Raw genomic sequence first — 57,671 nt, forward strand, 5'->3', positions numbered from 1 at the left:
ACTGAGGGCCAAATCACCAAGCTCAAGCTCGTCAAGCGTCAGATGTATGGCCGCGGCAAGATCGATCTGTTGGAAGCACGGCTCATTGGTGCACCTTGATGGCCAGCACCAAATCTGCGCCAGAGCCAATTTTGCACGCCGAAACACATCTGTGAGGCGCTCGGTGTGTCTCGCTCAGGCTTCCGTGTCTGGCTCAACCGCTCGAGGATTCGTCAAGCCATTGACAAATTCAGCACAACCTATCGTTTTTGATCATGTAAATTCGTTCCAACTAATCGTTTTTATCTCCAAACTCACGGTGCTATCCCTACGTCAACTCGGCACATAGTCCGAGAGGGAGAGCTCAGCATGAACGAATTGGTCATCGGCCTTGATCACATCGATATCGTGGTCGGAGACACGGAGATCGCCGCGGAATTTTTCGCGAAGCTCGGGTTTTCCGTCGTCAGGCGCCTGGGAGATGGCCGCGGTTCGATCGAGCTGCGTTTTCCGGGATCGGACATCATCCTTGAGCTGACCCCGTCGCTGCGCGCCGACGGCAGCCGCCTGCCCCTCGGGCTCAGGCATATGGCGTTGCGGTGTTCGGATCTGGATGCGGCCGTCAGCGCCTTCACGGCAGCCGGTCTCGCCATTCCAGAAGGCCCGCGTCTTGTCGCCGCCACCGGCCGTCGCGTCGCCAACACCACCATGCCTGACAATCAGGTTTTGCAGTTTACCGAATAGTCCGGAGGAATCCATGCAGGAAAATCAGAAGTCCCTTGTCGTCGTCAGCGCCCATGCAGGCGATTTCGTGTGGCGGGCGGGTGGCGCTATTGCGTTGCATACCAAGACACTGGGCTATCGTGCCGTCGTAGTCTGCCTGACCTGCGGCGAGCGCGGCGAATCGGGCCAACTCTATACCGATGCCAGCGTCACGGCCGAAAAGGTGCGCGAAATCCGCCGCGCCGAGGCGAAGGCCGCGGCCGAGGTGCTGGGCGCCGAAATCCATTTCCTCGACGGCAAGGACTATAATCTGGAGGTCACGCAGGACATGCGTGACCGGACCGTGGATATCCTGCGCGACGTTCAGCCCAACTTCATCCTGACCCATCCCGCTGCGGACCCCTCGAACTGGGACCATGTGAAGGCCTATCAGTTTGCCCTTGAGTGTCGCATGGAGGCGCAGGCGCATGGTCGCCCAGGCGGCCACATCATCGGGGCGCCACAGGTTTATCAGTTCGAGCCACATCAGGTCGAACTCTGCAACTTCGTGCCCGATACGCTGCTCAACATCTCATCGGTCTGGGATCTGAAATGGGAAGCGATGCAGAAAATTCCTGGCCAGTCGAGAATGTGGGCCTATTACAAAAATCTGGCCGAGCAGCGCGGCAACACGGCCGGACGCCGCACCAAGGGCGCACCCATCACCCATGCCGAGGCCTTCGAGAAGGTCTTTCCCACCACCCTGACGGAGCTCTAGTCATGGCGCCAGGATTTCGCATTGTCGACCTCGCGCAGCGGATCGATCCCGCGCTAGTCGATGCCTTCAGGGGCATTGCAACGTCCCATGCCAGCGACAGCATGAACCGCCATACGGGCATGTTCGGTCTCCATCGCTATCACAAGCGGGGCTATCTGGCGGGAACGGCCTTCACCGTGCGCACCAGCCCGGGCGACAACCTGATGATCCACCACGCCATCGACCTCGCCCAGGCCGGCGATGTCATCGTGATCGACGGCGGCGGCTTCCCCAATCAGGCGCTACTGGGTGAGCTGATGGGACGCCAGGCGCAGAAGAAGGGCATTGCCGGCTTCGTTGTCGATGGCGCGATCCGGGACATCGGGTGGTTCGACGACTTTCCTTGCTATGCCCGTAGCAATACCCATCGCGGGCCCTACAAGACCGGCCCCGGCGAAATCAATGTGCCGGTGACCGTGGGCGGACAGGTCGTGATGCCTGGCGACCTAGTGATCGGCGACGAAGATGGAGTGCTGGCAATATCCCGCGCGGATGCGCCAGGCATTCTCGAACTGGCCCGCCAGAAGGCAGCGGCCGAAGAGGTGACACGCAGCCAGATCGAGGGCGAAGGCCAGGATCGCAGCTGGGTGGCCCGCGCCCTCAAGCAGGCCGGCCTGACTTGATTTCAGATTGGCCCCTGCGGCAGGACGAGCCGCAAGGGCCGGAGCATACTGCAAAGGAGGAGAAACAGATGCAGCTTTCAAAATTCGCACTGGCGGGCATCATGCTCTGCGCCAGCACGAGCATGACCCTGGCCCAATACCCCGAACAGCCGATCATCTTCATCCTGCCGGTTTCCGCTGGGGGTGCTACCGATGTGGCCGCCCGCACCTATGCGCCACATCTGGCCCAATGCATCGGCAAAAATGCCACCATCGTGGTCACCAACATGCCCGGCGGCAACAGCGTCGTCGGAATCAGCGCCGTCGCCGCTTCCCCTAAGGATGGCTTGGCCTTCGGTGCCCTCAACATGCCCAATCTGGTCACCACCACCATTACTGCCGAGCGCAGCTACACTGTCGACAGCTTCGACTTTCTGGGCAGTGTCGTCGGTTCCACCTCGGCCTTCTCCGTTGCCACGGGCAGCGACATCCAGACCCTGGCCGATCTGGTGGCCAAGGCAAAGCAAGGCAAGGTCCGCGTCGGCGTCGGCACGATCGGGTCGGACGACCACCTGGCCTTCCTGCGCTTCGGTCGAGCCGCCGGCATATCCTTCGACTTCATTCCCTTCGGTGACGAGGCACGGGCGCGCAACGCCCTTCTGGGTGGCAATGCCGATGTGATCGGCATGTCGGCCAATGCGGCCCTCGCTTTCAAGGACGAAATCCACGTCCTGGGCGCGGCGGCGGAAGAGCGCCTGTCCTATGCGCCAGATATTCCAACCTTCAAGGAACAGGGCTACGATCTGGTTTCGGGGTCCATGCATGCGCTGGGCGTCCCCAAGGGCGTTCCTGAGGACGTCCTGCAAATCCTGCGGGACTGTGTCGACAGTCTTGAAACCAACGAGACGTTCCTGGCCGAGGCGACCGAAAGAAATCTGGCGCTGAAGTTCCTTGACGCCGAAGAACTGGTTTCGGCTATCGAAGCGGAAGATGCCGATTTGCGCGCGATCTGGGAAGATACCCCCTGGCAGCCGCAATAGCGTTCACCGGCCGGGCCCAATCTGCCAGGATTTGGCCCGGCAAACCGTTGCGAGCGAGACCATGAACTTCCGCAATATCATCGGCGCCATCGGCTTTGGTCTGGTAGGTGGCTATGCCTACTACAAGGCCGGGGACTACCAAGTGGGCGGCGCCAACGTGTTTCCCCAGATCGTTGCCGGCGGCATGGTCCTTGGTTCCGTATTGATGCTGCTTGCCGAGGGGCTGAGCCGTACCACCCCAGCCGATCCCGATGAAACGCTCGAAGAGGGGCTCGACGCGCTGGGGGGCAGGATGGTGCTGGCCATCGCCATATCGCTCCTGTTCGTCCTGCTGATCCCGATGATCGGCTTTGCCACGGCGAGTTTCATTCTGATCCTTGCCGGATGCTGGACGTTCGGACTGCGCAACCCCGTCGCCGTGCTGGCCGGGGCTCTCGGCTTCGCAATCGTCGTGCCGTGGGCATTTCAGTATTTCCTCCATATCCGGCTGCCGCCAGAACTGTGGAGCATCGTGCTCGCCGGCTCCTAAGGCGAAAGCCGCGGCTGAAACATGCGTGAAGACGGACTGAAGCGCCGTGCCAATCCGCAGGACAACGAAACGCTGACGCGCGCTGCGCAAGATGGTGCGGCCTATCGAGGAGTGATCCCATGGACATCGTTATCGAGACACTTGGCGCCGTTTTCGCTCTGAAGCCGTTTCTCGCGCTGGTAATGGGCGTCGTTCTGGGCATTTTCATCGGCGCGCTGCCCGGCATCAGCGCGACCATGGGTGTGGCGCTGGTACTGCCCTTCACCTATGGCCTGGACCCCATGTCGGCCCTGGGCCTGCTGGCCGGCATCCACAATGGCGCGTCCCAGGGCGGCGCCATTCCATCCATCCTCCTGCGCATTCCGGGCACGCCGGGCTCGGTCGTCACCACCTGGGACGGCTATCCGCTGGCGCGCAGGGGGGATGCCGGCGCCGCCATTCAGCTGGCTGCGGTGTCCTCGGCTGTCGGCGGCATGATCGGTGCGGCAACGCTCGGCATCGTCGGGCCATCGCTGGCCGCCGTCACCCTGTCCTTTGGTCCGCCAGAAATGTTCTCCATCGCGATCTTCGGCCTGATCTGCGTTTCCGTCCTGATGGGCCCGGATCTGCTCAAGGGACTTCTTGCCGCACTGCTCGGCCTGCTGCTGGCAACGGTCGGCTTCGACGACGTCACCGGCTATGAGCGGTTCAGCTTTGGTATCCCCCAACTGGCGCCAGGTCTGTCCGAACTGGCCGTCATGATCGGTCTGTTTTCGCTGCCTCCGGCGTGGGAGATCGCCCGCAGTTTGGAGGGGAGCGCTCAGCTCGACAGCGTCAAAATCGTCGTTCGCAAGGGCGTCTGGACTGTCCGCCAGGTCTGGCGCAGCTGGGTGCGCGCATCGGCCATCGGCGTAGGCCTGGGCGTGCTGCCTGGCTCTTCAGTAGGCGCCTTCCTCGCCTACGCCGCCGAAAAGGCGGCTTCAAAAGAGCCCGAGACCTTCGGCAAGGGGTCCGTGCAGGGACTGGCCGCCGCCGAGTCGGTCAACAATGCCGACAATGCCGCGGCCATGATACCGGCGCTGACGCTGGGCATACCGGGCAGCGCCATCGCGGCCATGATGCTGGGCGCCTTGGTCATTCAGGGGCTTCAGCCCGGGCCGCAGCTTTTCCGTACGAATCCGACCATCGTCTACGGATATACCCTCCAGATGTTCGTGGGCGCGCTGCTGCTCATCGTTCTGGGCGGCGCCATGGCCAGCAAGGTCTACTCTCAGGTCCTGCGCCTGCCGCAGACCATGATCATGTTCATGGTGATCGCCATGACCGCCCTGGGCGCCTATGCCTCCGCCAACGAGATGTTCCCGGTATGGGTCGCTTTCGGCTTCGGCCTTGTCGGGATCACACTACGGCGGCTGGGTTTCCCGGTGGTGCCGATCATCATAGGCCTGGTTCTGGGCAAGCAGATCGAATTCAACTATCAGGTCTCGACGATGATGGGCGACGGTTCGCCCGCGATCCTGCTGCAACGACCGGTGAGTGCGGCAATCCTGGTCGCCGCGGCCGCGCTATTGCTGTTTCTCGGTGCAAGGCGTATCAGCAAATGGCGCAGCGCGACTTGACCGCATCCATGCCGGGAGCGCTCGACGCACGATGGTCAGGATCGGTGTTGGACACGAAAAAGGTCGATACCGGCGCGGTTCCGGAAACCGCTGCCACTGAAAGCGACGACAGGGTATCCGGCCTGGGGCGGTCGCTGCTGAGCATAAAGCAGATTGAGGCGTTCTACTGGAGCGCTCTGCTTGGTAGTTTTGTCGCCGCTTCCCGGCGCCTCAACACCACGCAATCCAATATTTCGAAGCGCATTCAGGAACTGGAAACGACCCTTGGCATCCTCGCCTTCGATCGCTCCAGAAGAAGCATACGCCTCACCCAGAAGGGTGAAGAGGCGATGCAACTCAGCGAGACGCTGCTCAAGGCACATATGCGGCTGTCAAGTGTCGGCAGCACGGCAAGTCACCTGACTGGGCGTTTCCGCCTCGGCACCACCGAGGCCGTGGCGCTAACCTGGCTGTCCCAGTATCTGTCCGCCACCACCTCGAAATATCCCGGTGTCATCCCCGAGCCGCGCATTGCCACGACACAGGAGCTCAATCTGGCGCTGCAGCGCCGGGAAATCGACCTGCTGATCGGAACGGCAGCGGACATCGATCCCGGTTTCGCCACGGTTACGCTCGCCCATATCGAAAGGGCCGTCATGGCCAGTCCTAAACTTGGACTGAGCGGTCGCCGCCTTACACTGGAGGAACTGGCGCAGGCACCGACCATCAGCCAGACGTCGGACTCGGCTAGCCAAAGGCGCATGCTGCGCCGGATGAGCGACCTGGGCCTCGAACCCAATGTCGTCATCAGCTGCGCCAGTCTCAGCACCCGTGCCCGAATGGCCATAGCCGGGATCGGCATTGCGTATCTTCCCAGGGATGTGTTCAGCGCCGACTTGGCGGCGGGTCGGCTCGAAATCGTCGATACAGATCTCGAACCCATGCCTCTGCACTACGTCGCGGCACACCGCAACGATGCCATAAGCCCAGTCGCCGCGATCTTTGCGCAGGTGGCAACTGAATACTGCAATTTTCGCACCGCCATTTGATACGCCGGCGAAGAGGCGCGGCAGCGACCTTTGCAGGCCCGGCACTGAAATTTCGCGTTTGTGACCTCCGCTCGTATCTGAGGGGAAGATTTGCGCACCTACAGCAACGTAGATAGGCGCTGCAATAGCTGGGAGAATTCTAGGTCCTGTTGACATAAGTCGGCATCCATAGCTTTGCGGCGGCGCGTGCCAGGAAGCCAAGGAATGAGATGGCGGTCTTGTCGTATCGAGTTGCGATGCGCCGGAACTGCTTGAGCTTGTTGAACATGCGCTCGACCCGGTTACGGTCCTTGTAGGCACGGTAGTCGCAGGCGATAGCCTCTTTGCGGTTGGCCTTGGGCGGGATGACCGGCAGAATCCCCTTGAGCAGCAGGCTGGCGCGGACATCGTCGCTGTCGTAGCCCTTGTCGGCCAGCATCAGCCTGGGCTTGGCGACAGGCAAGGCGATCAGGTCATCGATGGCCTTATAGTCGGAGGCTTCGCCGCCAGTGAGGACGAAGCCAAGAGGGCGTCCCTGACCGTCTGCGCGGGCGTGGATTTTGCTCGTAAAGCCGCCGCGGCTTCGACCAAAACCCTCCTTATGAGTCCCCCTTTTGCGCCCGCTGCCTGAGAGTGGCCGCGCACCGTGGTGCTGTCGATCATGTGCTGCCAGTCGTCGGTGAGCCCAAGCTCGACCAGCGTTTCCAGCAAGGCGTCCCAGACCCCTTGCTCTGCCCAGCGGCGGAACCGGACATAGACCGAATTCCACTTGCCATAGCGCTCATGCATGTCGCGCCAGGGGCAGCCGACCCGCAACACATAGAGCATTCCGTTCAGAAAGCGCCGGTTGTCTAGGGCTGGCCGAGACCATCGACCACGCTCGGCCGGCAACAATGCCCCTACCAGCGCCCACTCATCATCAGTCAGATCGCCCCGAGCCAAAACTGCCTCCTCTGAAAGGAAGCCTGATGATGTGGACGCCCCCGCAGAGACCGGCGCTATGTTGTCGGTCAGTCACCCGAAGCAGGAAGAGGAGCGTTTACGATGACGATCACAACGATTGGGCTGGATCTAGCGAAGAGCGTCTTTCAAGCACATTGCGTCGACGAGACCGGTGCTGCGGTTCTGATGAAGAAGCTACACAGGAAACAGATGCTGCCTTTCTTCTCGAAGTTGCCGCCATGCCTGATCGGTGTGGAGGCCTGCGGAACAGCGCACTATTGGGCACGAACGCTCGCCGCAATGGGGCACGAAGTTCGCCTGATTCCGCCTTCCTACGTGAAAGCGTACGTAAAGCGTGGAAAGAGCGACGCGCTGGATGCCGAGGCCATCTGCGAAGCCGTACAGCGGCCAACAATGCGGTTCGTGCCAGTCAAGACGATCGAGCAGCAGGGCATTCTTATGACCCATCGCGCCCGATCCCTTCTCGTTCGGCAACGGACCATGCTCGCCAACGCCCTGCGTGCCCATCTTGCAGAGCTGGGCCACGTTGCCAACCCCGGCATTGGCAACCTCGCCAAGCTGGCCGAGCAGGTGATAGCTGACAGGAATGCCTTGCCATCCTACGCCCGTACGGCGTTTGAGATATTGATCCGCCAGATCATGGCCGTCGGCGCAGAGATTGCGGAACTGGATCAGCAGCTTGCAACTTGGCATACCGAGAGTGAGGCCAGTCGTCGACTTGCCGCGATCCCCGGCCTGGGCGTGATCACGGCAACAGCAATAGCTGCAACCGTTACGGATGCCGATCAGTTCTCTTCAGGCAGGCAGTTCGCCGCATGGCTCGGTTTGACACCGCAACAACACTCAACCGGGGGAAAAACCAGACTTGGCGGGATCTCCAAGCAAGGCGACCGATATCTGCGCCGATTGCTCGTCGTCGGGGCCACCGCAGTCATGCGCCACATCAAGGATAAGCCAACGCCGATGGCGGACTGGATCAGGAAGCTCTCCGAGAAAAAGCCCTTCCGGCTCGTCTCGGTGGCCCTTGCTAACAAACTCGCCCGGATCGCTTGGGTCGTGCTGACCCGCAAGGAGGCATATCACCCTTACGCCCATTTGACCTGATCACCCCAGGTCACCCGAAATGGTAATGGCAGTCGATGATGAGTAACGATCGAGCCAATGGTGAGACCAACCCGTCTGATTCAATGCGCTTCCACGCGCGGCAGCCTGTTTAGGGACCTCACCGGCGGATTTCCATCAGGGCCAGCGGCAGTACGTATGCCGCATAAACAGGCCGGACATATGACAGCAACCGATCAAACCCGCCCCGACAAAATGCCCTTGCCAAGGGGGCGTCCACATATGAATCAGTCAGACAGCGATTTGGGAATCCCTTTTGTCAACACAGCCTAACTGCGCCTGAGTTCGCATGGACGCCATATGTAATCGAGGTGACGATGCGGTCGAGCATAGTGTGATGCCTGACCATCCATCTTTTATGAAAGCAACCGGCACTCTATCGCGTGCGGTAATGATCCATGCGTCGGCAGCTAAAGACTTGTGTCCATAAAAGCATTAATTCGGCGACATGTCGCCAGGAGTTCCTCGGCGACATTTTCCTGTCGAGGCTCCAGGTCTTCAACAACGCCGAAAGCGACGAGGAGCAAAGAGATCTGGCCGAAGGCATCGAAGATGGGCGCAGCGAAGGTCATGACGCCCGGCGTGTATTCTGCCCGGCTGATGGCAAAGCCGCGCTCGCGTGTCCGGCTTATCTCCTCCTGCATTCGCTCGCGCGACATAACACTGGTGGGCGTTCGCTCCAACGGCACCCATTCATCAAGCAGCTTGTCGGACAGGGCTGGCTCGGACCAGGCGAGGCGGACGCGGAACTGGGCCGTCGAATCATGGGCGAAGCGATGGCCGACCGGCACGCTGACCCGGAAGCCCTTGCCCTCGTCCGCCCGGTCTACCACCACGAAGCTGCCATCGGCATCGATGCGGCTGAGCACGCAAGTTGTGTTGATCTGCGCCGAAAGGCGCACGAGCTCGCCATGCAGGAATCCGTTGGTGGAGCCCTGCCGGGCGACCAGCCCCGAGACATCGGTCAATAGGCGCGAGGCCAGGGCATAGACCCGGCGCTGCTCGTCATAAGACACCCAGCCCGCCGCCAGCAACGTCTTCATGATGTTGTGGCAGTGACTCTTGGTCAGGCTTAGTTGGATGGACAGCGTGTGCAGGCTCGCTTCGAGACCGGTCTGACCGTTCAGATACCGAACGATCGCGATCGCCTTGTCCACGGCGGGAACTAGTGAGGTCGTCAATGCCGGTCTCCTATTGCGCAGCAATTCCCAGATTAACCCATGTCTTGACAAGCCCGTCCTTGGGCCTGCATATTATTCACAGAATAACATTCTATATATAGAACAGGAGGAATTCTATGTCCAGATGGTCCAAGATCGGATTGGCGACCGCCGTGGCGCTGAGCGGCACCATGGCGGCGCTGCCGTCCCAGGCGCGCGAGCTCAAGCTCGGCCACACCTATGAAACGAGCCATCCCATGCATATCGCAGCGGGGCATGCGGCCGAGCAATTCGCCGCATGCACTAATGGCGAGCACTCAATTACGATTTATCCGGTGTCCCAGCTCGGCACCGAGAACGCTATGAACGAGCAGGTTCGTTTCGGGGGGATCGATATAATCCTCACCGGGCAGGTGTTTGCCTCGCAGGCCTATCCGCCGCTCGCCATCGGCGCGGCGCCGTTCCTGTTCAACGATCAGGACCATGCTCTGCGCTACATGACCAGCGATGTGTTCAAGGAACTCTGGGATGGTTGGAACCAGGCCTCTGGCGCCAAGATCATGTCGGCTGGCTTCTTCGGCGCTTTTAACATCACCTCGAACACGCCGATAGAGACACCCGATGACATGAAGGGACTCAAGGTGCGCGTGCCTGATACCCCGATCTATCTGGCCTTCCCCAAGGCGGTGGGCGCCAATCCCACGCCCATTCCGTTGCATGAGGTCTATCTCGCCCTGCAGCAGGGCGTGGTCAATGCCTCGGCCAATCCGCTGCACATGACCTATGCAACCAAATTCTACGAAGTGCAGGAATACGCCAATCTCACCGGCCACATGATGGAATACATCCTGTGGGTGGCTGCCTCCTCGACGCTGGATTCCCTCTCGCCGGAGCACCAGGCCTGCCTGCAGCAGAGCGCGGAGGCCTTTGGCATCGAATCCACCGAGGCCATCGTATCGCAGGAACAGGGCCTGCGTGCCGAGATGACGGAAAAGAACCTCATAAATTTCGTGAACCCGGATATCGAAGCGTTCCGTGCAGCGACCGAAGGCGCGGTGGAGGAGCTCTCCAACACGCTCGGTGTTGAAGCGGACACCATAGCCCGCATACGGGCGCTCTGAAGCTGGGAGTGGCGAGCGTGCAGAAAGCTCTCAAGCTGCTGCTCGGCGAGGTGGAGGACGGCATCGGCACGATGCTCGTCCTCGCCACCTTCGCCGTGATGCTGGCGGGCGTGGTCTTCCGCTACGTGTTTAACGACAGCCTGACCTGGTCGGAGGAATTCTCGCGCTACGCGCTGGTGATGATGACCTTTGTCGGCATCGCGACGGGATTTCGCAAGCAGGTGCATATCCGCATCGATGCGCTGCTCAACATGTTTCCGCGCTGGGCGCGTCCGCTCGAGATCTTCGGGCTGGTCGCCTCGATCGCCTTCCTGGGCTTCCTCATCGTGCAGGCGGTGCAATTGTCACGCGTGCTCGGCTCCTCGCGCAGCGCGGCGCTGAACATGCCCATATCCTGGCTCTATATCGCCGTTGCCGCCGCCCTGGTGGTGGGCCTGCTGCGCGCCATCCAGGCGCTCGTGGCGCAATTCAAAGGCGTTTCCGAATGATCGTTCTGTTTGCGGCCCTGGCGCTGCTCCTTTTGGCGGGCGTGCCGGTCTTCGTCGCCATCGGCGGCGCAGCGGCCATCTATATCCTGCTCAACGGCATCAATCCCATCATCGTCATCCAGCAGATGGTGGCCGGACTTGACAGCTTCACCCTACTTGCCGTGCCCTTCTTTATCCTGGCCGCCAACCTGATGAACCGGGCTAACGTCACCGACCGGCTCTACAATTTCGCCCATGCCATGGTCGCCCATTGGCGCGGAGGGCTGGGGCATGTGACCATCTATGGCAGCCTGCTTTTTTCCATGATGAGCGGCACGGCGGTGGCCGATGCGGCGGGGCTGGGCGCCATCCAGCTCAAGGCCATGCGGGCGCGCAACTATCCCGACGGGTTCTCGGTCGGCATCACCGGTATCTCGTCGCTGCTGGGCCCGATCATGCCGCCGAGCCTCGCGTTGGTCGTCTATGGTTTCGTCGCCAATGTCTCGGTTGGCCAGTTGTTCCTGGCCGGCGCGGTTCCTGCCTTCCTCTGCGCGGTGGCCCTGCATCTGTCGGTGATCTATTTTGCCCGCCGCCGCGGCATGCCCACAGAGGCGCGCCGCGGCTGGGCCGAGCGCCTGCGCTCCTTCTGGTTCGCCATTCCGGCGCTGCTGACCCCGGTCATCATCATCGGCGGTATCCTGGCCGGCGTCGCCACCCCCACGGAAGCGGCGGCCATCGCCAGCATCTATGCGCTGTGCCTGGGCGTCTTCGTCTATCGCAGCCTCGACCTCAAGACGATCCTGTCCACCCTGCGCGAAACCTTCGAGACTACGTCGACCCTGATGATCATGGTGGCCGGCTCGATCATCTTCGGCTGGGTGCTGGTCCGCGAGAACGCGGCCCGCGATTTCGCCCTGCTCATGCTGAGCGTGGTGAGCGAGCCCTGGCAGGTCATGGCCATCCTCATCGCCATCCTGCTCGTCGCCGGCATGTTCCTCGACACCATCGCGGTGATCCTCATCGCCGTGCCGATCTTCGCGCCCGTGCTGGCACAGTATCAGATCGACATGGTCCAGTTCGGTATCGTTATGGTGCTCTCACTGATGATCGGCATGACCACGCCGCCCATAGGCATCATCACCTTCGTTATGTCCCGCATATCGGGCATGGGCTACATGGCCACCTTCCGCGCCTGCGCGCCATTTCTGGTGTCGGTAGTTGCGGTGATGCTGCTCGTCGCGGCCGTGCCGCAAGTCGCAACAGCGCTTCCGTCCCTATTCACCCCTTCCTGATCCTTCTCCAACGAATACGGTTTCCCAATGACTAAAGTCGTCGACCTCAGCGTCAGCATCGAAAACAACATGCCCGCGCACAAGAACATGCCGCGCCCGGTCTATCTCGAATGGATGACCCATGAGAGCTCGAGCGCCATGGAGCAGGGCACGCCGGATGACCTGTTCACCTCGGCCATAGAATTCATGGGCTTCGTGAACCATGTGGGCACGCATGTGGACGCCTTCTTCCACACCGACCCGCAGGGTGCGCCCATCGACGAGATGCCGCTCGACATGTTCTTCGGCAAGGCGGTCTGCTTCGATCTCACCCATATCCCCGATCTGGGCGATATCGACGTCGCCGACCTGGAGGAGGCAGAGCGCAAGGTGGGTGTCAAGGTAGACGGCCATATCGTGCTGCTAAATACCGGCCTGCATGCGCGCCACTACCCCAACGACTCTGTGATGTACAACAATCCCGGCCTCACCGCCGCAGCCACTCACTGGCTGGCCGATCGCGGTTCGAAGCTGCATGGCGTCGAAGGACCGTCCTCGGACCGCCCGAACTGGAAGGAATTCCCCAGCCACCGTGTGTGCCGCGACCGCAAGATCACCCATGTGGAATGGCTGTGCAATCTCGAGGCACTGGTGGGCAAGGGCGAGTTCCAGTTCTTCGCGGTCCCGCTGCGTATGTCGCGCGGCTCGGGATCACCCGTGCGCGCCTTCGCCGTGCTCGACTAAGCGCTTCACTCGAAGGCGGTCGCCTTTCGGGCCGTCCTCACGCATTCCGGGAGATTACCACCATGACCTCCGATCCCATCTGGCGCCGGGATGCTACCGGTCTTTCCGATTTATTGGCCTTGGGTGAGATTTCGCCGAGCCAGGTGCTAGACGTCTATCTCGCGCGGATCAAGGCCCTGGAGCCGCGGCTCAATGCCTTTGCGCACCTCGATATCGAGGGCGCCCGTGTTGCGGCCGCGTCGGCCGACGAACGGCAGCAGCGCGGGGAGCGGCTCGGGCCGCTCGACGGCATCCCGGTCGTCATCAAGGACAATCTCTATGTCGCCGGGCAGCCGGCGAGTTGGGGCAGCCATCTCTTTGCCGACTTCGTTCCCGAGCAGGACGATATCTGCGTCGCGCGCCTACGCGCCGCCGGCGCGGTGATTATCGGCAAGACCAATACGCCCGAATTCGCGCTTTCGGGTCATACCACCAGCCCGCGCTTCGGCACCACGCGCAGCCCCTGGGATACCTCCCTCACCCCAGGCGGCTCCAGCGGCGGCGCCGCCGCCGCCGTGTCGGCCGGACTGGTGCCAGTGGCCATCGGCACAGATGCAGGCGGTTCGATCCGCACCCCTGCCGCCTATACGGGACTGCTGGGGCTGCGGCCGGCCAATGGCCGGGTGCCGCGGCGCCACGGCTTCCCGCCGATGGCCATCGACTTTCAGGCCATCGGTCTGCTTGCCCGCACTACGCGCGATATCGCGCTATTGCTCGATGTCATGGGCGGGTCCGATCCGCGCGATCCGGTGTCCATGCTGGTGCCGCCCATGGCGGACGTACCGCGCGCAGCGCTGCGCATCGGTTGGTTCGACCAAGTTGGGGACGAGCGTTCCGACCCGGAGGTCGCCGCTTCATTGGCGGCGGTGCTGGAGCAGATCGGCGGGCTTGGCCACGCGGTGCGGCAGGTTTCCCCACCTTTCGATCTGGCGCAATTACGCTCCGTCTGGCCCCTGCTAAGCGCCGCCGGTGTAGCCCGGGTGGCGCGGCGCGATCCGCAATGGCGCGAGAAACTCTCTCCGGCTATGGCGGAGCTCGCCGAAAAAGGCCTCGCCCTGCCTGCCGCAGATTATGTCGATGCCTTGGACCGCCTGCAGACTTTCCGGGCCGATGCTTCGGCGCAATGGGGTGAATACGACCTGCTGGTGACGCCGACCACACCAGCGCCAGCTTGGCCGGTGGATCAGGATGCGCCGGCCCTCATTGGCGGTCGTCCTGGAAATGGAGATACGCAGGGCATGTTCTGCGGGTGGGTCAATGCAATGGGTTTCGCCGGGCTTTCGATGCCGGGACCGGCCCATTCGGATGGGCGACCAATTGGTATTCAGCTTGTCGCCCGTCCCCCGGGGGACCGACTGATTGTCAGAATGGCCGCAGATTTGGAACGCCTTACGGCGTGGCACGACTGCTGGCCAGCGCTTGCAATGTCGGTTTAGGTGAGGAAGGGGTCGTTTGCGGGGGAGGGCGAAATCCTACGCTAAGCCGAGGACGCACTTTTTGTCTCCCGCGGAGGTGCCATGATTGACGTGCCCCCGCCAATTCGGACCATTCTGAGCTGGAATTTTCCAGTTATGATCCCTGACCGGGAGATGGAGAGTTCCGATGAAGGCATCGAAGTTTTCTGAGGCGCAGATCGCGTTCGTCCTGAAGCAGGCCGAGGACGGTACGGCAGTGGGTGAGGTCTGCCGCAAGGCGGGGATTGCCGAAGCCACGTTCTACAACTGGCGTAAACGCTATGCCGGGCTAATGCCCTCGGAGGTGAAGCGATTGCGTCAGCTCGAGGAAGAGAACGGCAAGCTGAAGCGCCTGGTCGCCGATCTCAGCCTGGACAAAGCCATGCTGCAGGACGTCTTGGCAAAAAAGCTCTGAAGCCTGCCCGCCGGCGCCAGCTTGTCGATGTGGTGAGGGAGACCTGGAAGGTGTCGGTGCGTCGGGCCTGCGAAGCCCTGCGGATTGATCGCTCCCTCTACACCTACAAGTCCAAGCGCGGCGAGCAGGCCGACCTTAAGCTCAGGATCAAAGAGATCTGCGAGACCCGGGTCCGATACGGGTATCGGCGTGTGCATGTCCTCTTGCTTCGGGAAGGGTGGCCAATCAACATGAAGCGAACCCGTAGGCTTTACAACGAGTTGGGACTACAGCTGCGCAACAAAACACCAAAGCGACGGGTGAAGGCCAAGCTCAGGGAGGACCGAACGGATGCCACCCATTCCAACCAGATCTGGGCGATGGACTTCGTGCATGACCAGTTGGCCACCGGCCGGAAGCTGCGCATCCTGACCATCGTCGATACCCATTCCCGCTACGCGCCGGCCACCGATCCGCGGTTCAGCTACCGTGGTGAAGATGTTGTGCAAACGCTTGAGCGGGTCTGCCAGGAGGTGGGTTATCCGAAGATGATCCGGGTGGACAACGTCCTATGTCAGGAGGCGAAACTGAAGATCGGGCAGCAGGTCTCGGTACGGGAGTTTGCACCCGCTGTCTGGTCATCGTCAATCCAGGCGGCTTCCACCGGCATGGAGGAGCTCTCTGCCATAACAAACAAAGGGTCCAGCGGACGCGCCGTGGCCCTGACCGTCCTTAAAACGAGATGCAGATCCAGATGGAAGACCCAAGCATTATCTACAGGGTCGCGCTTTGCGCCCTCACGGCAGCACGGAGAGGGGTTCTCCCACCTGGCACCGGCCCCTCAAAGTAGGGACGGTAATCGGAACCGCTTTTGACGACGGCGTGGACGACACGGGCCATCTTGGCAGTAATAGCGGTGAGCGCCTTGCGTCGCAGATCCGGGTTGTCCCGATCGCGAGCGATGTAGCGCTCGAACTTTTCGCGGAAGCCATTCTCCCGCTGGCGGATGGCCACCTGGGCAGCGAGCCACAGCGTGCGGCGCAGCCGGGCATTGCCATACTTGGAAAGCATGGTGCGGCCGCGGAAGGTGCCTGACTGGTGCGTGGACAGGTCCAGGCCGCAGAACTTGAGGAACTGGCGGTGATGGCCGAAGCGACGGATGTCGCCAGCCTCGGCGATGATGGACAATGCATTGATTGGTCCAATTCCGGGGATCTTGCGCAGGTGCTGATAATCTGCGCTCTGCGCCAACATGGTGTCTGCCATCTTCTCAACCACATCGCGTTGTCGGATCAGGCTGCGTACTTCGGCCAGCACCATGCGGAACATGGTGATCGCCGACGAATCGAGCGGGATGGGCAGCGCGATTGAGGTGCTGGCCGCCTGGTAGATATCGGCCAGGAGCGTCGCCTTCGATACCTTGCGACCCACCACTTTCCAAGAAGCCTCGATGAACGCCGCCTGGTCCATCGCGGTAATGCTGGCAGGGGTGGGGAACAACTCTAGGAAAGCAAAGAACCAGTCACTGCGGCTGTTTTGGCGGAAGCGCTCGATCTCAGGAAAATAGAGTGGGAGGTAGTGAGTCTGGACCCGGAGCAAGATCTCGGTCTTGGAACGCGAGATCGCTTCATGGGTCTTGGATAGTTCCTGCACGTCATTGATCCCGGCCGCCAGCGGGTCGTGATAGTGCTGGGTGGCGCCGATCCGCAGCATGTGCAGGATCACCTGAGCATCCTTGGGGTCATTCTTGTCCCAGCTGTTGTGCAAGGCCTCCCGCGTGCGGGCGGCCGCCATTGATGATACCAACCGTACATCGAACCCCGCCTGGATCAGCCGCCAGGCGATGGGCCGATGATAGTTTCCAGTAGCCTCAAAACCGCAGATCACCGTCTTGCCAGTCTCGGCCAGCAAGCCAATCAGACGATCATGGTCATGGCGGGTGTTGAGAATCGAGAGTTTGCGGCGGCGTTGCCGGTCAGGAAACTCAATGAGAACTTCGTTGCGTGCCTTGGCGATATCGATCGCTACCAGCACGGCGCCCAATGGCGTAATCTGCTTGGTGGTCATGGTCGGTCAGTCTCCAAAACGAGGCGTTGAACACCTCCACTTTAGAGACCTGCTAGCCGGCCATGGCCACGCAAAGCGGCGCGCCTGCGCAACCCTGGCCAGCTCCGCCGCGCCGCTTCCCGATGTGTTACGGCAGCGCATTGCCATTGCCACCGCGCTTATTTCCAATCCCAAGCTCATAATCCTTGACGAGCCGGTGTCGGCGCTTGATGTGTCGATCCGATCCCAGATCATGAACCTGTTCAAAGATATCCAGGAGGAGTTCGGCGTTAGTTACCTGCTTGTTGCGCACGATTTGGCCACTACGCGCTATCTCGCAGATGCTGTTGCGGTAATGTATCTCGGTCGCATCGTGGAGTATGGGCCTTCCGAGGAGATATTCTCCAATCCGCAGCATCCCTACACGCAGGCGTTGTTTTCTGCTGCATTGCCCAGCGAGCCAGGCCGCCAAAATGACGAGATCATTCTCGAAGGGGAAATGCCCTCGCCACTAAATCCGCCCTCCGGCTGTCCTTTCCATCCACGCTGCCACAGGAAGATCGGGGCCATATGCGAGGACGAGCGACCAAGCTACCATGCTGTTGGCCAAAGCACATTCGCGGCCTGCCACCTTCTTCACAGCAACGGCATAGCTGCGCCCGATGCCGCAAACTGTTGATTGTCGACAAAATTTGCCCTTGGGATTGTTATCGCTAGCCATAGCAAGGGATGACTTCTCAAAGTCAGAAGCGATCCTTGTCTCCGCGTTCGATGTGAATGTACCCGAGCTCGTGGTGGGCCGCGCCACCACCGACGATTTCCCGTCCATGATCTGATCCAAGCTAACAAAGAAACTGGGGGATTGATTGCAGGCGGCAAAACTCCGTCTCGTGCGCACATTTGCCAACGGTGTCGACAAGGGCATGGCCGCCGAAAAATGCGATCATCCCCCGTTGGTCAAGTGAGCAAACGGAAGGGCAGATCACACACCTGAAGCTTGCCAATCGGCAAATTTACGGGCGCGGGCAGCTCGACCTGCTGCAGGCACGGTTGATCGGAGCTGCATAGCGTTGGCTTCAGCAAATATGCGTCAGAGACAAATTTGGTCCGGTATTAAAGAGCTTGTCGCCAGAAGCCGTCCGTCCGCAAGCGGCCCCATTTTTGTCATTGGCCAAGCGAGTTGGAATGTTAGGGTGGCGGCCCAAAAGCTGCCGCTCATCGGTCCAAGAGAAGCAAAATTTCCCAGCAATTACAGTGCCCATCTATCTCGCAGCGGGTGCGCCATTACTGTTCCAACCTGCGAACTTTCCCCTGTAGCGACGCTGCCGCGGTGTGGCCGGGCCGTGGTTTGCGGCAGATGGGTATTTACCCGAGTGGGCGCTCATATCTGCGGGCGTATTGGAAACTGCGGGAAGATAGCGGTTACGCCGTTGCCGTGAGTTATCGTGATCACGTCGAGTATGACACGGGCGTGCCGGTTTCACCGGGCGTTTGGTCGACCGTGGACAGATGGCAGACCTTGCGCCGATTTCTGGTGTGGCGGGATCCTGGCCTGAAATTTACGGCTGTCCGGTCGCTTGGAGGGCAAGGCTTCTTGGCAATGCCTGGATCGAAGTTGCTATGGGGCGGGCAAGGTGGTGCGCGGGTCAACCGGTACGCCATCGTGTGCGGCTGAGGCCTTGATGGCGTCCCATAGCCGGGCGAACTGCACGCCATTGGCGACGGTGGACGGGTTTTCCAGGGTGCCGCTGCGCACGGCCAGAAAGGTCTGCATCGGCGTGGCGCGCGTTTCCTGCGTCTCGCGTTGCCCGGCGACGCCATCGCGGGAAATCTGCCGCCAGCCGCCCCAGGCGTCGATGGCAACAATGGCCTGCGAATAGAAGAAGGTGATGGACGAGGCACATCCATCCGGGCCTTCGCCGGCCGCATTGAGGGTCACGAGGGCGCCGTTTTCAAGCCGACCGGCCACGGCCGCCGCCAGATCCACCGCGATACCGCGATTGTCCATATAGGCCGAGAGGCGGGTGAAGGGGCTGTCAGCCAGGATGCAGACCGTGTTCATCATATGCGCGCCGGTATCGAACATGAAGCCACCGCCCGAAATCTCCGGCACCTGCTTCCAGTTGCCGGCATAGCTGTCTTTCCAACCCTCCCAAATGGTGGCCGAGACGCTGACCAGCTCGCCGAACTCACCGGCCTGTGCCCGTCGGCGGGTGTCGTGCACCAAAGGTGACAATCCGCCCTGAAAGGCGATGACGACGGTCTTGCCGGTGCGGGCCTGTTCCGCCTGCAGCGCCAGTGCCTCAGGCACGGTAGTCACCATCGGCTTTTCCAGCAACAGGTCGAGCCCAGCGGCCAACACAGCCAGCGCGTTCCCGGCATGAAAGGCGTGTGGGGTCGAGACATAGACCGCGTCGAGGTGTCCCGCCTCGGCGGCCAGCATGGCCTCGGCGCTCTCATAGGCGCGCGGCGCCGCGGCACCGGCGGCCACGCAGGTGGCGGCGAACCGGTCGCGGGAGATTTCACTGACTTCTGCCATGGCGTCGATGGAGACCTCAGCCATGCCTGCCCAGCTTCGTGCATAGTCCGCCGCCTTGAGGCCTGCTCCGATCACGCCCAGTCTAAGCATCGTTTCCTCCTCAAATCCGATGGTACAGTGTCAGTCAGGCCAGGGCGGGATTGTGCCGGGCGCGCGCCATCTGTCGCTCGATTTCCGCCAGCAGTCCAGGGAGTTCACCCGGGGTGCGGATGGTATAGCGCGGCACTTCGCCTGCATGGGCTGGAATGCGGCTGCGCCGATGTGACCAACTCTGCCAGATGCTGATGATACCGAGCTGGTTGGCGCCGCCAATGTCGCGCTCGAGATGATTGCCGACCATGACAACGCTGCCAGCATCATCGGGCCCCAAGCCCATGCCCTTGAGCGCGGCCTCGAACATGCGGCGGTCCGGCTTCTGGCAGCCTTCGGCCTCCGAAATCACCTTGACCTCGAAATGCGGGTGAATGCCATGGCCCCCAAGAATGGTCTCGAAGCTGCGCACGCGCCCATCGGCGACGAGTGCCAGGCGATAGCCTTCGGCGGCGAGGGCCTCGACCATTTCCAGGGCTCCGGGGATCAGATTGGCCTTGATGACATAGCCTTCGTCGTCGAAGATTTCCGTGCCTTCATCGACCAGCGTGTCGCCGCTATCGAGAAAGACGGCCTTGAGCAGCGGTTGTTCGGCGCGGATTTCGGCCAGGATATCGTGCACCCGGCCAGGGATCCATGCAGCCAGCTCATCCCAGGACATCATTTCGACCTTGCCCAGGTCCAGGCTTTGTCCAAAGCGGAACACGGGCGCGAAGGCGCGCGCCTGCAAATAGCGCTTTACCGCGCGATGGTCGGCGGCGCTGACCGGGCCAATGGCATCGCGGAACATGTCGTTGATCAGCAAGCCACCGCGGCCGGCCAGCTCAACGCAGCAGATCTCGGTCAATTCGCGGGTCTTGTCCTGCTCTGCAGCGGTTGCTGTAAAGGCATGCTTACCCGGCGTCGAGACCAGGGTGATCCGGCCGTCGACCAGAGGCAGGGCGCCATCGGGCCCGGACATGGCGAACTTGCCGCCATGGGCGCTGGCTTCGACACCAACGATCCGGTCGGCGCCGTCGAGCTTGAGCCAGATATGCTCAAGCTCATAAAGGTGCTGCACATCCCAATCCCACCAGATGGCATATTCGATCACCCGCTCAACATTGCCCTCGAAGGTGATGTCCAGTTGAGACGACGGCGAGCGGCCCGGAGCATCGAGAATGCTGATGCCCACGCGGCTGGGCAGGAAGGGTTCATTGTCGGAAAACAGCAGTACCGGCGCCAGGCGCCGGGCCAGCGCGAGACCCGCGGTGGAGGGCAGGGTGGCGACGGGCGCTGCCGCGGCCCGGACTGTAGACGACATGAGAATGATTCCGGCTGAAGTGAACAGGCAGCGTCTTGTAATCGTTTTCAACTTCCCGGCGCAAGATAGTGTCGCCGATTTCTTCTCACCATGCGTGCAAGCGAAAGAAAGCCGAGCGGCTCAGGGCAAGGCGCGGGTCGAGTCGCGCCGGATCAGGGCGTTTTCCAGCACGACCTGACGCGGCGTGCGCACCGTGCCGCGCATGTGCTCGATCAACGTTGTGGCGGCGATGCGCCCCATCTCCTCGATCGGCTGGGCGATGGTGGACAGGGTTGGGAACGTAACCGAGGATTCGAGCACGCCATCATAACCCAATATGGAGAGGTCTCGCGGCAGGTCCAGTCCAAGTCCGTGGGCCGCGTGCATGACACCGATCGCCAGCATGTCCGTGGTGGCAAAGATCGCCGTCATATCCTTTTCAGCGGTGATCATGGCGCGGCCGCATTCGAGGCCTACCTCGAAACTGGAGGTCTCGGTAAAGGCGGGTGAAAAGACGATCTCCACATCGGTGGCCAGATCCTGCGCGGCCTGGCGAATGCCGCGCACGCGTTCGCTGCCTACATCAGTGCCGCCACCCTGTTGTGCCACGGCGCCTGCAATGACGCCGATGCGGCGATGACCAAGCTCGATCAAGTGCCGCATACCCTCGTAACCACCGGAAAAATTATCGCAAACCACTGCGCTGATGGATGCCAGGCGGGGTTTCATGTCGACAAAGGTCACTGCCACGCCACGGTCGCGAAGGGCATTGGCGCGGCGGATGGTGCGGGCGGTGGCGCCCGATGGGCGTATGATGATGCCCTGAGCCCGCATCTCCATCATGGTGTCGAGATAGGCTTCCTCCCGGTCCGGATCACCATTGGTGGAGCACAGCAGCACGCGGTAGCCCTCATCGAACATTGTGGTCTCGATGGCATAGGCCAGGGCGCTGGAAAAGGGGGTGCGTTGCTGGCGCAGCAGCACCCCCACAATATTGGACTGCTGGGTGCGGAACGAGCTGGCCAGGCCGTTTGGCTTGTAGCCGAGTTCGGCAATGGCCTTGTTGACCGCCTCCCGGACAGCGGGGCGGACATGGGCATAATCATTGACGACACGGGAGACGGTGGCGATCGACACATTCGCTGCCTTGGCCACGTCCTTGATCGTTACCACGCCTTTTCCCTTCATGTTCGAAGTGCTGGAAATCACACCACAATTGGCCGTTCCGACACCAGAAGCATTTCTATGTTGTTTTGAAAACGTTTACAAGATACCGTCGTGATATTGAAACGCATGGGCCGTAGAGCTGCCGACCGGATCCGCCGCGAGCGGGATGGTTCAAGGACCAGCCGGCGCCCGGAGGAATGTCTTTCATGTTGGAGGGAAACCCGATGCAGAATCGTGTCTATCATCTCGGCCGCCGTATGGCCGGGACGACCTTGCTGCTGGCCGCGACGGCGCTGCCATCCATGGCACAGGACAATGCGGCCATGTGCCCTGGCGGCTTTGGTCAAGCCCCACAGCTCCAGGCCATGGTTGATGCCGGCAATTTGCCGCCAGTCGCCGACCGTCTGCCGGTTGAGCCGCTGGTGGTGCAGCCCGCTGACGGCATCGGCAGCTATGGCGGCCAGTTCATCGATAGCTGGGGTGGCGGCAATGTCGCCGATTTCCGCCAGTTCGGCTATGATCCTCTGGTGCGCTGGAGCGTTGACGGTTCGACTGTCGAGCCCAATATCGCCAAGGGCTGGGAAATCAGCGAAGACGCGACCAGCTACACCTTTTTCCTGCGTGAGGGCATGAAATGGTCCGATGGCCAGCCCTTCACTGCTGACGATATCGTCTTCTGGTGGGAGCGTGTCGAGAACAACCCCAAGGTGATGACCGGCGGCCCGCGCGGCGAAATGCTGAACAATGGCGGCAAGCCAACCGTCACAAAGGTGGACGACTACACTGTTACCTTCACCTATGAGCAGCCGAACGGGCTGTTCCTGCAGAACCTGGCCGGTCCCTATGGCCAGCGCGTCGTCATGTTCCCCAAGCACTACATGGAACAGTTCGACATCGACCTGAACCCTGAAGGCGTGGCCGAGATGATGGCCGAGGCGGGCGCAACTGACTATGCGGCCTGGTGGAAGGGCAATGTCGGCTCCTATGGCGATGCTTCACAGTTCAACAATCCTGAGCGTCCGACCCTTCTGGGCTGGATCGGCCAGGACTCCATCCTGGGCAAGGAGCGCGTCACTTTTGTGCGCAATCCCTATTACTTCAAGGTCGATCCCGACTGCCAGCAGCTCCCCTATATCGACGAGCGTGTCTGGACCCTGGCGGCCGATCCCGAAGTGACGTTGCTGCAGGCGGTGCAGGGGCAAATCTCGATGTCGCCGCGCAATGTCTCGACACCGCAGAACCGCGCCGTCTTCTTCGACAACCAGGAAGCGGGCAATTACCACCTCGTGCCGGCCACGAGCTGCGACTACAACACTGCCGTGCTGGGCCTGTCGGTGAACCATCCCGACCCGATCAAGGCAGAGGTGTTCGGCTCCAAGGATTTCCGCGCCGGCCTTTCACATGCCATCAATCGCCAGGAAATCATCGACACGGTCTATCTGGGGCAGGGCGAACCCTTCCAGCCCGCTCCGCTGCCTGGCTCGCCTTTCTACAATGAAGCGCTGGCCAAGGAATTCACCGAGTTCGATCTCGCCAAGGCCGCCGAATATCTCGACAAGATCGTGCCCATGGGGCCTGATGGCGTGCGCCTTGGCCCCGACGGCAAGCCGTTCAGCTTTGCCATCGACATCAATGCCGACTTCCGTCCTGACACGGTCGACGCCTACCAGCTTATCGAGCGGACCTGGAAGCAGGTGGGGCTCGACGTCACCATCAATTTCCATTCCGACGAGTTGTTCGGCAATGCCCGCGCCCGGCCGGACTCGGATGGTGCCGTCTGGGTTGGCGAAAATGGCTGTGGTCAGCTCCCGCTGGTCAATCTGGGCCGCTTCATGAACGACTATGGCTATTGGAGCCTGGGCAACTGGTCTGGTTGGGCCGCCTGGGACATCAAGCGCCTCAATCCGGATGCAGAACTGCCCGAAGGCTGGACCCCGGTCGAACCGCCGGCCAATGTGCAGCGCCTCTACGAACTGCGCTCCATCATCCCGACCACGGTTGGCGAGGAACAGGCTGCCCTGATGGGTGAATTCACCGACCTTCTGGCCGAGGAATTCCTTACCATCGGCATCGCCACACCAGCGGGCTTTTATCGCTCGGTCAAGAACGAGGTGCACAACGTGCCTGAAAGCCTGATCGAAGGTTGGCTCTATCCGGGCCCGGCACCGATCAACTTCGAGACGCTCTACATCGCGCAATAAGTGCGGTCCGGCCGGCCCCGCCCACTCCCATCGACGGGGCCGGCCAGTTTCTTGACGACACGCGGTGCCACGCCCTTCCTTTTCAAGGGTCTCTGCGCTCCCGGCTCAGCAAGAGTGCGTGGCACACCGCAAAGGAGGTGAAGATGGGACATTTCATGTTGCGGCGGATGCTCTATGCGCTTCCCGCACTGATCGCGGTCTCGATCATCTCCTTTCTGGTCATCTCCATTCCGCCGGGGGACTTCATTACCCGCACCGCCGAGTTGCGCGCGGCGCAAGGCGACATCATGCCCCTGGCCGAGCAGGAGGCCATGCGCCGTGCCTATGGGCTGGATCAGCCGATTCCGCTGCAATACTGGAACTGGATCACCGGTATCGTGACCCGAGGTGATTTCGGGTATTCCTTTGCCTTCAACCTGCCGGTCAAGGATGTCATCTGGCCGCGCATGGGCCTGACTATCGTATTGTCGCTGGCGAGCCTGTTGTTCATCTGGGCCGTGGCCATCCCAATCGGCATCTATTCGGCCGTGCGCCGGTATACGGTTGGCGACTATGTGGCAACCTTTCTTGGCTTTTTGGGGCTGGCTGTGCCGAATTTCCTGCTGGCGCTGGCGGCCATGTACATCGCCTTTGCCGGTTTCGGGCTCAGCGTGGGCGGCCTGTTCTCCCCCGAATATGTCGAGGCGCCCTGGAGCTGGGAACGGGTGGTAGATCTGCTGGGCCATCTCTGGCTGCCCATGATCGTGCTTGGCACTGCCGGTACCGCCAGCGTTATCCGCATCATCCGCGCCAATCTGATTGATGAATTGCACAAGCCCTATGTCACGGCCGCGCGCGCCAAGGGCAAAGGTGAGTTTGCGCTGTTGATGAAGTACCCGGTCCGCCACGCGCTCAATCCCTTCGTGTCCGGGCAGAACGACATCTTCGTCGATATCGTATCGGGTGGCACAATCGTGGCCATCGTCATGGGGTTGCAGACCACCGGTCCCCTGCTGCTCGATGCCCTGCGCACCCAGGACATGTATATGGCCGCCAGCTTCATCCTGATGCTCAGCGTGCTGGTGGTGCTCGGCACCCTACTCAGCGATTTGCTGCTGGCATGGCTCGACCCGCGCATCCGCTATCAGCAGGGGTGAGGCCATGAGTACAATAGACGACATCACCGGCCAGATTGCTCCCTCCGCCGCCAAAGACCAGCATGGTCGCGGCTATGACGGGCACTGGGCGCTGGTCTGGCAGAAATTCCGCAAGCACAAGCTGGGGGTGGCCGGAGGCATTGTGGTCTTGCTGGCCTATTTCGTGGCGCTGGTGCCTGAGTTTCTCGCGCCGGTGACCCTGGAATCCTACATGCCGGCCTATAGCTATGCGCCGCCGCAGCCGCTCCATTGGGGGCGCGACGATGGCGAGGGCTGGCGCTTTGCCCCACATGTGAACGCCTACAACTCCGTCATAGATTACAATTCCGGACGGCGGCTGTTCGAGGAGGATGTCGAGGCCCCGGTCTATGTCGGCCTTTTCGTGCGCGGCGAGAGCTATCGTCTGCTTGGGCTGATCGAGAGCGACATTCACCTGTTCGGTCCGATCGAGGCCGGACAGCCCTTCTTCATCGCCGGCGCCGACCGGCTGGGTCGCGACATATTGAGCCGCACCATCTACGGCACCCGCATTTCCATGACCATTGGCCTTGTCGGCGTGGCGCTGAGCCTGGTCTTCGGCATTCTGATCGGCGGCATTTCAGGTCTGTTCGGCGGGGTGGTGGATAACCTGATCCAGCGGCTGATCGAGTTCATCCAGTCCGTGCCCTCAATTCCCCTCTGGATCGGCCTTGCTGCGGCCATTCCACAATCGGTGCCGCCGCTGCAGGTCTATTTTCTTATCACCATCATCCTCTCAGTGCTCGGCTGGACCAGCCTGGCGCGGGTGGTGCGCGGGCGTTTCCTGGCGATGCGCAACGAGGACTTCGTCAAGGCGGCGCGGCTCGATGGCTGCGGGCCGGTCCGCATCATCTTTCGGCACATGCTGCCCAGCTTCCTTAGCCACATCATTGCGGTGGTGTCGCTGGCCATTCCAGGCATGATCCTGGCCGAAACTGCTCTCTCCTATCTCGGCATCGGCCTACGGACGCCGATCGTCTCCTGGGGTGTGCTGCTGCAGGAAGCACAGAATGTGCGCACGATCGCCGCCGCACCCTGGCTGCTGCTGCCGGGCGGTGCCGTCATTGTCGCGGTGCTGGCACTGAACTTCCTCGGTGACGGTCTGCGCGACGCTGCCGACCCCTATTCGGACTGATCGCATGCAGCCTCAAAATCTCGCCGAAATCCGCAATCTCGACATCGCCTTTGCCGATGTACGCGTGGTGGAAGGTCTCGACCTCGACATTCCCGCGGGCAAGACCTTGTGCCTGGTCGGCGAAAGTGGCTGCGGCAAGTCGGTCACCGCCAAGGCCCTGTTGCAGGTCATCGATCATCCCGGCCGTGTCGCCGGTGGCGCCATCCGTTTCCGCCAGGGGACTGGCAATGAGATCGACATCGCCGCCACCCCGCCCCGCAGCGCCGCCATGCGCGCCTTGCGCGGGGCCGACATTGCGTTGATCCATCAGGAGCCGATGAGCTTTCTCTCTCCGCTCTACACCATCGGCAACCAGATTGCCGAAGCCCTGACGCTTCACCGCAAGGTCAGCAAAGCCCAAGCGCGGCAAGCCGCCATCGCCATGCTGACTGAGGTGGGCATGCCCGATCCGGAGCGGCGCGTCGACAGCTATACGTTCCAGCTTTCGGGCGGCCAGCGCCAGCGCGCCATGATCGCCATGGCCCTGATCAACCGGCCGCGGCTGCTGATAGCCGATGAGCCCACCACGGCGCTGGACGTGACCACCCAGGCCAATATTCTCGATCTGATGCGTCGCCTGCAGGCCGATAGCGGCATGTCGATGCTGTTCATCACCCACGATCTGGGCGTGGTCGCCGAAATCGCCGACGAAGTGGCGGTGATGTATCTGGGTCGCATTGTCGAACGCGGCCCGGTGGATGAAGTGCTGGGCCATCCGCAGCACCCCTATACACAGGGACTGCTTGCCTCGATGCCCCGGCTCGATGGCGACTTCAATGCGCCGCTCCAGGCTATCCCGGGCATGGTGCCACCGCCGGTCCGCAAGCCTTCCGGTTGCGCCTTCCACCCCAGATGCAGCCGCGCGCTCAAGGGCATTTGCGACAAGATTGAGCCGCTGCAAATCGCCACCGGGCCGGATCGTCAGGTCGCATGCCATGCCTTTGGCGCCGAGGCCGCTCGCTTTGCCGTGCCGCCTGAGCAACCGCAAAAAGCCGGCCTCGCCGGCGCGTCTGATCCAAGCCGACAACCATCTGGCCGCGCGCTCCTTGAGGTTGCGCATCTCGACAAGCACTTTGCCGTCCGCGCCGGTTTTTTCCAGCGCAGGATCGGCGCCATCCGCGCCGTCAACGATGTCAGTTTTGACATCTTCGCCGGTGAAACCCTGGGCCTGGTCGGTGAGAGCGGCTGTGGCAAGTCCACGCTCGGCCAGACGATTGTGGGCCTCCATACCGCCGATGGCGGCGACATGACCTATACGCCCAGGAATGGCATGCCCGTCGATCTGCGCAGCGCCCGCGGTGCGGTGGCACGGCAGCTCAAGACCGATATCCGCATGGTGTTCCAGGATCCCACAGGGTCGCTCAATCCGCGCATGCGTGTGCGTGATATCATTGGGGAGGTGCTGCAGGTCAATGGTGTCGCCAAGCCTGAAATCGAAGTACGGGTGCAAAAGCTGCTCGCTCGCGTCGGGCTCAGCCCGGACTATGCCGAGCGCTATCCACATGCCTTCTCGGGTGGCCAGCGGCAGCGTATCGCCATCGCCCGCGCCCTGGCGTCCAATCCGCAACTGGTGATCGCCGACGAGGCAGTGTCGGCGCTCGATGTGTCGGTGCAGACCCAGATCATCAACATGATGCGCGAATTGCAGGCCGATCTGGGCCTTACCTATCTCTTTGTCAGCCATGACCTGGGCGTCGTTGCCAATATCAGCGATCGGGTCGCGGTGATGTATGCTGGCCGCATCGTCGAGATCGGACCGACCAACGCCATCTTCCGATCGCCGCGACACCCCTATACCGAGGCACTGCTTGCTGCCATTCCCGGTCGCCACCAGCGCGGCGGGGCGGGTCGCATCCGCCTGGAAGGGCATGTGCCCGATCCGGCTCATCCACAGCCGGGATGTGCCTTCGCAGATCGGTGCCGGTACGCGCAACATGCATGCCGCGAAGCGCCGCCGCCAATGGCTGGTACGCAGGAACACGGGTTTGCCTGTATCCGGGCGGACGAGCTGACCTTGCGCGCCGTTCACCAAGAGCGCGCGCTGGAGTCTGCCTGAGCCAAGCGAGGCGCCCCAATTGGTCATATCCATCCAGCGCGCCTAGATCGGACAGGGTTCAGGCGTCCCGTCCATGGGCAGAACCAGCATCAGTTGCCGAAATGATGGCTCTTGATGAACGCAGAGGGAGGTCCGGAACCATGAACAGCCTTGGCGAGGCTTGACACTGTCCATATCTGCGGGGTCAGGCTTGCGCTGTCCTGCCCACAATCTTCTCCAGGATTTGCGAAATCTGGGGCGCACAGGCAAAGACATCGCCGCGTCCATAAAGGCCGGTTTCGGCAACGAAGTCGTTGGTCACGCCACCGGCCTCTGACACGAGCAGGAGCCCCGCAACGCAGTCCCAGGAATTGAGCAGCGGCTGGAAATAGCCCACATAGTGACCCGCCGCCACATGGGCCAGGGTCAGTGCTGTCGAGCCATTGCGCATATAGGACCCGCCAGCCGCCAGCAGGCGTTCGATGATGCCGCCGAGTTGGGCGCTGTAAACCGCATTGCTGCCGCCAATAGCGGTGAGGCCATCGGCAATTACGGCGCGGGGATGGACCCGGATCGGCGTGTCGTTGCGCCAGGCGCCTTCGCCCAAGGCTGCCCAGTACAGGTGGTCGCGACAGGCGTCATAGGTAAGGCCGAGGACCGGCACACCGTCCTCGATCAGTGCAATCACCACGCACCAGGTGGGCAGGCCGTAGAGAAAGCAGCTCGTGCCATCGATGGGATCGATGACCCATTGCCAGGTGCTGCTACCTTCGTGCCTGCCATACTCCTCCCCGACCAGCCCATCGCAGGGAAACTGTTCCGCGATGGCCGTGCGGATCAGGCGTTCGACATGGGTGTCGGCTTCGCTGAACAGGTCCTGGGCCGTGCGCTTGGCCTGCACGTCAAGCGTGTCGTAGCGGCCGAAGTAGTCGAGGGCGACAGACCCGGCCCGGCGAATAATGGTCTTGGCCGCGTTGAGGCGGTTGGCGCGTTCGCGCGCTTTATTGGTCATCTTGCTGCTTGCTAAGTGGGATCGGAGGCGCCGGTCGTGCCGCGGCGGATGAGGGTCACCGGAATGACGACATGGGGCTGGGCCGCCTCGGGATCTTCAAGGCGCCTCGAAAGGGCCGTGATGGCCGCGTCGGCGACGGATTTGGGATCCTGCCGGACAGAGGTGATGTCATAGCTGCGCCAGGCGGCCTCGGCGATATCGTCGCAGGCGATGAGCTTGATATCCTCGGGAATGCGCAGATCGCTCAAGCGCCGAAAATGGTCAAGAAAGCCAAGGGCCATGAAATCGTTGACGCAATAAATGCCGTCAACGGCAATGCCGCTTTCAGCAAAGGCTTCGGCTGCCTCGGCCCCTCCGCCATAGTTCTGCACGGCGCCCTGGAAGTCGCCGGCAATGTCCAGCCCGAGTGCACGGATGGTCGCGATAAAGGCCGCCTTGCGCTGCCCGATAGTGTGGGACGCGCGGCGCTGGCTGACGATACCTATGCGCTTGCAGCCGATAGTGGCCAGTTCTTCCGCTGCCAGGCGGCCGGCCGTTGCCGTGTCGATGGAAACATTGGACACATGGGTGCCCACTTCAGGTTTGTTGATCAGCACCAGAGGCACGCCATAGGCGGCGCATTCCTGAGCGATCTCGGCTGGCGGAGTATCCGAGGTCACGATGGTGCCGGTGACATTGTAGTTGAGCATCATGTCGATGAGATAGCTTACATCTTCGCCAGGCTCGGTGGGCAGGAGCAACGGACGAAAACCGAGCGTTGCGAGACCGCGGGCCAGGAAATCCACGGTGCGCGCGCGCAGGGAATTGTCCATGTCCGAGACGATCAGGGCGACCAGATTGGTGCGCTGCTGGGACAGGCCGCGGGCGAGGAAATTGACGCGATATCCAAGGGTCTTGGCGGCCGAGATGACCTTTTCGCGGGTTGCCGGGGCAACGCTGGCGCCGGCTGTGAAGGTGCGGGACACGGCCGAACGCGAGACGCCTGCCAGCAAGGCGACATCGTCTGAAGTGGGTACCCGATTTGGCCGCTCGTCCTTGTTGCTCATACCCACCTGTCCAGTCCGGCCTGCCGGCGGAATGCGGCAAGCAAGAGATCTGCCCTGTCGAGATTGATCATGGGCGGACGCAAGGCAACGATCTTATCGAATATTTCCGGATCATCCCCGAAATATTGCATCATCGGCACGATGTTCAGACGTTCTGCGGCCGGTGCATCCTGTTCATAGCGCTCGGCGTGGATTTCGATGAGGGCGGGGTCCAGATGTGCCTTGAGCGCCTGAAGATCAGCATAGCCAGCACCATTCGACTTGATGCGCGCGGTCGGCGAAAGCGCGCGGATCTTGATGTGCAGGGCGTGATTGCCGGACCAGTGGAAGCAATCGCGGGCGAAATCCATCTCTTCAACCAGGGCGAGAATCTTGACCGGATCGGCGCTCTTGTTCTCGATATACATCTGGCGGCCGTAGGACTGGCAGAGATCGATCATTTCGGCCAGGGTCGAAATTCGCTCGCCGGCAAAATGGGGCGAGAACCATGAGCCGGCATCGAGCTGACGCAGTTCCGCCAGCGTGTGATCGGCCACCCTGCCGGTACCATTGGTGGTGCGCTCAAGCGTTGCGTCGTGGATGACGACGAGTTCGCCATCGGCGCTTTCGCGTACATCGAGCTCAAGAAAGGCACAGCCCTGATCCAGGATCAGCCGGGCCGCCGCCATGGTATTCTCGGGAGCAAAGTGATTGGCGCCGCGATGGCAGACGATCTGCATGCCGCCGATATCGACCCGGCTGCAACCACCCATCAATTCGGGCTGGTTGGTGCAGATGCCCAGGCTCGGCAATTTGAGCAGGTCGTCAAGAACCGGTTTGCGCTCCTCGTGCCAGAGGACCAGGCCGAGGCCGTGCTGTTGCATTCGGGCCAGAAGCGCGGCGGTCACCAGATCCTGGGGGCGGTCGCCGCCACGTTCCCAGCACAGATGAGCGACGTCTGCGCCCGATTGTTCGGCGCGCTCGAAGGGGTCGGCGCCAAGCGGCACCAGTATCGAGACAGGATAGGGGCAGTCCGCTGCGATCATATCGCGGACTTCACCAATACTGAAACTGCCAAGGCCAGCGCGGCGGAAATCGGCAGACCGCAAGCGCGATATGGCAATGCGCCCCGCACCGGCGGCCTTGATCTCGATATAGAGGGCCTGGTCGAGATCCCTCGCCAGCGAGATCACCTCATCAAGGGTCGGCAGGTCGGGTGCAACCTGGCGGATCTCGGCCAGGCGCATCTGTGCGATCGTTCCCGGAACACCAAAGATGCGTTCCAACCCGGCATCATGGCAGACGACCGGTTGGCTATCGGCCGTGAGCTGCACGTCGATTTCCCACATGTCGGCACCAAGGGCGGCGGCCACATTGAAGGCTTGCAACGTGTTTTCCGTCGCGTGCTGGGATGCGCCGCGATGGGCGATACAGAGCGGGCGACCGTCCGGCCGGGCTGGAAAGGGAATGGTGTTGCGCATGTAGCCTAAACCGCCTGCCCGGTGGCGTCGAAGGCAAGGAGTTTTTCAGCGTCGAGCGGCCAGGCGACCTTGTGGCCGAGCGCCACATCCTCGCGCGCCGGCTGGATGGAACGCAGAACGACACCGTCCGCAAGGGTGACGTCGAACAGGGTTTCGCGGCCCTGTGGCTCGACAAAGGTGATGGTGCCCGAGACCTGACTTGCGCCGGCAGCGCCGAAATGTTCGGGGCGGACGCCCAGGCTCAGCGGCGTGTCGCCGGGGATGTTGGCGAGACGGGAGGGCAGGGGGAGGCCGGCACCACCATTGACGATGAAGCGACCGTCGCCGCTGGCCTTGCCTTCGAGCATGACGATGGGCGGGTTGCCCAGGAACCCGGCCACGAATTTGTTGACTGGGGCGCGATACATGTCGGTGGGGGTTGCGATCTGCAGGATCTCGCCCTTGTTCATGATGGCGATACGATCGCACATCGACATGGCTTCGACCTGGTCATGGGTGACCAGAATGGCGGTAATGCCGGTCTCGAGCTGGATGCGGCGGATTTCCGAGCGCATTTCGAGGCGCAGCTTGGCATCCAGATTGGCCAGCGGCTCATCGAGCAGCAGCACGTCGGGCTTGCGCACCAGCGCCCGAGCCAGCGCAACGCGCTGCTGCTGGCCGCCGGAGAGCTGCGCCGGCCGGCGGGCCAGCAATTCCTCGATATGGGTCAATTCGGCAATGGCGCGCACCTCGCGCTCGATCTTGGCCTTGTCGTCGCCGCGTACCGAGAGCGGGAAGGCGATGTTCTCGGACACGGTCAGATGCGGGTAGAGCGCATAGTTCTGGAACACCACGCCCACATTGCGCTTCTGGCTGGGCACATTGCTGACATCGCGGGTCCCGAACAGGATCTGCCCGCCGTTGATGCGGTGGATGCCACAAATGGCAAACAGAGTTGTCGACTTGCCGCAACCTGAGGGGCCGAGCAGGGCCAGCATTTCGCCGTCCTCTACCGTCAGGTTCATCTTGTCGATGACGGTCATGTCATCGAAGGTCTTGGTGAAATCCTTGAGGGTGACTTGCATCAGCCTTTCGTGCCTCCGCCGAAAATGTTCATCAGCCGGTTCTGGAACACCGCAAACAGCACGAGGATCGGCAGGGTGTAGAAGAGCCCGACGGACTTGAAGAGGTTGAAATTGTAGGTGGTGGAATTGGGGTCCGAGACCACGTTGAGATAGGTGGACAGCACCTGGAAATTGGCCGATGGCGCCAGGATCCGGGGCAGCATGAATTCGCTCCAGCCATCGATGAAGGCGAAGATGCCCAGCGAAAGCAGGCCCGGCGTCACCTGGGGCAGGATCAGGCGGCGCCAGACGGTGAAGCGGCTGGCCCCGTCCTGCACGCCGGCCATTTCGATTTCCCAGGGCACCTGGTCGTAGAAGCCCTTCATGATCCAGACGCCAAAGGGCAGCATCAGGCTGGCCTTGACCAGGATCACGCCGATCAGCGTGTTGTAGAGCCCGGCAAACTGCAGCACGAGGAACACGCCGATGATCAGGGTTACCGAGGGAAAGGCGTGCATCACCATGATGCCGGAAAGGAAGAAGCGGCGGAACGGTAGATTGAGCCGGGAAATGGCGTAGCCAGCGGTGGAGGAAACGGCCAGAACGATCACCACCATGGTGGTGGCAAACAGGAACGTCGTGGCCGTCGGGCCCCAGACGTCGCCCGTCACCGAAGCGTCCCAGAGGAACCGCCAATGGTGAAAGGTGAACTCATTGGGAATGAGAGACCCCGGCGGGGCATTGGTGAAGGTATCTATGACGAGGAAGAGATACATCACCGCCAGCGGGGCACTGAGTATGCCGAGCAGGGCGTAGATAGGCCAGGCGGAGAAGTTGCGGGTCATCTGCGGCTCCTAGAATTCGATCCGCGGCTTGTTGACCAGCTCGTCGAACCGGAACATGCGCAAGTAGAGGATGGACAGAACCAGGCCGACCGCGACCAGAATCAGCGCCATGGCGGCGCCCATGCCGTATTCGAGATTGCCGGTGTAGTTGTTGAGCGCCGTGTTGAAGGCCTCGAGCGCCCAGACCGTGGTCGTGCTGCCCGGGCCGCCATTGGTGGTGAGCCAGATCTGCTCATAGGAGGAGAGCAGGGAGAGCGTCTGGTAGGAGGTGACAAACAGGATCGGCCAGCGCAATTGCGGCAGGATGATCTGGCGGATCTGCTGCCAGCGACTGGCGCCGTCGACTTCGCTGGCCCAGAGCTGCTGGATTGGAATAGCGCGCAGGGCACCTGAAAACAGGATCATGCCGAAGGATGCACCGACAAAGCCGTTGACCAGTATGATTGTCGCCCAGGCCGTGGGTACCGAACCTTTCATGTAGTTGAAGGCGGGCAGCCCGAGCTGCTCGGCGATGACATAGAGAAAGCCATTGTCCCAGGTGAACCACTTCCACATGACTGCATAGAGGACGACAGGCGTGATGCGCGGCAGCAGCCAGAGCACGCTGAAAAAGCCTGCGCCGGTCTTGGGCAGATAAAAGGTGGTGATGGCCAGGAACAGGCCGACAAATACGTTGAAGGCGAGTGTCGCGGCGACATAGAAAACGGTGTTGAGGACGATGCGGATGGTTTCGGGCCGATCCAGCAGGGTCTGGAAATTGCCGCCATCGATCCAGCGCCAGCCGGTATAGCTGGCTTCGGCAATGGTGCTGATGGTTTCGGCCGGCGCGTCGGGCGCCATGCTGGTGATCGCGGCTTCCATGTCGGCGCGGCTGGCATAGCGGGTATTGAGGATCGAGCGCTCGAACGGTTCGGTGGCAAGCTTGAGCTCGCGAATGCGGGTCGGGCGCGAAGGCAGGGATTTGAGCGCGGATTCGAAGCTGCGTGCGTCCTCGAAGTTTTGGCCCATAAGCCGGGCTTCGATTTCGCCGAGGAACCGAGGTTCGACGCCGGCATCGGCAGCGGCTGCCAGCGTTTCGGATGTCACCGAAAAACTGGCTTCACCCAGTGCCGTGATGACGTCGTTGTCAATTCCGGCATTTCCCAGGTCCCGCAGCAGGTTGCCGGTAATGACGTGAGAGCCGCCGGTGATGCCGGTCGCGGTGCTCATATTGGTGAAGGCGAAGACAGTCGTCAGCACCACGGGCATGAGGAAGAAGGCAAAGAGCAACGCAAGCGCCGGGCTGACGAAGCCCAGGCCTAGAAGGCTGGTTCTGGTGCGCATGAGAACAGTCTCCAACGGGATCCCGGGGCGCTGCATGGCGCCCCGGGCATATTGGCGGTTAGCGGACGATGATCTTGTCGCCCAGGGCCGAGGTGACTTCGGCTTCCAGAGCGTTGACGGCGTCTTCAACCGAGACGGTGCCAGTCCAGGAAGCTTCAAGGTTCTTGAACATCGCGGTCCAGTAAGGGCCGAACTCGACGTCGTTGGGGATGGCGGTCGCATGCGGCAGGAGCTCGGTGGTGGCAATGCCGGCCCAGCGGTCATTGGCAAACAGCGGGATCGATGCCTGAGCGTCGCTCAGGGCCACTTTGCCCGACTTGACGGCGTGCAGCGCGTTGAAGCGCGGCTCGGAGGCGATAGAGATCAACTCCGCAGAGATCGCTGCATCGTCATCGGTACCGGCGTTGGAGAGCAGATAGACCAGCGGATGGCTGATAGTGTTGGCCTTGCCGTTCTCATTGCCAGCGGGGATCAGGCTGTACTGCATCTGACCGAAGAAGTCCTCGAGACCCCATTTGGTCTGCCACTCCGAAACAGTCCAGGTGCCGGCATGCCAGAAGCCGGCCTGATCGTTGGCAACGGCTTCGTGGAAGGCATCCCAGGTCGAGCCGAGATGAGTGGCCGGCACTACGCCGGCGTCGGCCGCATCAACGAAGAACTGGAACATGTCGGTCATGGCCTGCTTGTCGAGAACGAGCTTGCCGGTTTCCGCGTCGACCATTTCGCCGCCGAAGCTGATATAGAACTGCCAGTAGTCCGGGCCGTTGCTGGGGCGTGGCACGAAGCCCTTGCCCGCTTCGACGACACCGGCGTCCTGCATCTTCTTGGCGTCGTCGATCATGTTGTAGAGCGTGTATTCACCGCTCGCGACCTTGCCAGGCAGGGCCTCGATGTCGGCATCGGTCCAGCCAATGGCCTTGAGATTGGCTCGGGAATAGAAGAACGGGCGCGACTCGGCATCCTGCGGAATGCCCCAGACAACCCCGTCATAGCTGGTGATGTCATAGAGGTTGGGGTAAATCGCGTTGAGCGGCCAAGCGTCGAAGTCCACATAGTCCTCGACCGGGCGCAACAGGCCGGACTGCGACCACGGGCCGATGTCTTCATGGCCGGAAATGATGATGTTGGGCGCATTGCCCGCTTCGGCAGCCAGGGTCACGGCCTGCTTGAAATCGTCCCAGCCGGACCAGGCCTGGGTTTCGACGGTGATGTTGAGCTCTTCGCCGCGGATTGCGGCTTCACGTTCGAGAATATCGGCCGCCATGACGATGTTGTCGTAGCGGTAATTGCTGGTGTCACCGGTGCCGCCGGCCCACACGGTGATGGTGTAATCCTCGGCCTGCGCGGCAAGCATGGTGCCCGAGAGCAGCATTGCCGTGGTGGCGAGCAGTTTCGTCGTCTTGAGAATGGTCATGTTTGAAGCCCCGATAATGCGTCGGATGGGATGTCATTGCACGCGCGTGCAAACATGTCTTTACGGGGTCGTTGTGACAGGCAAATTACAGGGGTGTGAGAAAATGACGTCGGTCATGGGCCGTGTTGCCCAATGCCGCTCCGGGAAACCGAGGCGTCGATTTATTGACTGCAGATAGCGACGAGGCGAGGTCTGGAAGTTTCCAGAGCATGGGTCAGCCGGGAGGGCGCCGCTTGCAGCCCGGAGCGCGTGCGGCGTGGCGAGGATCGGCCGCGTGCTGGTTCGTGTTTGGAGATATCAGTTCCGTCGATGCGTGCTTTCCCTGACGATCAGTTCGGGGTCGATCAGGGTGACACTGGGCTCGGGCAGGGCGCCTTCAGTGCCGATCAATTCAATCAGGCGGGCCACGGCCAGGTCGGTTACCAGCCGGATTTCGTAGTTGACACTGGTCAGTGGTGTCGCGGCGTGTTCGGCGAATTCGATATTATCGAAGCCGACAATGGCGACGTCCTCGGGGACGCGCAATCCGTTCTTCTGTGTCCAGCGCAGGGCGCCGATGGCAAGGGAGTCGTTGGCAGCGAACACGGCCGATGGCCGCTGGGGGAGACGCATCAGCTTGTCCATGGCCCAGTAACCGCGAATGACCGAGTGCCCTTGCGGATCGGCCGAGAGCTGAGGATCAACCGCGATATTGGCCTCATGCAGGGCCGCGTCGTAGCCTTCGCGCTTTTCATGATTGCCCAGGGGATTGGCGCTATCGATGATGCCAATCCGCTTGTGCCCGATATCGATCAGGTGGCGGACGGCCCGATAGGCGCCGCGCCGCTCGTCGACCGAGACTGCATCGACCCCGGCATCGGGGTCGGCTACGAGCAGGACCACCGGATAATTGGCGCGACGCAATTGCCGGATGTGATCGAGCTCGCGGTGGCTGCGCGGATAAATCAACATGCCATCCACCTGGCGGGACTGGAACATGGCAATGACCCGCTTTTCCTCGTCCAGATCATTGTTGGAGGTGGCAAACAAGGTGGAATAGCCCCGCTCGGCCAAGGCCAGCTCGATGGACTGGGCTGCCTGGGTCAGGGCCGGGTTGGTGATGTCGGTCAACACCAGCCCGATGGTCTTGGTCTCACGGCTGACCAGGGACTTGGCCACCTGATTGGGCATGTAGTTGAGATCACGCGCCGCGTCGCGGATGCGCATGGCGGTGTCCTCGGGAATGCGGGGACTGCCGCGCAAGGCCAGACTGACCGTGTTCACCGAGAAACCGGTCTTGTCTGCAACATCCTTCAGTCGAACAATCGGTCTGCCCAAGCTACGCTGTCCCCCATTCTGCGATCGATTGAATGGATTATGCGTGCTCTTGGTGCAAGCGGCGAATGGCCTGCAATTGCAGGCAATCCTGCGCCATCTCCATCAATTCGATCCGGTTCCCGTCCGGGTCCTCGATCCAGGCCTGGCGATTGCCATCAAGGCCCGGCTTGATCTCGGAGGTCAGGGCAATGCCGGCCGCCTTGATCCGTTCGGTCGTGCCCTCCAGGTCCTCAATCGTGAAGCACATGTGGTTTACGCCATTGGCATTCCAGCCCGGGGCACGGTCGTTTTCGGCGCCGGGGAAGATCTCGAGATACTGATCATCGGTGATGCGCAGGTAGACCAGCCAGGTCTCGCCATTGTCGTGCTTGAGGCGCAACATTTCCGGAAAGCCGAGGCGGTCGCGATAAAAGTCCAGCGACCGGTCCAGATCGGTGACCTTGATCGCCACATGGCCAATGCCGACAACACCAAGCATAATATCCTCCTGACCCTTCAGGTCGTTATGAACAAAGTCAGTCTCGCTGACATTGTGTGATCGTTAATACGTCGCGTCATGGCAGTTTGAATTTGGCGTGTCAACGTGCCGAAGCTAGTCCCAGTCCGGCCCCCAGTCGGGTGCGATTGCCCGCAGATTGCGATCCCGAGTCTCGATCAGCGCAATGTCTTCAGGTGACAATTTCAGGTGCTGGGCTGCAAAATTGGAGACAATTCTCTCGCGCTTTCCGGAGGTTGGGATGGCTGCATAGCCCTTGGCCAGTTCAAAGGCGAGGGCGAGCTGCTCGGGGCTGGCATCATAGCGGCGCGCGGTATCGACCAGTACCGGATCGTCGCCCAGTCGCCCGTGCGCGATCGGTTGGTAGCATGTCACCATAATGCCGTGATCGACACAGTACTGCGCCAGTTTTTTGTTCTGAATGAATGGGTTGAGTTCGACCTGATTGGTGGCAATGCGGCCTTCACCGGCAATCGAACGGGCTTGGTCAAGCAGGGCGATGGTAAAGTTCGAGACCCCAATGAACCTAGTCAGTCCACGATCCTGCGCGTCCAAAAGGGGCTCAAGATAGGCTGCCAGCGGCTGGGCGCCATTGGGGGAGGGCCAGTGCAGCAGGGTTAGATCCACCTGATCGACTCCCAGATGGGACAGGCTGGTTTCCAGTGATGGAAGCAGCTTGCCTTCGGCATAATTGTCCGTCGAAATCTTGGTGGTCAGGAAGATCTCGGCACGCGCCAGGCCTGATTGCACGAGTGCTGTTCCCACTTCGGTCTCGGTGTCATAGGTCTGCGCGGTGTCCAGATGGCGGTAGCCTGTTTCCAGCGCGCATAGGATCGCTTCGATGCCTTCGGCCTTCCAGCGCCCATAGGTTCCAAATCCGAGGCGCGGCATAACTTCTTGTAGTGTCAAACTTAATTCCTCCCCAAGCCGTGACTTTCGATGTCTTCAGGTGCGCGCTTGCTGCATTTTTCCACTTGGCCAGTTGACGTTCGGGGAACTATGCCTCTAGATTAACGCTAATACAACACCCGGAAGAGAACTCTGAACACAGGGGCGGCCGGGATATTGGGAGGAGTTTCATGCGCTGGAGCCGCATTGCGCCCCAACTTGCTCTGACGCCGGCCCTGGCCATCACGGCCGTGGCCTTTGTCGGGTCAATTGGCTGGACCATTTATCTGTCCTTCACGCGCAGCCGCCGCCTGCCCGAATATGGCATCGACTGGTCAGAATGGGGCCGTCAGTATGACCGTCTGTTCCGCGATGCCGGCTGGGAAATATCGCTCCGCAATTTGATCGTGCTCGGCCTGGGCAGCGCGCTGGCCATTGTTTTCGGCTTCATTCTCGCGGCCATGATCGACAAGGAAAAGCGCGGCGAAAGTTTCTTTCGGACGGTTTTTCTTTATCCGCTGGCCGTCTCGCTGATCGTTACCGGTGCCGCCTGGCGCTGGATTCTCAATCCCACGCTGGGTGCGCAGAGCTTCCTGCGCAGCCTGGGCTGGGAGGTCGATTTCAACTGGCTCGCCCAGGGTGATACGGCCATGTACGCCATCATTCTCGCCTCTGTCTGGCAGTCGGCCGGTTTTTACATGGCGCTAATGCTGGCGGGACTGAAAGGGATCAACACCGAAATCTGGAGCGCGGCCAAGCTTGATGGCGTGCCGCTCTGGCGGGTCTACCTCGAAATCATCATCCCGATGATGAAGTTCACCTTCATCACCTGCGCCATCCTGCTCTCACTTGGCGTCATCAAGGCCTATGACGTGGTCGTGGCCATGACCAATGGCGGACCGGGACAGAGCACCTGGGTGCCGGCTTATTTCACCATCAACGCCCTCTCGGCCAAGTCCAATCTTGGCTACGCCTCGGCGGCCGCAGTGATGATGCTGGTCATTACCCTGGTCGTCTTCATTCCATTGGTTGCCCTGACCGTGTGGCAACAGCGCAAGCGGGAGGCCGCCCGATGAGCCAGGTTTCCGTTTCTGAACGCGCAGCCGCCGCCGGTGAAGTTCCCGTGACCCGCGCGCCCTATTTCGTGCGCAAGAAAAAGGGCATCACCCCGCGCTCTATCGCGGTGCTGGTCTTTCTCACCATCTGTGCCCTGTTCTTTTGTGTGCCGCTTTATGTGGTCGTGGTCACCTCGTTCAAGACCATGGACCAGATCCGCGAAGGGGCGATCTTCACGCTACCCCATATCTGGACGCTGGAAGCCTGGGATCACGCCTGGAACCATGCCTGTTCGGGCATCAAGTGCGATGGGCTCAAGGTTGGCTTCTGGAACTCGGTATCGATCCTGTTTCCCTCGCTGATCCTGTCGATCTCTCTCGCCATGGTTACCGGCTTTGCTCTGGCCCTGTGGAATGTGCGCTGGGCCGGGGGCTTCCTGTTCCTGCTGTTCATCTGCGCCTTCGTGCCGTTCCAGATCATCATGTATCCGCTGATCGTGATGACAACGACCACCAAGATCTACGGCACGCTCTGGGCCGTGGCGGTGATCCATGCAGTGCTGGCCATGCCGGTGCTGACCCTGATCTTCCGCAATTACTACAAGGATATCCCGACAGAGATCATGTCCGCCGCGATGATGGATTCGGGTTCGTTCTGGCGCATCTTCTTCGAGATCATCGTGCCCATGAGCGGCAATATCCTGATCGTGGTGCTGATCCTGCAGATCACCTCGATCTGGAACGATTACCTGATCGGCGTGACCTTTGGCGGCCTGACCGGCCAGCCCATGACGGTGAACCTCGCCAATCTGATCACCATCTCCACGGGTACGACCAACTACGCCCACAACATGGCTGCAGCACTGCTCACGGCCATTCCACCCCTCGTCGTCTATTTTCTCGTCGGCAAGCTCTTCGTTCAGGGCGTGACCGCCGGCGCCATCAAGGGTTAGTGCCAATGCCTGCCGTCAGTTTCGAACATATCGTCAAGCGTTATGGCGCAGTCACCGTGCTCGACGATCTGAACCTTGCCATCGAGGACGGTGATTTCCTGGTGCTGCTGGGTCCGTCCGGTTGCGGCAAGACCACCTTGCTCAACCTTTTGGCCGGTCTGCTCGAAGTCAGCGATGGACGGATCACCATCGGCGATCGCGACGTGACCGAGCTTGATCCCAAGGATCGCGGGCTGGCCATGGTGTTCCAGTCCTATGCGCTCTATCCGACCAAGACCGTGCGGGGGAACCTCAAGTTCGGGCTGGCGGCCAGCAAGCTGCCCAGCGAGGAAGTCGAGCGCCGCATCGCCTGGGTCGCCAAAATGTTGCAGATCGAGCCCTTGCTTGATCGCAAGCCGGCCCAGCTTTCCGGTGGACAGCGCCAGCGCGTCGCTATTGGCCGTGCCATCATCAAGAAGGTCGATGTCTTTCTTTTCGACGAACCGCTGAGCAATCTGGACGCCAAGCTGCGCACCGAGATGCGGCTGGAAATCAAGAAGCTGCATGACGAGCTGAAGTCCACGGTCGTCTACGTCACGCACGATCAGATCGAAGCCATGACCATGGCGACCAAGATCGCCGTGATGGATGGTGGGGTGATCCAGCAGTTCGGGACGCCCGACGAGGTCTATGAACACCCGGCCAATCTCTTTGTGGCCGGGTTTATCGGCGCCCCCGCCATGAACATGCGGTCCGCCACGCTTGCCGTGAAAGCCGGCAAGGTCGAAGCGGTGTTCAAGTCCGGAGCCCGCCTGGATGTCTCGGACTATCCCTTCCAGGCACCGGCGCGGGACGGATTGCCGGTAGTTATTGGGATGCGTCCCGAACATTTCACAATCGGCGAGCCGGCCAGCGGCGGCACCGCCCAGTTCACGCTGCCTGTGCTGTCGGCCGAACGCACCGGATCGGACGCCACGCTTTACCTGACCTTTGAAGACGAGATGCTCGCGCTTCGGGTTGCCCCCGATCTCGCCGCGGGCCTCCGGGTCGGCAGCACCGTGCCGGTGCAGTTCCAGGCCGGCAAGGCCAATCTTTTCGACGCCCAGACCGGGCGGCGGATCTAGCCAACATCATTAGGGAGGAAACCAAGATGTTGAAATCGATCCTGGGTGGCGTCACCGCTGCTCTCATGGTCAGCTCCGCGGCAAGCGCCACGGACCTGATCATCTACCACAACTGGTCATCGGGACCGGAAGTCGCGGCACTCAACGTCCTCAAGGATGGCCTGGAAGCCAAGGGTCACACCTGGACCGACATCGCCATTCCGCACAATACCGGTTCCAACGTGAACCTGATGAACCTGGTCACCGGCGGCACCCCGCCCAATGTGTTCCTCGAATCCAGCCCCGGCGTCTATCGCGACCTGGCCGGCCTCGGGCTCGCGCGGCCGCTGACGGAGTTCTTCACCGAACAGGGGATCCTCGAACACTATCCCTCGTCCGTTGTCAGCTCGATCACGGTCGATGGCGAGATCATGAAGATCCCGACCGCCATCCACATCGACGGCATGGCCTATTACAATATGGAAGTGGCCGAGGCCGCGGGGGTCGATCCGGCCGCCTGGGATTCGCTCGATGCGATGTTTGCCGATTTCCAGAAGGTGCGTGACGCGGGCTATATCCCGCTCGCCATTGGTGGCCAGCAATGGCAGGTCGGCTATCTGGTGCACGCCCTGGCGGCAGCTACCGGTGGTCCGGAGTTCTACAATGCCGTTTATGGCGGCGAGCCCGATCCGTCTGTCATCGACAGCGCCGAAATGCGCACCTTGCTCGAAACGCTGCGCCGCTTCCAGCAGGAAGCCGATGAGGGCTCTGCGAACCGCGAATGGAATGTGACCACCAATATGGTGATCACCGGCCAGGCCCTGATGCAGATCCATGGCGACTGGATGAAGGGTGAATGGAGCGCTGCCGGAAAGACCGCCGGGACCGATTTCGGTTGTATCCAGATACCGGGCGCCAAGGCGGTGCCGGTGACCGTCGATAGCTGGGGCATCCTGGGTGGCCAGTCCGAAGAGGTGGACGCCGCCGAACTCGACTTTGCCGCGGTCGTGGCCGATCCGCAGATCCAGGCCGCCTTCGCCAGCGCCAAGGGCTCGACCCCAACCCGGCTCGATGCGCCCTCCGAAGTGCTCGATGCCTGCTCGGTCGAAGTGCTGCGCATTCTCGAAGATGCTGACCACCAGGTGCCGAACCCGCATTCGACGGTCGATGCTGACTGGCAGAATTCGATCTGGGACGTCGTGTTCAACTTCTGGAGCGACCCGTCCATGAGCGTGGATGATGCCATCTCGCAGATTCAGGAAAACTACGAAACCATCCTGGGCTGATCTCCCTCTCCTCCTCCCAGCGACGTCTGGCGACCCGGGGCCATTTGGCTCCGGGCCGCCCGGCACACGCCAACACAACGGACTATGAACATGGACAAGCGCCTGCTTGATGAAGACGAAGTGATGCAGATCTGCTTCGTCACCGACGATGTGGTCAAATCGGCCCAATGGTTTTCGGACCTGACCGGCAAGCCTATGCCCCAGGAAGGCAGGGCAGCCGAGCCGGAGGAGGCCAAGGCCATCTACCACGGCAAGCCGGCCGAGGTCGGATGCCGGATCATGATGTTCAAATTCGGCAATATCGATGTCGAGTTTCTCCAGCCCGGTCCGGAAAAGAGCGCCTGGCGCGACCTGCTCGAACAAAAAGGCCCCGGCTGCCACCACATTGCGTTCCGCACCAGAAACCTTACCAAGCGCAACGCTTACCTTGAGTCCAAGGGGCACAAGCTGCTGCAGCGTGGCGAATTCGACGGCAGCCACGGGCGTTATGCCTATTACGACACGGTCAAGGATCTGGGCGTGATGGTCGAACTGCTCGAATTCGACAGCGACAAGGAAGCCCAGCCCTGACCTGCCCGAGGGCGTCGCGTGAAGGCGGCGCCTCCACATTTATAGCCGGAACGACCGATGACCTACCGCAAAGCCTATCAGCTCTATTCTTCGCGCAATTTTCCGCCGCTGGCCGATCAGCTCCCAATTCTCAAGGATATGGGATACGACGCCATCGAACCCTGGTTGCCGGCATACGAAGCTGACCCGTCATTGTTCCGGCGCCAGCTCGATGATGCCGGGCTTGATTGCTATGGCTTTCACATGCCGCTTGCGGGCCTCGTCGAAGAGCCGGACCGGTTCATCGACATCGCCCAGACCCTGGGCGCGACCTATCTTATTCCCCCTTATGTGACGACCGAGGAGCGCGAGCCAACTGTCGCCTATTGGCGGGGGCTCGGCGAAAAGCTGGCGCGTGGCGCCGAGGCGGCGGCAAGGCATGGCCTGCAGGTGGCCTGGCACAATCACGATTTCGAATTCGTACCGCTTGCCGATGGCTCGCGTCCGATCGACCATATTTTCGATGCCGGTGGTCCGGGGGTGAAATTCGAGATCGACTGCGGTTGGATCGTCCGCGCGGGCGCGGACCCCGCGGCGGAACTCGAAAAATTCGCAGACCGGATCGTGGTCATCCAGACCAAGGATACCGCCCCGCTCGGCACCAAGCAGGATGATGGCTGGACCGCCACCGGCGACGGCATTATCGACTGGGCCGGGTTGGTTCCGCTGTTCCGCAAGACCAGGGCCGACCACATCGTCACCGAACACGACAATCCCAGTGACTGGCAGGCGTTCGCGCGTCGCTCGCTTGCGCATCTCAAGGCATTGGGATTGTAGCCGCCGGAAAGGCGGCAGAAGTCGTATCGATCAAAAGAGGAGGACATCATGGCCAAATCAACGGAAGCCCATTGGTCGCGACCCAATGGCATGCTGCCCAACAGCCGCTTCCCCCTTCTGGTTTACCGCGAGGGCGTTGCGGGTGGCGGCGAGGAGGCCGTGCGGGAGCGCTTTCGGGCCAATGGCTGGCTCAACAATTGGCGCTATCCGGGTATCTATGACTATCCCCATTTCCACTCTACCACCCATGAATGCCTGGGGGTGGCGAGCGGCTGGATGGAGCTGGACCTGTTCGGCCAGGGCGGCAAGCGCATCAGGTTTTCGGCCGGCGACGTCGTGCTGATGCCTGCCGGGGTCTCACATGCCATGGTCGATCGGTCTGACGATGTCATGGTTGTCGGCGGCTATCCGGATGGGCGCGATTGGGACAATATCCAGGAAGACCACATCACCGAAGACACTCGGCGCGCCGCGGCCAAGCGCATCATGATGCTGCCCATTCCGGCGCGCGACCCGGTCTTTGGGGAGCCCCTGCTCGAATGGATCGATGCACCCTCATCGGTCGATGCCGATCTCAATGATTTCCGCGATGGTCTCGATCCGGTGTAGGCCGCATCGCCATCCCCAAACCGCCCAGGACAGAAGATGAGTTTCAAGTTCCCCCGCCGCGGCCGCAGCCTTGGTCAAGGCCAGCTGGCAAAGCTGACGATCATCGATCTGGATGGCAACCAGCAGGTGATTTTCATTGCCGATGAGGTGATCGAGGCGCCCAACTGGACGCCGGACGGCGATTGGCTGGTGTTCAATGCCGGCGGCAAGCTGTTTCGCATTGCCGTCAGCGGCGGCGAGCCGGAGATGATCGATACCGGCGAGCTGGCCGATCTCAACAACGACCATGTGCTTTCGCCGGATGGGTCGACCGCCTATGTGAGCTCGGACGACGGCCACCTCTATGCGGTGCCGCTTGCCGGCGGAACGCCACGCCGGGTGTCGAACGACCACGCCACGCCGCATCACTATTACTTGCACGGCATCTCGCCCGATGGCCGGACCTTGTCCTATGTCGCCGTCGAAAGTCCGGCAGGCGAGCGGATGGTCAATGTTTTCACCATTCCCGCCGCAGGCGGTCCGGACCGGCGGTTGACCAATTTGAGTGTGCCGAACGACGGCCCCGAATATTCACCCGACGGTACCTGGCTCTATTTCAATTCCGAACTGGCGGCTTCACAGCCCGGACATGCGCAGATCTTCCGCATGAAGGCTTTTGACGGGAGCGAGGTTGAACAATTGACGTTCGACAGTCGGGTCAATTGGTTCCCACATATCTCGTCGGATGGCCAATGGCTGGCCTATCTGAGCTATCCCGAGGGCACGATTGGGCATCCGCCCGACAAGGATGTGGAATTGCGCCTGATGGGATCGGACGGCGGTGAACACCGCGTATTGGCAGGTTTTTTCGGCGGGCAGGGGACGATCAACGTCAATTCCTGGGCGCCGGATAGCCGCCGCTTGGCGTTTGTTTCCTATCCAATGCTGGCCTGACGCGGCCGCTTTGGGGGAGTGGAAAGAAGGGCGTTGTGCCATTTGGGCCAAGCTATGGGGTGCGAGAACCTACAGCTTGTATGCTTGGTGCCAGGGCGGACTGTGGCGGCAGGCGGAACCGGCAGGACTCCGCGGGCAGGTCCGGGACAATCTTGCTCAGGTCCGCGACGATCCGGTTATAGTAGGTGTAGTGAATGTTCGCATGGCGCAGGTCCTGGCAGACATTGTCGGCATAGCCGGGCTTAAGGCGTGTCAGGGCAGTCCAGGCCTGCATCGCCTCGTCCATCTGACCCGTGCCGGCATGGACTGCCGCTTTCATCAACCAGTATCGATAGTCGTTCGGCAGAGCCTGGGCATCGATATAACCCAGGGCCATTTCCAGATCACCCGCGACGTAGCGTTCCAGCGCCAGCATGGCATAGCCCAGTGGACCAAGAGACGGGAGCTGGTCGAGACCAGCCTCGATCAGAGGCAGGCCACTCTCCGCCATGCCTAGCGAAACCAGGGCCTTGCCGATCATCACCTTCAGACGCGGATCGCCGCTATAGCGCAGGAGCATTCTGTCAGCCAGATTTTGCAGCACCGTGAGTTGCCCGGCGTCATAGGCCGCGGCCAGTTGTGCCAGGTGTGGAAAGAAAGTCTCTGGTGAGATAGCGCTGGCGGTCGCTGCGGCCTCCTGCTGAAGCCTGCGAAAGCCGCTGGCATTCTCGCCCAGGGATGCGGCAAGCCGCCCCTGGCGGTGATAGGCCAGGCTCAGCAGAGCCCAGGCATGCCCGTTCCGAGGGTGATTGCGGACAACGCGTTCAAGGCATTCGGTCACACCACCGAGTATCATCTGATCATCCGTGAGAGCGTGGCGTTGTGCCCTTGCCATGCAGACGCTGTCGTCTTCCAGACCGGTGGGTTGCAGGCGGTCCAGGATAACCGGTATGGCGCCTTCGAGTCCGAGCAGTTCTGCCGAAACCGATTGCACGATGGCAGCGGCCCCGTCACCGCTTTCAAGGCTGACCCTGCGGTCCGAGGCCCACATGACCTGATTGGTGTGCATATCGGTCAGATACCAGCGGACTGCAGCGCGGTCGTCTTCCAGTCGCACATAGGTTGCCAAGGAGAATACGTGTTTTTCGGTCCAGCCGCTGCCCGAAATCTGGTCCGCTGATCTTTGCTCGTTCGGGGCACGCTGCGCATCGATAATGTTGACACCGTCATATCGCGTCATCTGCGCAATAATCTGGTCGCCGAGTACGCGCGCAAAGTCATCATCGGTGCTTCCTCCGGTCTCAAGGGGCTGCACGATGATCCAGACACGGCCCAGATTGCCATTGGTATCGGCGGCCGAAATCCGGGACCAGAACATCAGCGCCAGTAGAACCAGACCAGCACCAAGCAAGAGCGACGCCGGAAGGCGCCACCGGATTGGAACAGGCGTCTCCATACGCTGTGTCGAGACCGGCAGTCCCGGCGGGTCGGGTGTGTCAGAGGGCGGCTGGTGAAAATCGAACTGGGGGAAATAGTGTCCTTTGGGGAGGCGTATGACAACTCGGTGCTGGTCAGTTGTCTCATTGTAGTACTTGGCCAGGGCGCTCCGGAGGCGGTTGGCGGTGATACGCACGATCGGATCCTGCGTCGGATCAAAATCAGTGTCCTTGCCGAGGGCCTCGACCGCAACCGAATAGGACTTGATCCTGTCGGCACGCCCAGCCAGCGCCTCTTCCACGACATAGCGCAAGAACCGTTTTATTTGCTCGGCCTCGGAGAAGTATTCCGACTCGCAAATTCTGTTCAGCGCTTCGAGAATGTCTCTTTCATTCTCCGTCGCCTGGTTGGTTTGGGTCACTCTCCCCCCTTATCGTAAGCCGCATTCGATTCAGGGTGCGTTGTTCGGGCTGTCGCCGTGTCGCAATTCAGAACAGACTGGGTTGGGCTCGATAGATCCTGCTTTTCAGAACAGCGAGAATTTTTGAAAATTTGTTTGCTGTTCGATACATAGTGCGCTTTTAGGTGATAAACCCACAGTTGTGATGTTCATAAGAATTCTTCTTAAACAAAAATAAAATTGCCTCCATAGTGGAATGGCTTATGACGCGCTCGCATTGCTTGCGTTTGTTTGTTGTACAATACGTCATTTCGTTGGCCCCGGCTGTGGAAACTATACGCAAACAACTGGCAGGGGCATTGCGTTGCGTCGAGTTCGTTACCGTTACATCGCTCGCAATACGTCCCAGTATTCCCGGGAAAAACTGGTGCTGTCGGCTCGCTGGATTTGCAGCGTGCCGGACTCGCCCAGGGTCTGGATCAAACAGCACGCCTGGGGTGGTCGGGATGCGATCCGGGCGAGCATGAAACGTCGCAAACCTCCGTACATAACCGGCTATAACGTTTGCCGCGCGCTCATAAGCCTGCACGCTGAAGCCTGCCCTGGGGCCTGAACGGCCGTTGCCGTCATGGTCGATCTGGGCTTTGCGATTGCAAGGAGGCGTTGTCCGTGGCTGAAAAACTGTCCCTGTTTGGCTCCTATGGCCCCCACTCGGAAGGACGTGTCTTTGGACGCCGTAATGCCGACACCGCATCAATGCCCACAATGCGTGTTTCGACATTTGGCAAGCGAGTGCGGCAGCCGTTCGAGCGCATATCGCTGCAACGGATTCGGCTTGGGCAGCTCCGGTCAGAGCTCATCCATGTGTTCGAAGATCCCGCTTTTCCGGGCGAGTCGCCGGAGTTCGTGCTGGTTGAAGCCGGCAACACACCGCGTTTGCTCATTGGCAGCAGGGCCCTGGTGGCCATTGATGAACAAACCGGGCAGCTGGTTTTCATCGAGACCTCGGGGGCGTCCGACACCACCGTAATAACGGCCGACGACGACCGCCTGATCGATCATATTCTGGGTCATTTCACCAGCCAGGCGCCCGCCGACACGCCGCTGCGCGCCAGCAAGGCCGCCCGGAGCCTGGTTGGCCAGACGCTGCAGGATATCGAGCGGCACGTGATCCTGCAGACGTTGCGCCATTGCGGCGGCAACAGAACACGCACGGCCAGAATGCTTGGTGTGTCCCTGCGCACGGTCCGGAACAAACTCAGGGCTTATTGGCGCGAAAGCGAGTTGCCTGACGCCGACCGCCAAGAAGGTGCGGTGGCGAATGCAGACGAATGCCGGCCCTAGCGAGTGTCCGGCTGGTTGTGTCAGGGTTGCCTGCAGTGCAATGCCCAAAAGCGACAGAATCGAGCAGTTTTCGCGCGTCAGGCAACGTCTACAAACCCGAATTGAACCCCCGATGATACCGTTTGTTACTGGTGGCCAATGGTCATCGGCCCCTAGCGTTGCAGTGTGGCGCAGGTTCAGAAGCCAATTGCCGGCTTTCATCAATGAATGTGCTTCCGCGTAAAAGTAAAAGTTTCAACTGGAGGCCTGAAATGAAACCGACTCTCCCAATTCTTACAGGGGCATTGGTCGCTGCCCTGATGCTGACGCCGTCGGCGTCGGCGCAATCTCTATTGGGGCTCGTTGGAGGTAGTGACAGTGGCGCATTGATAACGCTTGGTTCAGGCGAAGCTGGAGACAGCGGGCTGGTCAATGTGGGACTGGGTGGCGGCGACGGCAATGTCCTGGACGCCAATGTCGGTGGCGGCTCGGGTAGCGGTCTGCTGGATGCCAATGTCAGCAGCGGCGGCGATAGCGGCATTCTTGGGGTCGATGCAAATGTTGGCGGCGGGTTGGTCACGGCCGATGTCGATGTTGGCGGCAGTTCCGGCCTGCTTGATGTCGACGTCGATATTGGCGGGTCAGGCGGGTCCGATGGCCCCGGCGGACCTGGCGGCCCCGGCGGTCCTGGTGGTCCCGGCGGGCCTGGTGGGCCTGGCGGTCCCGGTGGGCCTGGTGGACCTGGTGGACCTGGCGGTCCCGGTGGCGATGGCGGTTCGGGTAGCTCTTCAAGCAATGGCGCCGGTGCGACGCGTTGCGTTGGTGCAGACCCTGAAGCTGCGCTAGCCCTGTTCAATCGTACGCCGGTGACCAGCCGTGAAGTCTCGAACTGGCATGGTGCAGGCGATGTGCAGGTCTTCCCCATCAAGCTGTGTGATCCGCAGCGTCGACTGTTGGCGGCAACGCTGTCGAACCACCCCAAGCTTGGTGTGCTGCAAACGTCCTTGATGACTGCACCAACAATTTCGTCTGCCCTGACGCGGTCGGGCTATAGCCCGCGGGACGCCTTTGCGGTGGTTCGCAGCTTCAATCGGGTGACGATTTACGTGTACTGACCGCTCCCTTGGCCAGTCATCGTTCCCGCGCTGTCCCCAGCGCGGGAACGACCCGGAAATTTCTCCCTGCCAACCGTCAGGACCTGCCGCGAAAGGCTAGACATGTCCCGCAACGCTGTTTCCAGGCGCCGAAGCTGCCATGAACGTATCTGTGCCGCCGCTCCGGACAGGATGCGGCTGGCCTTCCAGTGGTGGCGGCCATGACGGATCGTGATCGGTCCCCGCTCCGCGTGCTTGTGCCGGGCGTCTTCGTTCTTGCCGCCATCGCCGGATCGGCCTGGCTTTACAGCGAGACCCGGAACACGCAACAGGAAGCGGCCTCGGAAATTGCGCAGCTCAAGCTGAGCCTGGAGCTCTATGGCCGACAATATACGGCCTCGGCGACCTCCATGTCCGAGCTGAACGCAACGCTGAAGGGGCTTGAGAGTCGCTTGGCGGGCCTCGAGGAAAACCTGGCTGCCCTCTCGGCGGCGCCTGGGGAATCTGTCGGCGCGCTGGAGCAGCGGTTGTCCGCGCTGGAAGACACGCAAGTTGAGGCGTCTGTCGAGGAGACGGTGGTCCCGCAGCCCGGTCCGGCCCCCCAGGCAACGGCAGCAGATAATCGTAGCGATTGTGTCTCGCAGAACAGCCCATTCCTTGTGGCGGCGGGTGACATCTTTCCTGTTTGCGGGACCAGCGGCTGGGTTGCGGTGGCCGATGTTGGCGAGCAACGCATCTCGTTCTCGGATGGCAGCGGCGCTTATGTCGGGCGCTCCGTTCCATTGGCCGGCACCAACTGCACCCTTACAGTGCGCTCGGCCAATGCGGCCTGGCTGGCCGGCTATGGCGAGCTGCAGGTCAACTGCTAGCGCCAATTTCACACCCGGTCGGGTGAGCTGGCGAGCAGCGCCCAGCTTGAGGTGCTTCGGGCAATTCTTTCGGACTGGACCTGCGTGTATGCCGCGTCCAAGCAGGAAAGCCACGCAACACGGGTTGCGCATTGTGCCATCAGGACACATAGAGTCGCTATGGAACGCCATTTCCAGGGGAAGTCTGGGTGAACCGGAAAGTCGGGATCAAGGATATTGCCGCGCGCGCAGAGGTTGCGGCGTCCACAGTGTCCCATGTGTTGAACGGTACCGCGACAATTTCGCTGGAAGTGCGGGAACGTGTTCTGGGCGCCGCAAGGGAGTTGGGCTATCTGGCGCGGCGGCGCGAAAAGGCCACCATTGCCGTGCTGCGCAGCATCATGCTGGCCGTGCCGAGCGATACGCTGCCGAACAATCAGCACAACCTGTTCTCCTGGACACTGCTGAGCCGGCTGATGCGTGAGTGCGAGCGGCGGTCCATCCGGGTGCTGCCGATCGAGGTGGATACGCCCAATTTCAGCGGAGCCAAACTGGTCGAGCAGGCCCGGCAGGCCGAGGTGGATGGCATCCTGCTGCTCAGCGATGACCGGCCCGATCTGCTCAGGGCTATCGCGAGTTCCCGCATTCCGGCTGTACTGATGAACGGTGAAGACCATGAGATGCAGATTGACAGCGTTACGCCCGGCAACCGGTTTGCTGCACGCTTTGCCACCAATTGGCTGATCAAGCAGGGGCATCGCTCGATCATGCACCTGACCTGGGAGGGGCGTGGTACGGTGCGACGGCGGCGGGATGGTTTTCTCGATGCGTTCCGGGCCAATGAATTGTCCCTCGAGACGGCCTATGTCCACTATGCCGAAGGCTATTTTCCCGACATGGGTGCGGCCGCCATGCGGCGCTGGATCGACAAGCATGATGGTCTTGGCGGGGTGACGGCCATCTTCTGCGCGGCGGACAATCTGGCGCTTGGCGTTATCGGCGCCTTGCAGGAGGCCAATTATGCGCTGCCCAATGATATTTCGCTGGTCGGGTTTGACGGCGTGGCGCTGGGTGAATTCACCTCGCCCACACTGACAACGGTCAGCGTGCCGCTCGACTATATTGGCCTGGCGGCGCTCAACCTGCTGGAGCAGCGCATTGTCGCGGCGGACGCAGGGATGCCGGCCAACCGCCTTGAGCTGGGTTGCCGCCTGACCGTGCGCGGCAGCGTGCGTTCGCTGGCCTGACTTCTGTCCAAGACAAGATTCGGCCTTGGGAAGGGGTGCAAATGCGCGTCTATGCCAAACAACCGCAGCCTGTTTGGCGGCACCGATACCCTTTTGCGCCGGTTCGCAGGCGTCGCTAAGTAACTGGTTGACGAATTTTTTCAGCCGGTTTCAGGGCCACTGGCGAAAACCCAGCCGTTTTGTAAGGCATTGAATCCCAAACCATTCTTGTATGGAAGCACGTACCTCAGATTGCGCCAATGCATCGCCGCGTCGCGGTAGTGCAAATTTTTTCGTATTGCACTTGAGAAATTCAGCGGCAAGTATGGCCGCCGTCACGACAATGATAGCCGAAAAACTAAGAAAATCGGCACTTGCTCATGGTCGTGTCGGGGAGAGGTGAGGGATCGTGCAAAAATTTTTGCATTCACTGCTGTCTGCCTCTCATGGCTGAATGATGCGCTATCCCGCGGATGCGGTGTGTGGCGCTGGAGTTGAGGAGAAGTCTATGAATGCCAAGAACTGGGTCGCGGCGATCGCCCTAGCGGCGCTGTCGTCAACGGCGATGGCCGGCTCGGCCTGGGCCTTCCAGGAAGCGCCCATGCTGACCGAAATGGTGGAGGCCGGGAGCCTGCCGCCGGTCGATGAACGCCTGCCGGTCAACCCCACCGTGGTGGAAGCCCTGAGCGTGGGCGAATATGGTGGCACCTGGCGCCGCGCCTATAGCGGTCCGGGTGACCGTTGGGGGCCGACCAAGCTGATGGAAGAGCGCGTGCTCAAATGGACCGCGGATGAGGACGGCACCGCCGTGCTGACCCCTGGCTATATTGAGAGCTATTCGGTCAACGAGGATTCGACTGCGTTCACCTTCACCCTGCTCGAGGGCCTGAAATGGTCGGACGGCATGCCGGTGACGACCGAGGATGTCGAATTCTGGTATAACGACGTCTTCCTCAACCCCGCATTGGTGCCGACAATTGACCCCACCTTTGCCCCGGGCGGTGTGCCGCTTGAACTCGAAGTACAGGACGAGCGCACCTTTACCATCAAGTTCGCCCAGCCCTATGTCTATTTCCTGCAGATCCTGGCCAAGGACTCGACGGGCGAGCCCAGCCTTGACCGGCCCAGCTTCCTGTTCCCCAAGCACTATCTGAGCCAGTACAACGACAAATATGCCAGCGAGGAAGAGCTCGCAGCGGCAGCAGAGAAGTACAATGTGGCGGCCTGGACTGATCTCTGGGGCTCCAAGGGCGCCCTGACCGGCTGGTGGAACAATCCGGATCTGCCGGTCATCACCGCCTGGAAGATCGAGACCCCGGCGCCAGCCGAAACTGTCACCATGGTGCGCAACCCCTACTATTATGCCGTCGACCAGGAAGGGAACCAGCTCCCCTATATCGATCGGATCGAGCACCGGCTGTTCCAGGACCCGGAGACGCTCAACCTGATGGTGGCTCAGGGCCAGATCGACATGCAGGCCCGCTATATGGGTCTGGATAACTACACCTTCTACAAGGAGAACGAGGAACGCGGTGGTTATCACATCGTGCCGGGCCTGGACTCCAACGTGTGGTCGCTGGTGCCCAATATGAACACCACCGACGAGGTGTTGCGCGGGCTGTTCGAAACCGAGGCCGTGCGCCATGCCATGTCGGTCGCGGTGGATCGCGAACTCATCAACGAACTGACGCAGTCAGGCCTTGCCAAGGAGTTGCAGACCGCGCCAGTGATGGGATCGCCCTATTACAGCGAGGAGCTGTCGACCCACTGGACGGAATATGACCCGGATCTGGCCAATGAACTGCTGGACGAAGCGGGCCTGAGCGAACGCGATGGCGCCGGTTTCCGCCTGCGGCCCGATGGGCAGCGATTCAGCCTGGTCGTGGAGGCCAATGACGCCGCCCATGCCAAGACGCTCGAACTGCTGGCTGAAAACTTTGCCGATATCGGCATCGAGTTCCTGCCCCGTGTGATCGACCGAACCCAGTGGGACAATAACCGTGCCAATAACGACTTCCAGATGCACTGGATTCCGTTTGACCGCCTGACCTATGTGCCGGCTGATCCGCGCCGCATCATGGGCTCGGACGGTTACGCCAACCAGAGCTTCAAATGGTACAACACCGATGGTGCCGAAGGCATGGAGCCGAGCCCTGAACTGCAGCAGATCTATGATCTGTGGGACCAGGCATCGCAGTCGGCATCGGTGGAAGTTGCCGATGGCTACGTCTCCGAAATGGCGGAAATCTTCGTCAACCAGGGTTGGGTGATTGGTGTCTATGGCGCCGGTACCGTGGTCAATATCGTCTCGGACAAGATGCACAATGTGCAGGCTGACCTTGTGCAGGACGACATCTTCCGCGGTGTGGGCCTGGCGCGCACCCAGCAGTTCTGGATGGAACAGGACTAAAGCCAGAAGACCCTGCCGGGACGGGTTCACCCGTCCCGGCTTGCCGTGGCGCCATGTGAGGATGGTGTCCGGCCCGGAGACCCCACACCATGCTTGCATTCATCGGAAACCGCGCCCTGCTGGCGATTCCGACGCTGATCTTCATCTCGTTCATTTCGTTCGTGATCATCCAGCTTCCGCCCGGCGACTACGTCACCGCCTATGCCGCGCAATTGCGCCATGCCGGCGAATATATTTCGCCGCTGCAGGAAGAAATGATGCGCGACCAGTTCGGGCTCAACGACCCGATGATCGTGCAGTATTGGCGCTGGATCAGCGATATCGTGCTGCGGGGTGATTTCGGCTATTCGCTGGAGTGGAACGCGCCGGTCTCGACCCTGATCTGGGACCGGCTGATGCTGACCCTGGCGATCTCCTCGGCCAGCCTGGTGCTGACCTGGGCCATTGCCATTCCGGTCGGCGTCTATTCGGCCTCGCGGCAGTATTCGTTTCTAGATCACCTGTTCACCGTGTTCGGCTTTCTGGGCAAGGGCATTCCCGATTTCCTGCTGGCGCTGATCCTGATGTGGCTGGCCTTTGCATATCTCAACATGGATGTGGGCGGGCTGTTCTCACCCGAATTCCAGAATGCGCCCTGGAGCCTGGCCAAGCTCGGAAATCTCCTGAGCCATTTGTGGATCCCGCTGGTCGTCCTGGCGACGGGTGGTGCGGCCGGTCTGATCCGCGTCATGCGCGCCAATATGCTTGACGAACTGGGCAAGCCCTATGTCGAAACCGCCTATGCGCAGGGCTTGAGCGAGGCTCGCGTGGTCTGGACCTATCCGGTTCGCGTGGCGCTCAATCCGTTCATTTCGACGGTCGGCTGGGCCTTGCCTGCCTTGTTCTCGGGCGACGTGATCACGGCGGTTGTTCTCAACCTGCCCACGACCGGGCCGCTGCTGCTGCAGGCGCTCAAGATGCAGGACATGTATCTCGCAGGCAGCTTCATTCTCATTCTCAGCGTCTTTACTGTCGTGGGCACGCTGATCTCCGACATTCTGCTTGCGTGGTTCGATCCGCGCATCCGCAACGCGTGAGGGATTGGCCATGACCGATCAGACCATCAACTCGACCGCTGCGCCGGCCAAGGACCGCAAGGAAGATCTCTACACAGCAACGCCGGCGCAGCTCATCTGGCGCCGCTTTACCAAGCACGCCCTGGCGGTGGTTTCGCTGTGGTTCCTGGTCATTCTGGCGCTGTGCGCGCTGTTTGCCGACATGGTGGCGCCCTATGCACCGTTCGAGGTGCAGCGGCTGCGAACGCTGGCGCCGCCCACGGGCATCCACCTGTTCCATGAAGGCCAGTTTGTCGGCCCCTTCGTCTATGGCCTGTCGCGTGAGCGGGACGCGGAAACGGCGCGGGTTCTGTACGAGACGGACCCTGAAACCGTGCTGCCGATCCGGTTTTTCCACCAAGGTGACGACTACAATTTCTTCGGCCTGTTCCAGTCCAATATCCATTTGTTCGGTGTCGATGACCGGCGGCAGCAGATCAATCTGCTCGGGACGGACGATCTGGGGCGCGACGTGTTTTCGCGCCTGATGCATGGCGGCCGGGTCACTCTATCGGCGGGGTTGATCGGGGTGATCTTCGCCTTTGTGCTCGGCCTGACCCTGGGTTCGATCTCGGGCTATTTCGGTGGCTGGATCGACAATTCGATCCAGCGCCTGATGGAACTGATCCGCTCGGTGCCCACGATCCCCTTGTGGATGGGGTTGGCGGCGGCGCTGCCAATCGCCTGGGACCCCATCGTGGTCTATGTGCTGATTACGCTGATCCTGGCCTTGATCGGCTGGACGCATCTGGCGCGCGTGGTGCGCGGGCAGTTCCTGGCCATCCGTAATGAGGACTATGTGATGGCGGCGCGCCTGGCGGGCGCCAGCGAATATCGCATCATCACCAAGCACATGCTGCCCTCGATGACCTCCTATATCATCGCGGCACTGACCCTGGCGGTGCCGGAAATGATCCTGGGCGAAACCGCGCTGAGCTTCCTGGGGCTGGGCCTGCGTCCGCCCGTGGTGAGCTGGGGCGTGCTGTTGCAGGATGCGCAGAACCTGCGCTCCATC

At 61.3% G+C, this 57,671-nt stretch carries 49 protein-coding genes and 2 pseudogenes (1 of these 51 running past the window's edge); 34 read left to right on the forward strand and 17 right to left on the reverse strand.

Going from position 1 to position 57,671, the window contains the following annotated elements:
- Positions 1-348: 348 nt before the first annotated feature.
- From DDE76_RS01890 to DDE76_RS19465, 7 genes are all read left to right on the forward strand, one after another.
- The gene (locus DDE76_RS01890; protein ID WP_104893361.1) at positions 349-723 is read left to right on the forward strand and encodes a VOC family protein; all 375 of its coding nucleotides are present in this window, start codon (positions 349-351) and stop codon (positions 721-723) included.
- A 13-nt stretch (positions 724-736) separates the two neighbouring features.
- Positions 737-1,459 carry a PIG-L deacetylase family protein gene (locus DDE76_RS01895; RefSeq protein WP_104893362.1) on the forward strand — a complete coding sequence of 241 codons (723 nt, stop codon included), beginning with the start codon at positions 737-739 and terminating at the stop codon, positions 1,457-1,459.
- 2 nt (positions 1,460-1,461) lie between these two features.
- Positions 1,462-2,121 (forward strand): RraA family protein, encoded by a 660-nt coding sequence (locus DDE76_RS01900; RefSeq protein ID WP_104893363.1) that lies wholly within the window; start codon positions 1,462-1,464, stop codon positions 2,119-2,121.
- Between the two features lie 68 nt (positions 2,122-2,189).
- Entirely contained in the window at positions 2,190-3,140 is a 951-nt protein-coding gene (locus tag DDE76_RS01905) for a tripartite tricarboxylate transporter substrate binding protein (RefSeq protein WP_104893364.1), read from the forward strand.
- Between the two features lie 61 nt (positions 3,141-3,201).
- The gene (locus tag DDE76_RS01910) at positions 3,202-3,669 is read left to right on the forward strand and encodes a tripartite tricarboxylate transporter TctB family protein (protein ID WP_157955624.1); all 468 of its coding nucleotides are present in this window, start codon (positions 3,202-3,204) and stop codon (positions 3,667-3,669) included.
- A 119-nt stretch (positions 3,670-3,788) separates the two neighbouring features.
- The gene (locus DDE76_RS01915) at positions 3,789-5,267 is read left to right on the forward strand and encodes a tripartite tricarboxylate transporter permease (RefSeq protein WP_104893366.1); all 1,479 of its coding nucleotides are present in this window, start codon (positions 3,789-3,791) and stop codon (positions 5,265-5,267) included.
- Complete coding sequence (locus tag DDE76_RS19465) at positions 5,249-6,295, forward strand: LysR family transcriptional regulator (protein WP_158672405.1); 1,047 nt, start codon at positions 5,249-5,251, stop codon at positions 6,293-6,295. The genes DDE76_RS01915 and DDE76_RS19465 overlap by 19 nt, the downstream gene beginning before the upstream one ends.
- 139 nt (positions 6,296-6,434) lie before the next feature.
- On the opposite strand, the pseudogene DDE76_RS01930 reads toward DDE76_RS19465, so the two are convergent.
- Positions 6,435-7,216, reverse strand: a pseudogene (locus DDE76_RS01930) (IS5 family transposase).
- A gap of 102 nt (positions 7,217-7,318) precedes the next feature.
- Here DDE76_RS01930 and DDE76_RS01935 point away from each other — a divergent pair.
- A complete protein-coding gene (locus DDE76_RS01935) occupies positions 7,319-8,341 on the forward strand; it encodes an IS110 family RNA-guided transposase (protein WP_104893367.1) in 1,023 nt (340 codons plus the stop codon).
- A 428-nt stretch (positions 8,342-8,769) separates the two neighbouring features.
- Here DDE76_RS01935 and DDE76_RS01940 read toward each other — a convergent pair whose 3' ends face one another.
- On the reverse strand, positions 8,770-9,516 hold the full coding sequence (locus DDE76_RS01940) for an IclR family transcriptional regulator (protein ID WP_158672406.1): 747 nt from the start codon (positions 9,514-9,516) through the stop codon (positions 8,770-8,772).
- A 140-nt stretch (positions 9,517-9,656) separates the two neighbouring features.
- On the opposite strand from DDE76_RS01940, the gene DDE76_RS01945 reads away from it, so the two are divergent.
- The 6 genes and pseudogenes from DDE76_RS01945 to DDE76_RS19880 all read left to right on the forward strand — a co-directional run.
- Complete coding sequence (locus DDE76_RS01945) at positions 9,657-10,640, forward strand: DctP family TRAP transporter solute-binding subunit (protein ID WP_104893369.1); 984 nt, start codon at positions 9,657-9,659, stop codon at positions 10,638-10,640.
- A gap of 17 nt (positions 10,641-10,657) precedes the next feature.
- On the forward strand, positions 10,658-11,128 hold the full coding sequence (locus tag DDE76_RS01950; protein WP_157955626.1) for a TRAP transporter small permease: 471 nt from the start codon (positions 10,658-10,660) through the stop codon (positions 11,126-11,128).
- Positions 11,125-12,399 carry a TRAP transporter large permease gene (locus DDE76_RS01955; protein ID WP_104893371.1) on the forward strand — a complete coding sequence of 425 codons (1,275 nt, stop codon included), beginning with the start codon at positions 11,125-11,127 and terminating at the stop codon, positions 12,397-12,399. The genes DDE76_RS01950 and DDE76_RS01955 overlap by 4 nt, the downstream gene beginning before the upstream one ends.
- A 27-nt stretch (positions 12,400-12,426) precedes the next feature.
- On the forward strand, positions 12,427-13,122 hold the full coding sequence (locus DDE76_RS01960) for a cyclase family protein (protein ID WP_104893372.1): 696 nt from the start codon (positions 12,427-12,429) through the stop codon (positions 13,120-13,122).
- 62 nt (positions 13,123-13,184) lie between these two features.
- A complete protein-coding gene (locus DDE76_RS01965; protein WP_104893373.1) occupies positions 13,185-14,597 on the forward strand; it encodes an amidase in 1,413 nt (470 codons plus the stop codon).
- A gap of 166 nt (positions 14,598-14,763) precedes the next feature.
- Positions 14,764-15,572: pseudogene (locus DDE76_RS19880) on the forward strand (IS3 family transposase); the annotation flags it as partial.
- Between the two features lie 211 nt (positions 15,573-15,783).
- On the opposite strand, the gene DDE76_RS01975 reads toward DDE76_RS19880, so the two are convergent.
- Positions 15,784-17,076 (reverse strand): IS110 family RNA-guided transposase, encoded by a 1,293-nt coding sequence (locus DDE76_RS01975; protein WP_104893374.1) that lies wholly within the window; start codon positions 17,074-17,076, stop codon positions 15,784-15,786.
- Between DDE76_RS01975 and DDE76_RS01980 the strand changes: the two genes are divergently transcribed.
- A complete protein-coding gene (locus DDE76_RS01980) occupies positions 17,075-17,734 on the forward strand; it encodes an oligopeptide/dipeptide ABC transporter ATP-binding protein (protein ID WP_245891782.1) in 660 nt (219 codons plus the stop codon). The genes DDE76_RS01975 and DDE76_RS01980 overlap by 2 nt on opposite strands.
- A gap of 939 nt (positions 17,735-18,673) precedes the next feature.
- Here DDE76_RS01980 and DDE76_RS01985 read toward each other — a convergent pair.
- From DDE76_RS01985 to DDE76_RS01995, 3 genes are all read right to left on the reverse strand, one after another.
- Positions 18,674-19,684, reverse strand: a complete 1,011-nt coding sequence (locus DDE76_RS01985; protein WP_104893375.1) for a Gfo/Idh/MocA family protein — start codon at positions 19,682-19,684, stop codon at positions 18,674-18,676.
- Positions 19,685-19,718: 34 nt separating this feature from the next.
- Positions 19,719-20,987 carry an HAD family hydrolase gene (locus DDE76_RS19735; RefSeq protein ID WP_198650811.1) on the reverse strand — a complete coding sequence of 423 codons (1,269 nt, stop codon included), beginning with the start codon at positions 20,985-20,987 and terminating at the stop codon, positions 19,719-19,721.
- 120 nt (positions 20,988-21,107) lie between these two features.
- Entirely contained in the window at positions 21,108-22,139 is a 1,032-nt protein-coding gene (locus DDE76_RS01995; RefSeq protein WP_158672407.1) for a LacI family DNA-binding transcriptional regulator, read from the reverse strand.
- A 218-nt stretch (positions 22,140-22,357) separates the two neighbouring features.
- Between DDE76_RS01995 and DDE76_RS02000 the strand changes: the two genes are divergently transcribed.
- The 4 genes from DDE76_RS02000 (at position 22,358) to DDE76_RS02015 (ending at position 28,718) form a co-directional block, all read left to right on the forward strand.
- Complete coding sequence (locus DDE76_RS02000; protein WP_157955627.1) at positions 22,358-24,334, forward strand: ABC transporter substrate-binding protein; 1,977 nt, start codon at positions 22,358-22,360, stop codon at positions 24,332-24,334.
- A gap of 143 nt (positions 24,335-24,477) precedes the next feature.
- The gene (locus DDE76_RS02005; protein WP_104893378.1) at positions 24,478-25,470 is read left to right on the forward strand and encodes an ABC transporter permease; all 993 of its coding nucleotides are present in this window, start codon (positions 24,478-24,480) and stop codon (positions 25,468-25,470) included.
- Positions 25,471-25,474: 4 nt separating this feature from the next.
- Positions 25,475-26,623 (forward strand): ABC transporter permease, encoded by a 1,149-nt coding sequence (locus DDE76_RS02010; RefSeq protein WP_104893379.1) that lies wholly within the window; start codon positions 25,475-25,477, stop codon positions 26,621-26,623.
- Between the two features lie 4 nt (positions 26,624-26,627).
- Positions 26,628-28,718, forward strand: coding sequence for an ABC transporter ATP-binding protein (locus DDE76_RS02015; protein ID WP_104893380.1), 2,091 nt, complete (start codon positions 26,628-26,630; stop codon positions 28,716-28,718).
- 184 nt (positions 28,719-28,902) lie between these two features.
- Here DDE76_RS02015 and DDE76_RS02020 read toward each other — a convergent pair whose 3' ends face one another.
- The 10 genes from DDE76_RS02020 to DDE76_RS02065 form a co-directional block, all read right to left on the reverse strand.
- Positions 28,903-29,709, reverse strand: a complete 807-nt coding sequence (locus DDE76_RS02020; protein ID WP_104893381.1) for an inositol monophosphatase family protein — start codon at positions 29,707-29,709, stop codon at positions 28,903-28,905.
- Positions 29,710-29,720: 11 nt separating this feature from the next.
- The gene (locus DDE76_RS02025; protein WP_104893382.1) at positions 29,721-30,755 is read right to left on the reverse strand and encodes a LacI family DNA-binding transcriptional regulator; all 1,035 of its coding nucleotides are present in this window, start codon (positions 30,753-30,755) and stop codon (positions 29,721-29,723) included.
- A complete protein-coding gene (locus DDE76_RS02030) occupies positions 30,752-32,215 on the reverse strand; it encodes a glycerophosphodiester phosphodiesterase family protein (RefSeq protein WP_104893383.1) in 1,464 nt (487 codons plus the stop codon). Before DDE76_RS02030 ends, DDE76_RS02025 begins: the two co-directional genes overlap by 4 nt.
- 5 nt (positions 32,216-32,220) lie before the next feature.
- The gene (locus DDE76_RS02035) at positions 32,221-33,279 is read right to left on the reverse strand and encodes an ABC transporter ATP-binding protein (protein WP_104893384.1); all 1,059 of its coding nucleotides are present in this window, start codon (positions 33,277-33,279) and stop codon (positions 32,221-32,223) included.
- Complete coding sequence (locus tag DDE76_RS02040; RefSeq protein ID WP_104893385.1) at positions 33,279-34,103, reverse strand: carbohydrate ABC transporter permease; 825 nt, start codon at positions 34,101-34,103, stop codon at positions 33,279-33,281. The genes DDE76_RS02035 and DDE76_RS02040 overlap by 1 nt, the downstream gene beginning before the upstream one ends.
- Before the next feature lie 9 nt (positions 34,104-34,112).
- The gene (locus DDE76_RS02045; RefSeq protein ID WP_104893386.1) at positions 34,113-35,426 is read right to left on the reverse strand and encodes a carbohydrate ABC transporter permease; all 1,314 of its coding nucleotides are present in this window, start codon (positions 35,424-35,426) and stop codon (positions 34,113-34,115) included.
- 58 nt (positions 35,427-35,484) lie between these two features.
- Positions 35,485-36,840, reverse strand: a complete 1,356-nt coding sequence (locus DDE76_RS02050; protein ID WP_104893387.1) for an ABC transporter substrate-binding protein — start codon at positions 36,838-36,840, stop codon at positions 35,485-35,487.
- 297 nt (positions 36,841-37,137) lie between these two features.
- The gene (locus DDE76_RS02055; protein WP_104893388.1) at positions 37,138-38,157 is read right to left on the reverse strand and encodes a LacI family DNA-binding transcriptional regulator; all 1,020 of its coding nucleotides are present in this window, start codon (positions 38,155-38,157) and stop codon (positions 37,138-37,140) included.
- 37 nt (positions 38,158-38,194) lie between these two features.
- Entirely contained in the window at positions 38,195-38,635 is a 441-nt protein-coding gene (locus DDE76_RS02060) for a VOC family protein (RefSeq protein ID WP_104893389.1), read from the reverse strand.
- Positions 38,636-38,749: 114 nt separating this feature from the next.
- Positions 38,750-39,562, reverse strand: coding sequence for an aldo/keto reductase (locus tag DDE76_RS02065; RefSeq protein WP_104893390.1), 813 nt, complete (start codon positions 39,560-39,562; stop codon positions 38,750-38,752).
- 170 nt (positions 39,563-39,732) lie between these two features.
- On the opposite strand from DDE76_RS02065, the gene DDE76_RS02070 reads away from it, so the two are divergent.
- The 8 genes from DDE76_RS02070 to DDE76_RS02105 all read left to right on the forward strand — a co-directional run bounded on the left by DDE76_RS02070 (position 39,733) and on the right by DDE76_RS02105 (position 46,845).
- The gene (locus DDE76_RS02070) at positions 39,733-40,617 is read left to right on the forward strand and encodes a carbohydrate ABC transporter permease (RefSeq protein ID WP_104893391.1); all 885 of its coding nucleotides are present in this window, start codon (positions 39,733-39,735) and stop codon (positions 40,615-40,617) included.
- Positions 40,614-41,549: a carbohydrate ABC transporter permease gene (locus DDE76_RS02075; RefSeq protein ID WP_104893392.1), complete on the forward strand. Its 936-nt coding sequence runs from the start codon at positions 40,614-40,616 to the stop codon at positions 41,547-41,549. The genes DDE76_RS02070 and DDE76_RS02075 overlap by 4 nt, the downstream gene beginning before the upstream one ends.
- Before the next feature lie 5 nt (positions 41,550-41,554).
- Entirely contained in the window at positions 41,555-42,652 is a 1,098-nt protein-coding gene (locus tag DDE76_RS02080; RefSeq protein WP_104893393.1) for an ABC transporter ATP-binding protein, read from the forward strand.
- A gap of 26 nt (positions 42,653-42,678) precedes the next feature.
- Positions 42,679-43,917 (forward strand): ABC transporter substrate-binding protein, encoded by a 1,239-nt coding sequence (locus tag DDE76_RS02085; protein ID WP_104893394.1) that lies wholly within the window; start codon positions 42,679-42,681, stop codon positions 43,915-43,917.
- A gap of 90 nt (positions 43,918-44,007) precedes the next feature.
- Entirely contained in the window at positions 44,008-44,487 is a 480-nt protein-coding gene (locus DDE76_RS02090; RefSeq protein ID WP_104893395.1) for a VOC family protein, read from the forward strand.
- A 57-nt stretch (positions 44,488-44,544) separates the two neighbouring features.
- Positions 44,545-45,303 (forward strand): sugar phosphate isomerase/epimerase family protein, encoded by a 759-nt coding sequence (locus DDE76_RS02095; RefSeq protein ID WP_104893396.1) that lies wholly within the window; start codon positions 44,545-44,547, stop codon positions 45,301-45,303.
- 48 nt (positions 45,304-45,351) lie between these two features.
- Positions 45,352-45,912 carry a cupin domain-containing protein gene (locus DDE76_RS02100; protein ID WP_104893397.1) on the forward strand — a complete coding sequence of 187 codons (561 nt, stop codon included), beginning with the start codon at positions 45,352-45,354 and terminating at the stop codon, positions 45,910-45,912.
- Between the two features lie 36 nt (positions 45,913-45,948).
- Positions 45,949-46,845 carry a TolB family protein gene (locus DDE76_RS02105; protein ID WP_104893398.1) on the forward strand — a complete coding sequence of 299 codons (897 nt, stop codon included), beginning with the start codon at positions 45,949-45,951 and terminating at the stop codon, positions 46,843-46,845.
- A 52-nt stretch (positions 46,846-46,897) separates the two neighbouring features.
- On the opposite strand, the gene DDE76_RS02110 is transcribed toward DDE76_RS02105, so the two are convergent.
- On the reverse strand, positions 46,898-48,682 hold the full coding sequence (locus DDE76_RS02110; RefSeq protein ID WP_104893399.1) for a hypothetical protein: 1,785 nt from the start codon (positions 48,680-48,682) through the stop codon (positions 46,898-46,900).
- 648 nt (positions 48,683-49,330) lie between these two features.
- Here DDE76_RS02110 and DDE76_RS20080 point away from each other — a divergent pair.
- From DDE76_RS20080 to DDE76_RS02145, 7 genes are all read left to right on the forward strand, one after another.
- Entirely contained in the window at positions 49,331-50,005 is a 675-nt protein-coding gene (locus DDE76_RS20080) for a helix-turn-helix domain-containing protein (RefSeq protein WP_342748365.1), read from the forward strand.
- 251 nt (positions 50,006-50,256) lie between these two features.
- Complete coding sequence (locus tag DDE76_RS19740; protein ID WP_198650813.1) at positions 50,257-51,099, forward strand: hypothetical protein; 843 nt, start codon at positions 50,257-50,259, stop codon at positions 51,097-51,099.
- A gap of 200 nt (positions 51,100-51,299) precedes the next feature.
- The gene (locus DDE76_RS02125) at positions 51,300-51,947 is read left to right on the forward strand and encodes a hypothetical protein (RefSeq protein WP_157955628.1); all 648 of its coding nucleotides are present in this window, start codon (positions 51,300-51,302) and stop codon (positions 51,945-51,947) included.
- 188 nt (positions 51,948-52,135) lie between these two features.
- Positions 52,136-53,173, forward strand: coding sequence for a LacI family DNA-binding transcriptional regulator (locus DDE76_RS02130; RefSeq protein ID WP_104893402.1), 1,038 nt, complete (start codon positions 52,136-52,138; stop codon positions 53,171-53,173).
- Between the two features lie 487 nt (positions 53,174-53,660).
- Complete coding sequence (locus DDE76_RS02135) at positions 53,661-55,562, forward strand: ABC transporter substrate-binding protein (protein WP_104893403.1); 1,902 nt, start codon at positions 53,661-53,663, stop codon at positions 55,560-55,562.
- A gap of 89 nt (positions 55,563-55,651) precedes the next feature.
- Positions 55,652-56,638, forward strand: coding sequence for an ABC transporter permease (locus DDE76_RS02140; RefSeq protein ID WP_104893404.1), 987 nt, complete (start codon positions 55,652-55,654; stop codon positions 56,636-56,638).
- A 10-nt stretch (positions 56,639-56,648) separates the two neighbouring features.
- A protein-coding gene (locus tag DDE76_RS02145; protein WP_104893405.1) for an ABC transporter permease crosses the window boundary here: on the forward strand, positions 56,649-57,671 show its 5' portion. It continues 111 nt past the right edge of the window; only the first 1,023 of its 1,134 coding nucleotides appear in the window; the start codon lies at positions 56,649-56,651; its stop codon lies off the right edge, out of view.

It is taken from the genome of Devosia indica (assembly GCF_003056405.1).
In the GTDB taxonomy this organism is placed as follows: Bacteria; Pseudomonadota; Alphaproteobacteria; order Rhizobiales; family Devosiaceae; genus Devosia; species Devosia indica.

Bases quoted from the DNA above. Each gene is read 5' to 3' on its own strand.
- DDE76_RS02015 (WP_104893380.1), top strand. From the start codon at position 26,628: ATGCAGCCTCAAAATCTCGCCGAAATCCGCAATCTCGACATCGCCTTT.
- DDE76_RS02025 (WP_104893382.1), bottom strand. From the start codon at position 30,755: ATGAGCAACAAGGACGAGCGGCCAAATCGGGTACCCACTTCAGACGAT.
- DDE76_RS02100 (WP_104893397.1), top strand. From the start codon at position 45,352: ATGGCCAAATCAACGGAAGCCCATTGGTCGCGACCCAATGGCATGCTG.
- DDE76_RS02000 (WP_157955627.1), top strand. From the start codon at position 22,358: ATGCAGAATCGTGTCTATCATCTCGGCCGCCGTATGGCCGGGACGACC.
- DDE76_RS02035 (WP_104893384.1), bottom strand. From the start codon at position 33,279: ATGCAAGTCACCCTCAAGGATTTCACCAAGACCTTCGATGACATGACC.
- DDE76_RS02080 (WP_104893393.1), top strand. From the start codon at position 41,555: ATGCCTGCCGTCAGTTTCGAACATATCGTCAAGCGTTATGGCGCAGTC.
- DDE76_RS01900 (WP_104893363.1), top strand. From the start codon at position 1,462: ATGGCGCCAGGATTTCGCATTGTCGACCTCGCGCAGCGGATCGATCCC.
- DDE76_RS02060 (WP_104893389.1), bottom strand. From the start codon at position 38,635: ATGCTTGGTGTTGTCGGCATTGGCCATGTGGCGATCAAGGTCACCGAT.
- DDE76_RS01890 (WP_104893361.1), top strand. From the start codon at position 349: ATGAACGAATTGGTCATCGGCCTTGATCACATCGATATCGTGGTCGGA.
- DDE76_RS02045 (WP_104893386.1), bottom strand. From the start codon at position 35,426: ATGCGCACCAGAACCAGCCTTCTAGGCCTGGGCTTCGTCAGCCCGGCG.
- DDE76_RS02085 (WP_104893394.1), top strand. From the start codon at position 42,679: ATGTTGAAATCGATCCTGGGTGGCGTCACCGCTGCTCTCATGGTCAGC.
- DDE76_RS02010 (WP_104893379.1), top strand. From the start codon at position 25,475: ATGAGTACAATAGACGACATCACCGGCCAGATTGCTCCCTCCGCCGCC.
- DDE76_RS02070 (WP_104893391.1), top strand. From the start codon at position 39,733: ATGCGCTGGAGCCGCATTGCGCCCCAACTTGCTCTGACGCCGGCCCTG.
- DDE76_RS01895 (WP_104893362.1), top strand. From the start codon at position 737: ATGCAGGAAAATCAGAAGTCCCTTGTCGTCGTCAGCGCCCATGCAGGC.
- DDE76_RS02075 (WP_104893392.1), top strand. From the start codon at position 40,614: ATGAGCCAGGTTTCCGTTTCTGAACGCGCAGCCGCCGCCGGTGAAGTT.
- DDE76_RS19735 (WP_198650811.1), bottom strand. From the start codon at position 20,987: ATGTCGTCTACAGTCCGGGCCGCGGCAGCGCCCGTCGCCACCCTGCCC.
- DDE76_RS02090 (WP_104893395.1), top strand. From the start codon at position 44,008: ATGGACAAGCGCCTGCTTGATGAAGACGAAGTGATGCAGATCTGCTTC.
- DDE76_RS01965 (WP_104893373.1), top strand. From the start codon at position 13,185: ATGACCTCCGATCCCATCTGGCGCCGGGATGCTACCGGTCTTTCCGAT.
- DDE76_RS01960 (WP_104893372.1), top strand. From the start codon at position 12,427: ATGACTAAAGTCGTCGACCTCAGCGTCAGCATCGAAAACAACATGCCC.
- DDE76_RS01985 (WP_104893375.1), bottom strand. From the start codon at position 19,684: ATGCTTAGACTGGGCGTGATCGGAGCAGGCCTCAAGGCGGCGGACTAT.
- DDE76_RS02040 (WP_104893385.1), bottom strand. From the start codon at position 34,103: ATGACCCGCAACTTCTCCGCCTGGCCTATCTACGCCCTGCTCGGCATA.
- DDE76_RS02030 (WP_104893383.1), bottom strand. From the start codon at position 32,215: ATGCGCAACACCATTCCCTTTCCAGCCCGGCCGGACGGTCGCCCGCTC.
- DDE76_RS01915 (WP_104893366.1), top strand. From the start codon at position 3,789: ATGGACATCGTTATCGAGACACTTGGCGCCGTTTTCGCTCTGAAGCCG.
- DDE76_RS02095 (WP_104893396.1), top strand. From the start codon at position 44,545: ATGACCTACCGCAAAGCCTATCAGCTCTATTCTTCGCGCAATTTTCCG.
- DDE76_RS01945 (WP_104893369.1), top strand. From the start codon at position 9,657: ATGTCCAGATGGTCCAAGATCGGATTGGCGACCGCCGTGGCGCTGAGC.
- DDE76_RS02005 (WP_104893378.1), top strand. From the start codon at position 24,478: ATGGGACATTTCATGTTGCGGCGGATGCTCTATGCGCTTCCCGCACTG.
- DDE76_RS02105 (WP_104893398.1), top strand. From the start codon at position 45,949: ATGAGTTTCAAGTTCCCCCGCCGCGGCCGCAGCCTTGGTCAAGGCCAG.
- DDE76_RS02140 (WP_104893404.1), top strand. From the start codon at position 55,652: ATGCTTGCATTCATCGGAAACCGCGCCCTGCTGGCGATTCCGACGCTG.
- DDE76_RS01935 (WP_104893367.1), top strand. From the start codon at position 7,319: ATGACGATCACAACGATTGGGCTGGATCTAGCGAAGAGCGTCTTTCAA.
- DDE76_RS02135 (WP_104893403.1), top strand. From the start codon at position 53,661: ATGAATGCCAAGAACTGGGTCGCGGCGATCGCCCTAGCGGCGCTGTCG.
- DDE76_RS02050 (WP_104893387.1), bottom strand. From the start codon at position 36,840: ATGACCATTCTCAAGACGACGAAACTGCTCGCCACCACGGCAATGCTG.
- DDE76_RS01910 (WP_157955624.1), top strand. From the start codon at position 3,202: ATGAACTTCCGCAATATCATCGGCGCCATCGGCTTTGGTCTGGTAGGT.
- DDE76_RS01905 (WP_104893364.1), top strand. From the start codon at position 2,190: ATGCAGCTTTCAAAATTCGCACTGGCGGGCATCATGCTCTGCGCCAGC.
- DDE76_RS02020 (WP_104893381.1), bottom strand. From the start codon at position 29,709: ATGACCAATAAAGCGCGCGAACGCGCCAACCGCCTCAACGCGGCCAAG.
- DDE76_RS01980 (WP_245891782.1), top strand. From the start codon at position 17,075: ATGGTCGGTCAGTCTCCAAAACGAGGCGTTGAACACCTCCACTTTAGA.
- DDE76_RS01955 (WP_104893371.1), top strand. From the start codon at position 11,125: ATGATCGTTCTGTTTGCGGCCCTGGCGCTGCTCCTTTTGGCGGGCGTG.
- DDE76_RS01975 (WP_104893374.1), bottom strand. From the start codon at position 17,076: ATGACCACCAAGCAGATTACGCCATTGGGCGCCGTGCTGGTAGCGATC.
- DDE76_RS19740 (WP_198650813.1), top strand. From the start codon at position 50,257: ATGAAACCGACTCTCCCAATTCTTACAGGGGCATTGGTCGCTGCCCTG.
- DDE76_RS19465 (WP_158672405.1), top strand. From the start codon at position 5,249: ATGGCGCAGCGCGACTTGACCGCATCCATGCCGGGAGCGCTCGACGCA.
- DDE76_RS02125 (WP_157955628.1), top strand. From the start codon at position 51,300: ATGACGGATCGTGATCGGTCCCCGCTCCGCGTGCTTGTGCCGGGCGTC.